Origin of the sequence: Streptomyces sp. NBRC 110028 (genome assembly GCF_001417735.1) — a bacterium.
Taxonomy (GTDB): Bacteria; Actinomycetota; Actinomycetes; order Streptomycetales; family Streptomycetaceae; genus Streptomyces.
The window spans coordinates 171,294-226,792 of sequence record NZ_BBUZ01000022.1 but is presented as its reverse complement, the minus strand read 5'-3'; the positions used below and the strand labels follow the sequence as shown (position 1 = coordinate 226,792).

54 protein-coding genes (2 of these 54 cut by a window edge) are annotated in these 55,499 nt (G+C 71.9%); 26 read left to right on the top strand and 28 right to left on the bottom strand.

Translation table 11 applies throughout. The annotated features are described in order from the left end of the window. Window positions 1–275: the 3' end of a cation diffusion facilitator family transporter gene (locus ASC60_RS01150; protein WP_055545767.1), read on the top strand. 793 nt of this gene lie to the left of the window's left edge; the window shows 275 of its 1,068 coding nt (coding positions 794–1,068); its start codon lies beyond the left edge, outside the window; it ends in the stop codon at window positions 273–275. Window positions 276–293: 18 nt separating this feature from the next. On the opposite strand, the gene ASC60_RS01145 is transcribed toward ASC60_RS01150, so the two are convergent. Beyond that, window positions 294–638: a hypothetical protein gene (locus tag ASC60_RS01145; RefSeq protein WP_055545765.1), complete on the bottom strand. Its 345-nt coding sequence runs from the start codon at window positions 636–638 to the stop codon at window positions 294–296. 266 nt (window positions 639–904) lie between these two features. Between ASC60_RS01145 and ASC60_RS01140 the strand changes: the two genes are divergently transcribed. Next, window positions 905–1,615, top strand: a complete 711-nt coding sequence (locus tag ASC60_RS01140; protein WP_055545763.1) for a hypothetical protein — start codon at window positions 905–907, stop codon at window positions 1,613–1,615. Between the two features lie 67 nt (window positions 1,616–1,682). Here the strand turns inward: ASC60_RS01140 and ASC60_RS01135 are convergent, their stop codons facing one another. After that, window positions 1,683–3,410, bottom strand: coding sequence for a cellulose-binding domain-containing protein (locus tag ASC60_RS01135; RefSeq protein ID WP_055545761.1), 1,728 nt, complete (start codon window positions 3,408–3,410; stop codon window positions 1,683–1,685). 298 nt (window positions 3,411–3,708) lie between these two features. Continuing rightward, a complete protein-coding gene (gene asnB, locus ASC60_RS01130; RefSeq protein WP_055545759.1) occupies window positions 3,709–5,559 on the bottom strand; it encodes an asparagine synthase (glutamine-hydrolyzing) in 1,851 nt (616 codons plus the stop codon). 522 nt (window positions 5,560–6,081) lie between these two features. Here asnB and ASC60_RS01125 point away from each other — a divergent pair. The 8 genes from ASC60_RS01125 to ASC60_RS01090 all read left to right on the top strand — a co-directional run bounded on the left by ASC60_RS01125 (window position 6,082) and on the right by ASC60_RS01090 (window position 15,608). Then, window positions 6,082–6,321 carry a ribbon-helix-helix protein, CopG family gene (locus ASC60_RS01125; protein ID WP_055545757.1) on the top strand — a complete coding sequence of 80 codons (240 nt, stop codon included), beginning with the start codon at window positions 6,082–6,084 and terminating at the stop codon, window positions 6,319–6,321. Then, window positions 6,318–6,752, top strand: coding sequence for a PIN domain-containing protein (locus ASC60_RS01120; RefSeq protein WP_055545755.1), 435 nt, complete (start codon window positions 6,318–6,320; stop codon window positions 6,750–6,752). Before ASC60_RS01125 ends, ASC60_RS01120 begins: the two co-directional genes overlap by 4 nt. 588 nt (window positions 6,753–7,340) lie before the next feature. Continuing rightward, window positions 7,341–11,555, top strand: a complete 4,215-nt coding sequence (locus tag ASC60_RS01115; protein WP_234356734.1) for a bifunctional nitrate reductase/sulfite reductase flavoprotein subunit alpha — start codon at window positions 7,341–7,343, stop codon at window positions 11,553–11,555. A 110-nt stretch (window positions 11,556–11,665) separates the two neighbouring features. After that, complete coding sequence (locus tag ASC60_RS01110; RefSeq protein WP_199830837.1) at window positions 11,666–12,058, top strand: molybdopterin-binding protein; 393 nt, start codon at window positions 11,666–11,668, stop codon at window positions 12,056–12,058. A 38-nt stretch (window positions 12,059–12,096) separates the two neighbouring features. Continuing rightward, the gene (gene modA, locus ASC60_RS01105; RefSeq protein WP_055545751.1) at window positions 12,097–12,933 is read left to right on the top strand and encodes a molybdate ABC transporter substrate-binding protein; all 837 of its coding nucleotides are present in this window, start codon (window positions 12,097–12,099) and stop codon (window positions 12,931–12,933) included. Beyond that, window positions 12,930–13,763: an ABC transporter permease gene (locus ASC60_RS01100; protein ID WP_055545749.1), complete on the top strand. Its 834-nt coding sequence runs from the start codon at window positions 12,930–12,932 to the stop codon at window positions 13,761–13,763. Before modA ends, ASC60_RS01100 begins: the two co-directional genes overlap by 4 nt. Further along, window positions 13,760–14,848, top strand: a complete 1,089-nt coding sequence (locus tag ASC60_RS01095) for an ABC transporter ATP-binding protein (protein ID WP_199830836.1) — start codon at window positions 13,760–13,762, stop codon at window positions 14,846–14,848. Before ASC60_RS01100 ends, ASC60_RS01095 begins: the two co-directional genes overlap by 4 nt. 13 nt (window positions 14,849–14,861) lie before the next feature. Further along, window positions 14,862–15,608 carry a hypothetical protein gene (locus ASC60_RS01090; protein WP_055545747.1) on the top strand — a complete coding sequence of 249 codons (747 nt, stop codon included), beginning with the start codon at window positions 14,862–14,864 and terminating at the stop codon, window positions 15,606–15,608. Window positions 15,609–15,683: 75 nt separating this feature from the next. On the opposite strand, the gene ASC60_RS01085 is transcribed toward ASC60_RS01090, so the two are convergent. Together ASC60_RS01085 and ASC60_RS01080 are read right to left on the bottom strand one after the other, a co-directional pair. Further along, window positions 15,684–16,706 (bottom strand): NAD(P)-dependent alcohol dehydrogenase, encoded by a 1,023-nt coding sequence (locus ASC60_RS01085; RefSeq protein WP_055545745.1) that lies wholly within the window; start codon window positions 16,704–16,706, stop codon window positions 15,684–15,686. After that, window positions 16,703–17,560, bottom strand: coding sequence for a PhzF family phenazine biosynthesis isomerase (locus tag ASC60_RS01080; protein WP_199830835.1), 858 nt, complete (start codon window positions 17,558–17,560; stop codon window positions 16,703–16,705). The genes ASC60_RS01085 and ASC60_RS01080 overlap by 4 nt, the downstream gene beginning before the upstream one ends. Window positions 17,561–17,645: 85 nt before the next feature. On the opposite strand from ASC60_RS01080, the gene ASC60_RS01075 reads away from it, so the two are divergent. Then, entirely contained in the window at window positions 17,646–18,548 is a 903-nt protein-coding gene (locus ASC60_RS01075; protein ID WP_055545741.1) for a LysR family transcriptional regulator, read from the top strand. A 186-nt stretch (window positions 18,549–18,734) separates the two neighbouring features. Here the strand turns inward: ASC60_RS01075 and ASC60_RS01070 are convergent, their stop codons facing one another. The 3 genes from ASC60_RS01070 to ASC60_RS01060 all read right to left on the bottom strand — a co-directional run bounded on the left by ASC60_RS01070 (window position 18,735) and on the right by ASC60_RS01060 (window position 20,651). Beyond that, a complete protein-coding gene (locus ASC60_RS01070) occupies window positions 18,735–19,166 on the bottom strand; it encodes an NUDIX hydrolase (RefSeq protein WP_055545739.1) in 432 nt (143 codons plus the stop codon). A 244-nt stretch (window positions 19,167–19,410) separates the two neighbouring features. Then, window positions 19,411–19,602, bottom strand: coding sequence for a hypothetical protein (locus ASC60_RS01065; protein ID WP_055545737.1), 192 nt, complete (start codon window positions 19,600–19,602; stop codon window positions 19,411–19,413). Continuing rightward, window positions 19,599–20,651, bottom strand: a complete 1,053-nt coding sequence (locus ASC60_RS01060) for a hypothetical protein (protein ID WP_055545735.1) — start codon at window positions 20,649–20,651, stop codon at window positions 19,599–19,601. The genes ASC60_RS01065 and ASC60_RS01060 overlap by 4 nt, the downstream gene beginning before the upstream one ends. Before the next feature lie 664 nt (window positions 20,652–21,315). Between ASC60_RS01060 and ASC60_RS01055 the strand changes: the two genes are divergently transcribed. Then, window positions 21,316–22,386: a hypothetical protein gene (locus tag ASC60_RS01055; RefSeq protein ID WP_063787065.1), complete on the top strand. Its 1,071-nt coding sequence runs from the start codon at window positions 21,316–21,318 to the stop codon at window positions 22,384–22,386. A gap of 14 nt (window positions 22,387–22,400) precedes the next feature. Here the strand turns inward: ASC60_RS01055 and ASC60_RS01050 are convergent, their stop codons facing one another. The 4 genes from ASC60_RS01050 to ASC60_RS01035 form a co-directional block, all read right to left on the bottom strand. Continuing rightward, window positions 22,401–22,967 carry a hypothetical protein gene (locus ASC60_RS01050; RefSeq protein WP_055547067.1) on the bottom strand — a complete coding sequence of 189 codons (567 nt, stop codon included), beginning with the start codon at window positions 22,965–22,967 and terminating at the stop codon, window positions 22,401–22,403. A 70-nt stretch (window positions 22,968–23,037) separates the two neighbouring features. Further along, window positions 23,038–25,143, bottom strand: coding sequence for a restriction endonuclease (locus ASC60_RS01045; protein WP_055545731.1), 2,106 nt, complete (start codon window positions 25,141–25,143; stop codon window positions 23,038–23,040). Between the two features lie 197 nt (window positions 25,144–25,340). Beyond that, window positions 25,341–26,738: a DUF1996 domain-containing protein gene (locus ASC60_RS01040; RefSeq protein WP_055545729.1), complete on the bottom strand. Its 1,398-nt coding sequence runs from the start codon at window positions 26,736–26,738 to the stop codon at window positions 25,341–25,343. Between the two features lie 43 nt (window positions 26,739–26,781). Beyond that, window positions 26,782–29,025 (bottom strand): serine/threonine-protein kinase, encoded by a 2,244-nt coding sequence (locus ASC60_RS01035; protein ID WP_055545727.1) that lies wholly within the window; start codon window positions 29,023–29,025, stop codon window positions 26,782–26,784. Between the two features lie 301 nt (window positions 29,026–29,326). On the opposite strand from ASC60_RS01035, the gene ASC60_RS01030 reads away from it, so the two are divergent. After that, a complete protein-coding gene (locus ASC60_RS01030) occupies window positions 29,327–30,034 on the top strand; it encodes a Crp/Fnr family transcriptional regulator (RefSeq protein ID WP_234356733.1) in 708 nt (235 codons plus the stop codon). A 34-nt stretch (window positions 30,035–30,068) separates the two neighbouring features. Here ASC60_RS01030 and ASC60_RS42530 read toward each other — a convergent pair whose 3' ends face one another. After that, a complete protein-coding gene (locus ASC60_RS42530) occupies window positions 30,069–30,311 on the bottom strand; it encodes a hypothetical protein (protein ID WP_234356732.1) in 243 nt (80 codons plus the stop codon). Between the two features lie 3 nt (window positions 30,312–30,314). Between ASC60_RS42530 and ASC60_RS01025 the strand changes: the two genes are divergently transcribed. The 6 genes from ASC60_RS01025 (at window position 30,315) to ASC60_RS01005 (ending at window position 36,810) form a co-directional block, all read left to right on the top strand. Further along, window positions 30,315–30,875: a hypothetical protein gene (locus ASC60_RS01025; protein WP_234356731.1), complete on the top strand. Its 561-nt coding sequence runs from the start codon at window positions 30,315–30,317 to the stop codon at window positions 30,873–30,875. Beyond that, a complete protein-coding gene (locus ASC60_RS01020) occupies window positions 30,868–33,147 on the top strand; it encodes a hypothetical protein (RefSeq protein ID WP_055545721.1) in 2,280 nt (759 codons plus the stop codon). The genes ASC60_RS01025 and ASC60_RS01020 overlap by 8 nt, the downstream gene beginning before the upstream one ends. Further along, window positions 33,144–34,217 (top strand): hypothetical protein, encoded by a 1,074-nt coding sequence (locus ASC60_RS38635; RefSeq protein WP_079038082.1) that lies wholly within the window; start codon window positions 33,144–33,146, stop codon window positions 34,215–34,217. Before ASC60_RS01020 ends, ASC60_RS38635 begins: the two co-directional genes overlap by 4 nt. Further along, on the top strand, window positions 34,210–35,523 hold the full coding sequence (locus ASC60_RS01015) for a DUF4407 domain-containing protein (RefSeq protein ID WP_079038081.1): 1,314 nt from the start codon (window positions 34,210–34,212) through the stop codon (window positions 35,521–35,523). The genes ASC60_RS38635 and ASC60_RS01015 overlap by 8 nt, the downstream gene beginning before the upstream one ends. A gap of 109 nt (window positions 35,524–35,632) precedes the next feature. After that, entirely contained in the window at window positions 35,633–36,148 is a 516-nt protein-coding gene (locus ASC60_RS01010; RefSeq protein WP_055545719.1) for a Pycsar system effector family protein, read from the top strand. A gap of 83 nt (window positions 36,149–36,231) precedes the next feature. Beyond that, window positions 36,232–36,810 (top strand): DUF899 family protein, encoded by a 579-nt coding sequence (locus tag ASC60_RS01005; RefSeq protein WP_079038080.1) that lies wholly within the window; start codon window positions 36,232–36,234, stop codon window positions 36,808–36,810. 8 nt (window positions 36,811–36,818) lie between these two features. On the opposite strand, the gene ASC60_RS01000 is transcribed toward ASC60_RS01005, so the two are convergent. The 3 genes from ASC60_RS01000 to ASC60_RS00990 are packed head-to-tail and all read right to left on the bottom strand — an operon-like array spanning window position 36,819 to window position 38,735. Further along, window positions 36,819–37,400: a TerD family protein gene (locus ASC60_RS01000; RefSeq protein ID WP_055545718.1), complete on the bottom strand. Its 582-nt coding sequence runs from the start codon at window positions 37,398–37,400 to the stop codon at window positions 36,819–36,821. A 13-nt stretch (window positions 37,401–37,413) separates the two neighbouring features. Beyond that, window positions 37,414–38,151 carry a hypothetical protein gene (locus tag ASC60_RS00995; protein ID WP_055545716.1) on the bottom strand — a complete coding sequence of 246 codons (738 nt, stop codon included), beginning with the start codon at window positions 38,149–38,151 and terminating at the stop codon, window positions 37,414–37,416. An 8-nt stretch (window positions 38,152–38,159) separates the two neighbouring features. After that, window positions 38,160–38,735, bottom strand: coding sequence for a TerD family protein (locus ASC60_RS00990; protein ID WP_055545714.1), 576 nt, complete (start codon window positions 38,733–38,735; stop codon window positions 38,160–38,162). 141 nt (window positions 38,736–38,876) lie between these two features. On the opposite strand from ASC60_RS00990, the gene ASC60_RS00985 reads away from it, so the two are divergent. Both ASC60_RS00985 and ASC60_RS00980 read left to right on the top strand, forming a co-directional pair. Then, window positions 38,877–39,314 (top strand): BlaI/MecI/CopY family transcriptional regulator, encoded by a 438-nt coding sequence (locus tag ASC60_RS00985; protein ID WP_370592851.1) that lies wholly within the window; start codon window positions 38,877–38,879, stop codon window positions 39,312–39,314. Window positions 39,315–39,319: 5 nt separating this feature from the next. Continuing rightward, window positions 39,320–40,258, top strand: coding sequence for a M56 family metallopeptidase (locus ASC60_RS00980; RefSeq protein ID WP_055545712.1), 939 nt, complete (start codon window positions 39,320–39,322; stop codon window positions 40,256–40,258). A 42-nt stretch (window positions 40,259–40,300) separates the two neighbouring features. Here ASC60_RS00980 and ASC60_RS00975 read toward each other — a convergent pair whose 3' ends face one another. From ASC60_RS00975 to ASC60_RS00955, 5 genes are all read right to left on the bottom strand, one after another. Next, window positions 40,301–40,756: a tellurite resistance TerB family protein gene (locus ASC60_RS00975; protein ID WP_055545710.1), complete on the bottom strand. Its 456-nt coding sequence runs from the start codon at window positions 40,754–40,756 to the stop codon at window positions 40,301–40,303. Between the two features lie 105 nt (window positions 40,757–40,861). Beyond that, entirely contained in the window at window positions 40,862–41,866 is a 1,005-nt protein-coding gene (locus ASC60_RS00970) for a sporulation protein (RefSeq protein WP_055545708.1), read from the bottom strand. Between the two features lie 37 nt (window positions 41,867–41,903). Further along, the gene (locus tag ASC60_RS00965) at window positions 41,904–42,125 is read right to left on the bottom strand and encodes a hypothetical protein (protein ID WP_055545706.1); all 222 of its coding nucleotides are present in this window, start codon (window positions 42,123–42,125) and stop codon (window positions 41,904–41,906) included. Between the two features lie 156 nt (window positions 42,126–42,281). Further along, complete coding sequence (locus ASC60_RS00960; protein WP_055545704.1) at window positions 42,282–43,082, bottom strand: hypothetical protein; 801 nt, start codon at window positions 43,080–43,082, stop codon at window positions 42,282–42,284. A 54-nt stretch (window positions 43,083–43,136) separates the two neighbouring features. Then, window positions 43,137–43,334: a hypothetical protein gene (locus tag ASC60_RS00955; protein WP_055545702.1), complete on the bottom strand. Its 198-nt coding sequence runs from the start codon at window positions 43,332–43,334 to the stop codon at window positions 43,137–43,139. Between the two features lie 182 nt (window positions 43,335–43,516). Here ASC60_RS00955 and ASC60_RS00950 point away from each other — a divergent pair, with 182 nt between their 5' ends. Further along, a complete protein-coding gene (locus ASC60_RS00950; protein ID WP_055545700.1) occupies window positions 43,517–43,879 on the top strand; it encodes a metalloregulator ArsR/SmtB family transcription factor in 363 nt (120 codons plus the stop codon). Continuing rightward, window positions 43,872–46,568, top strand: coding sequence for a magnesium-translocating P-type ATPase (mgtA, locus tag ASC60_RS00945; protein ID WP_079038079.1), 2,697 nt, complete (start codon window positions 43,872–43,874; stop codon window positions 46,566–46,568). The genes ASC60_RS00950 and mgtA overlap by 8 nt, the downstream gene beginning before the upstream one ends. 4 nt (window positions 46,569–46,572) lie before the next feature. On the opposite strand, the gene ASC60_RS00940 is transcribed toward mgtA, so the two are convergent. Then, entirely contained in the window at window positions 46,573–48,123 is a 1,551-nt protein-coding gene (locus tag ASC60_RS00940) for an LCP family protein (protein WP_055545698.1), read from the bottom strand. 106 nt (window positions 48,124–48,229) lie between these two features. Between ASC60_RS00940 and tatA the strand changes: the two genes are divergently transcribed. Then, window positions 48,230–48,517 (top strand): Sec-independent protein translocase subunit TatA, encoded by a 288-nt coding sequence (gene tatA / locus ASC60_RS00935; RefSeq protein WP_055545696.1) that lies wholly within the window; start codon window positions 48,230–48,232, stop codon window positions 48,515–48,517. Between the two features lie 24 nt (window positions 48,518–48,541). Here tatA and ASC60_RS00930 read toward each other — a convergent pair whose 3' ends face one another. Further along, entirely contained in the window at window positions 48,542–48,772 is a 231-nt protein-coding gene (locus ASC60_RS00930) for a hypothetical protein (RefSeq protein WP_199830834.1), read from the bottom strand. A gap of 71 nt (window positions 48,773–48,843) precedes the next feature. After that, window positions 48,844–49,080 (bottom strand): twin-arginine translocase TatA/TatE family subunit, encoded by a 237-nt coding sequence (locus ASC60_RS00925; RefSeq protein ID WP_370592848.1) that lies wholly within the window; start codon window positions 49,078–49,080, stop codon window positions 48,844–48,846. Between the two features lie 112 nt (window positions 49,081–49,192). On the opposite strand from ASC60_RS00925, the gene ASC60_RS00920 reads away from it, so the two are divergent. Together ASC60_RS00920 and ASC60_RS00915 are read left to right on the top strand one after the other, a co-directional pair. Beyond that, window positions 49,193–50,107, top strand: a complete 915-nt coding sequence (locus ASC60_RS00920; RefSeq protein WP_055545689.1) for an ion transporter — start codon at window positions 49,193–49,195, stop codon at window positions 50,105–50,107. Window positions 50,108–50,195: 88 nt separating this feature from the next. Continuing rightward, complete coding sequence (locus tag ASC60_RS00915) at window positions 50,196–51,446, top strand: hypothetical protein (protein ID WP_159043188.1); 1,251 nt, start codon at window positions 50,196–50,198, stop codon at window positions 51,444–51,446. Between the two features lie 349 nt (window positions 51,447–51,795). Here ASC60_RS00915 and ASC60_RS00910 read toward each other — a convergent pair whose 3' ends face one another. The 4 genes from ASC60_RS00910 to ASC60_RS00895 form a co-directional block, all read right to left on the bottom strand. Further along, window positions 51,796–52,806 carry an aldo/keto reductase gene (locus tag ASC60_RS00910; RefSeq protein ID WP_055545685.1) on the bottom strand — a complete coding sequence of 337 codons (1,011 nt, stop codon included), beginning with the start codon at window positions 52,804–52,806 and terminating at the stop codon, window positions 51,796–51,798. 344 nt (window positions 52,807–53,150) lie between these two features. Further along, on the bottom strand, window positions 53,151–54,149 hold the full coding sequence (locus ASC60_RS00905) for an NADP-dependent oxidoreductase (protein WP_055547061.1): 999 nt from the start codon (window positions 54,147–54,149) through the stop codon (window positions 53,151–53,153). 32 nt (window positions 54,150–54,181) lie between these two features. Continuing rightward, window positions 54,182–55,237 carry an aldo/keto reductase gene (locus tag ASC60_RS00900; protein WP_055545683.1) on the bottom strand — a complete coding sequence of 352 codons (1,056 nt, stop codon included), beginning with the start codon at window positions 55,235–55,237 and terminating at the stop codon, window positions 54,182–54,184. A gap of 56 nt (window positions 55,238–55,293) precedes the next feature. Further along, on the bottom strand, window positions 55,294–55,499 hold the 3' end of the coding sequence (locus ASC60_RS00895) for an SDR family oxidoreductase (protein ID WP_055545681.1). Its footprint extends 481 nt past the window's final position; only the last 206 of its 687 coding nucleotides appear in the window; its start codon lies off the right edge, out of view — the gene reads right to left on this strand; the stop codon is at window positions 55,294–55,296.

Here is a 55,499-nt window from a genome sequence, read left to right as displayed (position 1 = left end):
CCGACGCCGCCGAGCGGGCCCTGCGCGCCGTACCGGGCGTACGGGACGTCGGCGAGCTGCGGCTGCGCTGGATCGGCCACCGGCTGCGCGCGGAGGTCGCGGTCGTGGTCGGCGGCGAGCTGAGCGTACGGGAGGCCCACCGGGTCGCGGTGGACGCCGAACACGCCCTGCTGCACGCGGTCCCCCGGCTGACCGCCGCCCTGATCCACGCCGACCCGGCCCCGACCGACCGAGGCCCCGACCCGCACGCCCCGCTGGCCCACCACGCGGCGTGAGCGGGGCGCCGTACCGGCTCAGACCGCGCTGACCGGGGCGATCAGCCCGGCGGTCGAGGCCGGGGGCACGGGGCCCACCCGGACGCTGACCAGGTCGCCGCGCTCCAGGAAGCCCGTACCGCTCAGGTCGACATGGACGCGCAGCCCGTACGTGTCGTCGGGGTCCAGCTCGCCGGGGACCGTGACGCTGAACGGGATGTGGCCCGCCGGGCTCAGCGGCACATCGGTCTGCACCTGCGCCCCCACCACGGAGGCGGTCACATCGGCGCGGGACACGTTGCGCACCTCCACCACCACCCGTGCCGCCCGGACCGCGGGGGTGTCCGGGGGCAGGGACACGATGCCGCTCAGGACACTGCTCATGCGCGCCATTACATGTCACCCGCGCCCGTCGTGTAACGCGGTCGGGGGTCCCGTACGGCCATCCGGGTGGGGACAGGGCGGGGGTGCCGTTGGTTCCGATCCGGTCATGATCCGGTCATGATTGCGCTCCCCTGGGTGGCGCTGTCGGCCCGCGCCCGCAGAATCGGGGGCGGAAGCTCACGGACCGCCGGCCGGGCGGAGAGTCGTCATGTCAGGACGACCGCGGCCGTGCGGACGGGGAGCGACCGCCAACGGGAGAACACAGAATGAAGAGAATCGGCATCGTCGCCGTGGCCTCGGCCACGGCGCTGCTGGCCACGGGCGGCGTCGCCCACGCCGCGAACAGCGGGGTCGGCTGGAAGCTGGAGAGCGGCAGCCCGTACTACATCGAATCGCTGCGCCACCACTCCACGTACACCCTGTCGTTCGTGACGAAGGCCGCCCGGGACCGGATCACGCCGTATCTGAGGATTCCGGTCGCCCAGCTGAACGCCATGCCGGAGGTCAAGGCCGCGGGCATCACCTTCAAGGTGTCCACCACGATCGAGGGCGGGACGAACCTCAAGAACAAGAAGTACTGCGCCGGGCCCCGCAACCACATCATGTTCACGCTGGCCCACCGCCCGCTGAACGGGCAGAAGGGCATGTCGCAGGCCAAGCCCTGCTACAACACCACCGACAACAGCGCCTGGGGCGGATACGTCCTGATGGACGACGAGTACTGGGACAGCGCGGGCAAGGAGAACGGCTGGTTCAGCTCGGACAAGGCCAAGAACACGGCCATGACCCGCAACGCGGTCACCCATGAGCTGGGCCACATGATGGGCCTCGACCACCCGGACCCCTCGTCCTTCGACCCGAAGGAGAACAAGCCGGTGATGACCTCGCCCAACGGCGGCTATCTGAACGCGAACGGCGGGAAGTACACGGCCGCGGACCAGCGGGGCGTCAGGAAGCTCGTTTCCAACGGCGGCTGACCGCCGCTGACGGTGCGCCGTACGCGGCCCGGAATCCCGGGCCGCGTACGGCGGGGGTGCGAAAGGCTCAGGCCGAGCAGCGCTCACCGTTCAGTGTGAAGGCGCGGGGCGGGGAGTTCCGGCCCTGCCGGGTGGCGAGGAAGCCCACGGAGAAGGGCTTGTTGGCGTCGACCCGGTGGTTGTAGTCGGCCGGTGTGGTGGTCACCGTGGAACCGCGCTGGGTGAATGCGCCGTTCCACATCTGGGTGACGCGCTGGTCGTCGGGGAATTCCCAGGAGACCCGCCAGGTGTCGAGCGCACTGCGGGAGGTCAGCGTGACCTCGGCCTTGAAGCCGTCGGGCCATTCGGTGACCAGGTCGTAGCGGGCCGTGCAGGCGGGCTCGCCGGGGGGTTTCCGGGAGGAGCCGCCGGAGGGCTCGTGGCCCTCGCCCGAGCCCTTCGAGGCGGGCGGCGAGGCGGGCGGGTCCGTGCGCTTCCCGTCCTGGTCGCCCTTGCCCCCCTTGTTCCCCTTGCCCTCGTCGCGGTCCTCGCGCTCCCGGCCGTCCTTCCCGGCCTTGCCGCCCACGCCGTCGCCACCGCGGGAGGAGGACGGCTCGGCGGACGTGCCCGGGCGGCCGGGGGCCTTGGTGCCCACCGGGGTGGTGTCCGAGGGCGTGCCACCGGGTGCGGTGGTGTCGCGGGTGACGCGGCCGGTGGCCTGCTCCCCGCTCCCGCCGCCGGACACCGCCGCGGTTCTCGTCAACGTCACGATCATGGCCAGTGCCACGACGGCCACCACCGCCAGGGCGACCGTCGCCGTACGGGCTCTGCGCATCCCGTGCACGGCTCGTCTGCGCCCCGTCGGGCCGAGCCTTTGCCGCAGCAGGCGCGGCGCCATCATCAGCGGTCCGCCGACCTTGTCCAGGACCCGGTCCCGCAACGGGACGCGGACGGCGTGCGAGACCGGCGCGGGTGGCGCGGGGGTGGCCCCCGGGGCCCGCTCGACGGCTCTTCGCCGCCGCGCCACATAGCCGTGCCCGCCCCAGCCCAGCACCCCGCCGGCCAGCGCGTTGGGCAGCCCGCCACCGTGCAGATACAGGCAGGCGGCGGCCTCGCGGCAGTTCCGGCAGCGGGCGAGGTGCTGCCACAGGTCCGCGGGGGAGTGGGCGTCCGGCGAACGCGTGGCGGCGTCCAGCAGCTTGGCGTAGCTGCGGCACTCCTCATGCGTGAGGGTGTCCAGATGGTTGCGCTGGCAGCGCTGCCGGAAGGCGGCCCGCACCCGGGCGATCTCCTCGGTGGCGTACCCGATGTCGCCGCCCAGCTGCCACGCCACCGCCTCGACCGGCTGCGACTCCACCTCGACGGACCACAGCAGCGCCCCGTCGTGTTCGCCCAGGTCGCGCAGCCCGCGCAGGGCGAGCGGCTGTTCGCGGGGCGGGACGGCGTAGCGGGCGACGCCGGTGGAGGAGAGCCAGACCCGCAGCTCCGGGTCGAGCCGGTCGCCGTCCCGGTGGGTGTGCCAGTCGGCGGCGGTCTTGCGTACGGACGTCAGGAGCAGCGGCAGCCACGGCAGCCGCGGGCCCCAGGAACGGGCCCGGCGGTTACGGGCGGCCCGGATGCCGCGCCGGAACGCCTCGGTGGCCAGCCGCATACCGTCTTCGGGGGTGGTGGTGCACAGGTCCGCGTAGTCGGCTACCGCGTCCCAGTAGAGGTTGAGCAGGGCCGTCGGGGAAACGGCGTCGGTGTCCGCTGCGGAGACGGACGGTTGGCCGGGCGACGCGAACGCGCCGTCCCGGGATGCCGAGTGGTCGGGCATGGAGGCACATTCCTCACTCACGAACAGTGGCGCCCCCGCCAAGGGGGGCAAGCCTCTCACATGGGGCCGCGGGGTTGGGCAGCCAACAGCACAGATCTGACTCGGAGTTGGGGATTCCCCTTCACGGGTGGCCGAGCCTTTCACGTCTGTGAGTCGGCTGACAAGAGACGATAGAGGAGTGAGGGAGGTGTTGTGTCCAAGGGGCCCGAACCGTGGTGGTCCGGGCCCCGGGACTGATATATGACGTGGCGTCAGGAGTGTCGGCGACGCGATGCCGGAAGACGTGCCTGACGCACCATCAGACCGATAGCTCCACCCCGTACCCGCGCAGCCAGGAGTCCAGGCCCAGCGCCACTTCCATGCCCTGCCGGGACTGGTGTCCCGTCCCCTTCGCCGCCTGCTCGGCGGCCTCCTGGTCGATCAGTGGCCGCGCCGGGGAGGAGGAGTCGGCCGCCAGCGCCCGCACCCGGTCGCGCAGGGCGTCCGTGTAGCGGGTGTCCTGGGTGCTGGGATACGGGCTCTTCACCCGCTGGGCCACCGACTCGGGCAGGACGTCCAGGGCGGCGGCGCGCAGCAGCGACTTCTCCCGGCCGTCGAACGTCTTCAGCGACCACGGTGTGTTGAACACGTACTCCACCAGCCGGTGGTCGCAGAACGGCACCCGCACCTCCAGGCCCACCGCCATGCTGGCGCGGTCCTTGCGGTCCAGCAGGTACTGGACGAAGCGGGTCAGGTGCAGATACGAGACCTCCCGCATCCGGTGCTCCAGACGCGATTCGCCCGGCAGGTGCGGCACCTCGGCCAGCGCCTCGCGGTAGCGGGCGTCCCGGTAGCCCCTGATGTCGATCCGGTCGAGGAGGTCGCGGCGGAGCAGCCCCGTGCGGCTGCCCGACCCCCGGCCCGCGAAGCCGTTCGTGCCGAATGCGGTGATCCAGGGGAAGGTGTCCCCCCACACCGCGTCCTCGTCGTGGAACCAGCGGTAGCCGCCGAACACCTCGTCCGCCGACTCACCGGACAGGGCGACCGTCGAATGCTTGCGGATCTCCTTGAACAGCAGGTAGAGCGAGGTGTCGCTCTCCCCGGTGCCGAACGGCAGATCGCGCGCGAACAGCACCGCGTCGCGGTTCCGGTCGTCCATCAGGGCGGCGGTGTCGAGCACGATGTCCTGGTGGTCCGAGCGCGCGTGCTCGGCCAGCGCGTGGGCGTACGGGCCGTCCGGGGTGCCGCGCAGCGCGTCCGCCTGGAAGTTCTCGGTCTGGCCGACGAAGTCCACCGCGAACGACCGCACCGGTCCCTTCCCCTCCGCGCCCAGCCGCCGCGCGGCCAGGGCGGTGATCACCGAGGAGTCCAGCCCGCCGGAGAGCAAGGTGCACAGCGGTACGTCCGCGATCAGCTGCCGTTCCACGATGTCGTCCAGCAGCTCCCGCACCCGGCGCACGGTGGTCTCCTGGTCATCGGTGTGCTCCCGGGCCTCCAGCGCCCAGTACCGCCGCTCGGTCAGCCCCTCCGGCCGTACCCGCACCACATGCCCGGGGCGCACCTCGTACATCCCCCGGTACACGGCGTGGCCGGGCGTCTTCGTGAACGCCAGCAGCTCCGCCAGACCCTCCCCGTCCACCTCGGGGCGCACCGCCGGATGGGCCAGGATCGCCTTGGGCTCGGAGCCGAAGATCACCCCGTCCGGGGTGGGGTAGTAGTACAGCGGCTTGATTCCCATGCGGTCGCGGACCAGCAGCAACTGCCGCTCCCGCGGCTCCCACAGCGCGAACGCGTACATCCCGTTCAGCCGCTCGGTGAAGCCCTCGCCCCACTCCAGATACGCGTGCAGTGCCACCTCGGTGTCGCTGCTGGTCCGGAAGGAGTGCCCGCGCGCGGTCAACTGCTCCCGCAGCTCACGGTAGTTGTAGATCTCCCCGCTGTAGGTGGTCACCAGCACCGTGCGCCCGTCGTGCTCGACCGGCATCGGCTGCTTCCCGCCCTCGATGTCGATGACCGCCAGCCGCCGGTGCCCCAGCGCCGCATGGGTGTCCGTCCACATCCCACTCGCGTCCGGGCCGCGGCAGCTCATGGTGCGGGTCATCGCGTCGAGCACCTCGCGCTCGGCGGTCAGGTCCTTGTCGTACGCGATCCATCCGGTGATGCCGCACATCGGCGGACCACTCCCTCCGGTCGGCTCGCCCCGGTACCCCGGGGCCTCGGCAACCCCCGTCAGCAGGGCTTTCTCTCCACCACCGGCCAGCGGCGGACGCCCTTCGCCTCACCGTACGCCCGACTCGTTGCATCCAGCACCAGTCGCCCTGGGCAACGTTCAATTCAGGCCAGGAACGACCAGCAAACCGGCCGTGGCCGACGGCGGTGTGCAACTGCTCGGCAAGGCGCCGACCGCCGACGGCTTCGGCGCCCTTCCGTGGGCCGACTCGCCCTATGGTGGGAGTCCTCGCACCATCACGGCGTACGTCGGGGAGTCGTCGAATGGTTTAGCAGCGACCCGTCAGGGAAAAGCGCAGGCCAAGCCGATCACCGCGCGCGCCGCTTGCCCGGTGACGGACACGAGAGGAGCCGAGCCCGTGCGGTCCGACGGCTCCGTCAAGCCGCCCCGCCACTGACACCTGTCGTCTCAGCGCCGATCGGTATCCCGGGCGGAAACATATGGCGGTGGTACCATAACCACATGGCGCTGAAGAAGACGACCGTCATGGTCGATGAAGAGGATCTCGCGCTGATCAAGGCAGCCGCCGCGCGAGAGGGACGACCGGAGTCGGAGTATTTCCGGGAGGCGTTCCACGTCGCGGCCCTGCGCACCCGGCGCTGGGACGAGGACTGGGACATTCCCCGCCTTGATTTCGGTGGCCCGGTCACCGCCGAGGAGATCGACCGGGCGGTCTCGGACGGCGTGGCGGACGCCGAGTGATCGTCGTCGGCGATACTTCCGGTCTGGTCGCCGCTCTCAACACCTCGGACCCCGAGCACAAGGCTGCTCGCACCGCTATGAGTCAGGCCGCACTCACCGTGGTCTCGCCCCTGGTGATCCTTGAGATCGAGCACATCACCGCCCGCAACGTCGATCGCCGAGCAGCCCACGCGGTGAACGACTGGCTCCTGGCGCAGGAACGCACCGGGCGCGTGGCCGTGCCCACGTTGTCCGCCGATACCCTGCGCAAGGCTCGTAAGGTCCAGGACCGCTACGCGGCCCTGCGACTCGATCTGACCGATGCCGCGAATGTCGTCCTGGCCGAGGCATACGGCACCGAGATCATCCTGACCCTTGACCGCCGGGACTTCAGAGCCATCACCCCGCTCACCGGCACCCACTCTTTCCGGCTGCTGCCCGACGATCTCTAGTGCCGCGTCAGCCACGGTTTGCCCGGTAGCGAGGCGTCCTGGTGCGGTCAGATGCAAGGCGCCGGATCGGCCTCGTAGTGGACCTACTCGGTCGATTCGGCAACGCCGCAGATGGCCGTGCCAGGGCGGCGAGCGGGGTGAACCTTGGCTGACGCGGCACTAGCCACCTACGCCTTCGTGCCTGATGCCTGCCAGAACGCCCACCCAAAGCTGTGTCAGTCGCTGCCGACGTCGACCTTGACGTCTTCGGCTGTGGCCGTCCGTACTGGCGAGCATCATGACGCCCACCATGGCCAACTGCTGCCGCCAGGACGCATGTGCGCCTCCAAGCTCCCGTGATTCCCAAGCTCGGAGCTTGTCGTAGCGGACACGGGCGGGTGGGCGAAGCGCTCCCAGCCGAGCCTGGGACGGTGCGGCCTGTGGCCGAGGTCGGGAAGGAAAGCTCACACCCGGTGGAAGGGGAATGTGCAGGGGACGTAATCGCGCGCGATCGGCGGCTGTGACGCGCCGGCAACCGGGGGTTTTTACGGTGTGCGGCAGGTGTGCGGCAGTGGGAGAGGCCCACCGCGAGCGTGGAAGGAGCCAGGCGTGACGGCATCGGCTCGATCGGCGGAGCCGGTGCGTACCGGTTCCGCCGCGGTGCGGACGGTGTGCTCGTACTGCGGGGTCGGGTGCGGGATCGTGCTCGACGTCGGGCGGGACGCGCAGGGGCGCCGGACGGTGCTGAAGGCGTCCGGGGACAAGGCGCATCCCGCCAACGCGGGGCGGCTGTGCACCAAGGGGGCGACCAGCGCGGAGATGCTCGCGGCGGACGGGCGGCTGGAGACGGCGCTGTCGCGGGACGACCGGGGCGCGGAGCCGGTGGCGACCGGGGTGGACGAGGCGATCACCGTGACCGCGCGGCGGCTGCGGGCGATCCTCGACGAGCACGGGCCGGACGCGCTCGCCCTCTATGTGTCCGGGCAGATGACGCTGGAGGCGCAGTACCTGGCCAACAAGCTGGCCAAGGGGTTCATCGGCACCAACCAGATCGAGTCCAACTCGCGGCTGTGCATGGCGAGCGCGGGCAGCGGCTACAAGCTGTCGCTGGGGGCGGACGGGCCGCCCGGTTCGTACCGGGACTTCGACCACGCCGACGCGTTCCTCGTCATCGGCTCCAACATGGCCGACTGCCACCCGATCCTGTATCTGCGGCTGATGGACCGGGTGAAGGCGGGCGCCAAGCTGATCGTGGTCGATCCGCGGCGCACCGCGACCGCCGCCAAGGCGGATCTGTTCCTGCAGATCAGGCCGGGTACGGATCTGGCGCTGCTCAACGGGCTGCTGCGGCTGCTGGTCGAGGGCGGCTACACCGATCAGGAGTTCATCGAGGAGCACACCGAGGGCTGGGAGACCATGCCCGCCTTCCTGGAGGACTATCCGCCCGCGCGGGTCGCGGAGATCACCGGCATCCCGGAGGAGGACATCCGGCAGGCCGCGCGGTGGATCGGGGAGGCCGGGGAGTGGATGAGCTGCTGGACGATGGGGCTCAACCAGTCCACGCACGGCACCTGGAACACCAACGCGCTGATCAACCTGCATCTGGCCACCGGCGCGATCTGCCGTCCCGGCAGCGGCCCGTTCTCGCTCACCGGGCAGCCCAACGCCATGGGCGGCCGGGAGATGGGGTACATGGGCCCTGGACTGCCCGGGCAGCGGTCGGTGCTGGACGCGGAGGACCGGGCGTTCACCGAGGAGCTGTGGGGGATCGCGCCCGGCACGCTGCGGGCGGACGGGGCCGGGCTGGGCACCGTCGAGATGTTCCGGCGCATGGCGGACGGCGGGATCAAGGCGTGCTGGATCATCTGCACCAACCCCGTCGCCTCGGTCGCCAACCGCCGGACGGTGATCGAGGGCCTGGAGGCGGCCGAGTTCGTCGTCACCCAGGACGCCTTCGCCGAGACCGAGACGGGCGCGTACGCGGATGTGGTGCTGCCCGCCGCGATGTGGGCCGAGGCCGACGGCGTGATGATCAACTCCGAGCGCGATCTGACCCTCGCGCAGGCGGCGGTCGACCCGCCCGGCGAGGCGCTGCCGGACTGGCTGATCATCGCCCGGGTCGCCTGCGAGATGGGGTACGGGGACGCCTTCGGCTACGAAAGCGCGGAGGAGATCTTCGAGGAGATCAAGCGCGCCTCGAACCCGAGGACCGGCTACGACCTGAGCGGGGTGACGTACGAGCGGCTGCGCGGGGCCCCGGTGCAGTGGCCCGCGGCGTCCGGTGACGGCGACGACCGCAACCCGGTCCGCTACCTCAACGACGGCGTCAGCCAGACCCTGACCGTACGGGAGGACGGCACCCGGCCCCGGCTGGCGTTCCCCACGCCGAGCGGCCGCGCCGTCTTCCACGCCCGCCCGCACATGGACGCCGCCGAGCTGCCGGACGACGACTTCCCGTACCTCCTCAACACGGGGCGGGTGCAGCACCAGTGGCACACGCTCACCAAGACCGGCAAGGTCGCCAAGCTGAACAAGCTCAACCCGGGGCCGTTCGTCGAGCTGCACCCGCGGGACGCGGAGCGGCTGGGCGTCGGCGAGGGCGACGCGGTGGAGGTGGCCTCGCGGCGCGGGCGGGCGGTGCTGCCCGCGGTGGTGACCGACCGGGTGCGGCCGGGGGACTGCTTCGCGCCGTTCCACTGGAACGACCTGTTCGGCGAATACCTCGGCGTCAACGCGGTCACCAACGACGCGGTCGATCCGGTGTCCCTCCAGCCGGAGTTCAAGGTGTGCGCGGTGTCGCTGGCCAAGGTGGCGTCGGCGCCGCCCCCGCCCGAAGCCGCCCCGGCCACGGGTGCCGACGGGCTCGCCGGGACGTTCGGCGTCGGCGATCTGGCCCCGCCGGTCCTCACCGGGACCGAGCGCCAGTATCTGCGCGGTTTCCTCGCCGGACTGCACGGCACGGTGACGGGCCCGAGCGCCCGGGCGGCCACCGCCGTCCCCGCCGTCCCCGTTCTGCCCCAGGACGCGCCCTTCTCGCCCGAGCACGCCCTGTGGGTCAACGGCGTCCTGGCCGGGGTGTTTTCGCGCGCCGCCGCCCCCGCCGCGCCTGCCCCCGCCGCCCCCGGCACGGCCCCCGCGGCGGCCCCGGACACCGCCGCGTCCCAGGCGGCCGTCCGCGAAGTGGTCGTCCTGTGGGCCTCCCAGACCGGCAACGCCGAGCACGTCGCCGGGGCCACCGCCCGCCGCCTCACCGAAACGGGCCGGCAGGCCCGGCTGCTGGAGATGGACGGCCTCGCCGTCGCCACCCTCCCCCGCACCGCCGACCTCCTCGTCATCACCAGCACCTTCGGCGACGGCGACGCCCCCGACAACGGCTCCGGCTTCTGGGAGTCCCTGGCCGCCCCCGACGCGCCCCGCCTCGACGGCACCCGCTACGCCGTCCTCGCCCTCGGCGACTCCAGTTACGACGACTTCTGCGGCCACGGCCGCCGCCTGGACCAGCGCCTCGACGAGCTGGGCGCCGTACGCCTCGCCCCCCGCACCGACTGCGAACCGGACTACGACGAGCCCGCCCGCGCCTGGCTGGACACCGTCCTCGACGCCCTGGGCACCGCGACGTCCGAGGCGCCCGCCCCGGCCACCGAGGCCCCGGCCGCCCCCACCCCGAAGGCCCCCGCGCGCCCCACCAAGGCCGAGCCCTTCACCACCTGCCTCACCGGCAACCGGCTGCTGAGCCTGCCCGGAGCGGCCAAGGAGGTGCGGCAGTTCGCGTTCGACACCGGCGACGGCGCGCTCGCCTACGAGGCCGGGGACGCGCTCGGCGTGTGGCCCGAGAACTGCCCCGGCCTGGTCGCCGAATGGCTCGACGTCAACGGCCTCGACCCGGCCGCCGAGGTGGCCGTCCAGGCCGTCCGGGCCGCCCCCGGCTCCGGCCCGCGCGTGATGCCGCTCGCCGACGCCCTCCGGCACCATCTGGAGATCGCGAAGATCACCCCGGACCTGCTGCGCTTCCTCCTCGACCGTACCCACGACCACGACCTCAAGCGGCTGCTGCGCCCGGACAACAAGGACGGCCTGGCCCAGTGGACCTGGGGCCGCCAGGCCGTGGACATCCTCGCCGCATACCCGGTGCGCGCCTCCGCCCAGGAGTGGGCCGACGTCCTCAAACGGCTCCAGCCCCGGCTGTACTCCATATCCTCCAGCCCCCTCGCCCACCCCCACGAGGTGCGGCTGACCGTCTCCGTGGTGCGCTTCGAGAGCCGCGGCGGAACGCTCCGCAAGGGCGTCGCCTCCACCCATCTCGCCGACGCCACCGCCGACCGCCCGGTGCCCGTCTTCGTGCAGCGCGCGCCCGCCTTCCGGCCCCCGGCCGACCCCACGACACCGATGGTGATGGTCGGCCCCGGCACCGGCGTCGCCCCGTTCCTCGGGTTTCTGGAGGAGCGCAGGGCCCGCGGCGCGACCGCGCCCAACTGGCTGTTCTTCGGCGAGCAGCGCCGCGCCACCGACTTCTACTACGAGGACGAACTCGACCAGCTGCGCCGCCACGGCACCCTCACCCGGCTCGACACCGCCTTCTCCCGCGACCAGCGGTCCAAGGTGTACGTCCAGGACCGGATGCGCGAACACGGCGCCCGGCTGTGGTCCTGGCTCCAGGAAGGCGCCCACTTCTACGTGTGCGGGGACGCCACCCGGATGGCCAAGGACGTCGACCGGGCGCTGCGCGACATCGCCGTCGCCCACGGCGGACTCGACGAGGACGCGGCCGAGCTGTACGTCAAGCAGCTCGCCGCCGACAAGCGCTACGCGCGCGACGTGTACTGAGGCGCCACGCCCGCCTGAAACGCAAGAGCCAGGGTTCGTGGCCCGATCGCCCGGCCGATGCAACCCAATAGATGACCCACGCCTCGCAAACGCGCTCGTATCATGGGCGGATGCACACGTACCGGATCGGAGAGGCGGCGGCCCTGATGGGCGTCAGCGCCGATACCCTGCGCCGCTGGGTCGACAGCGGACGGCTCACCGCCGAGCGGGACGACCAGGGCCGCCGGATCATCCCGGGCCCGGCGCTGGCCGCGTTCGCCCGGGAGCTGAGCCGTGGCACGGACCGGGAGGGCAACGGCGTCTCCTCGGCCCGCAACCGCTTCGCGGGCATCGTCACCGAGGTGATCCTCGGCGATGTGTCCGCACAGGTGGAGATCCAGGCGGGGCCGTTCCGCGTGGTGTCCATGATCAGCCGGGAATCCGCGGAGGAGCTGGGACTGGAGCCGGGCGTCCCCGCGGTGGCGGTGATCAAGTCGACCAACGTGGTCGTGGAGAAACCGTGAGCGCGGCCCCGCCGCACACACCGACGAGGGAGAAACCTGTGACGACCCGTTCCGCGATCCGCCGGAGCCGCACCCTGCGCGTGGCGGGCGGCCTCACCGTGGCCGTGCTGGCGCTCGGCGGCTGCTCCTCCGGCGACTCCGACGCGTCCAAGAAGCCGGACGGGGAGAGCGGATCGGCCTCGAAGGGCGCGAAGAAGGTGTCCGGCACCGTCACGGTCTTCGCCGCCGCCTCGCTCAAGGAGGGCTTCACCGAGCTGAAGAAGACCTTCGAGAGGGAGCACCCCGGCGCCACGGTGACATTCAACTTCGGCGGCAGCGACGGCCTCGCCGCCGGCATCACCTCCGGTGCCCCCGCCGACGTCTTCGCCGCCGCCAGCCCGAAGACCATGAAGACCGTCACCGACGCGGGCGACGCCCAGGGCACCCCGGCGGTCTTCGCCCGCAACCAGCTGGAGATAGCGACCCTCCCCGGCAACCCGAAGAAGATCACCGACTTCGAGGACCTGGCCAGGGGCGGGCTGAAGGTCGCGCTGTGCGCCAAGGAGGTGCCGTGCGGCGCCGCCGCGCGGAAGGTGCTGGACGCTGAGCACCTCAAGCTCACCCCGGCCAGCTACGAGCAGGACGTCAAGGGCGCGCTCACCAAGGTGGAGCTGAAGGAGGTCGACGCCTCCGTGGTCTACAAGACCGATGTGAAGGCCGCGGGCGGCAAGGTCGAGGGCGTGGAGTTCCCGGAGTCGAAGAAGGCCATCAACGACTACCCGATCGCCCGGCTGAAGAAGGCGCCGAACGCCGAGGGCGCCGCCGCCTTCATCGACCTGGTGACATCCCCGCGGGGCCAGAAGGTGCTGACCGAGGCGGGCTTCCTCAAGCCGTGACGTCCTCCGCACCGCAGATCGTGGACAACAAGCGGCGACGGCGCACCCGGCCCGGTGTCCCGCTGCCGCTGCTGCTGCCCGCCCTCGCCGGGTTCGCCTTCCTCGTCCTGCCGCTGTCCGCGCTGCTGATCCGGGCGCCCTGGCGGTCGCTGCCGGATCAGCTGACCAGCGTCGAGGTGTGGCAGGCGCTGCGCCTTTCGCTGATCACCGCGACCGCCGCCACCGCCGTCGCGCTGGTGCTGGGCGTGCCGCTGGCCTGGCTGCTGGCCCGGGCCCGCTTCCCCGGCCGCGGCGTGGTGCGCGCCCTGGTGACCCTGCCGCTGGTGCTGCCGCCGGTGGTGGGCGGTGTGGCGCTGCTGCTGGCGCTGGGCCGTAACGGCATCGTGGGCCGCTGGCTGGACTCCGCCTTCGGCGTCACCCTGCCGTTCACCACCGCGGGGGTGGTGGTGGCGGAGGCGTTCGTGGCGATGCCGTTCCTGGTGATCAGCGTCGAGGGCACGCTGCGGGCCGCCGACCCGCGGTACGAGGAGGCCGCCACCACCCTCGGCGCCTCCCGTTTCACCGCCTTCCGGCGCGTCACCCTGCCGATGATCGCGCCCGGCGTGGCGGCCGGCGCGGTGCTCGCGTGGGCGCGGGCGCTGGGGGAGTTCGGCGCCACCATCACCTTCGCGGGCAACTTCCCCGGCCGCACCCAGACCATGCCGCTGTCGGTCTACCTCGCGCTGCAGAGCGACCCGGCCGCCGCCATCGCGCTGAGCCTGGTGCTGCTCGCCGTGTCCATCGCGGTCCTCGCCGGACTGCGCGACCGCTGGATGGGGGCCTCCGCGTGACCACCCGCACCGCCGCGACACGGAAGGGCACCGGCGGCCTCGACGCCCGTCTCGTCGTGGACCGCGGCGACTTCCGGCTCGATCTTCGTCTGACCGCCGCCCCCGGCGAGGTGGTCGCCCTGCTCGGCCCCAACGGCGCGGGCAAGACCACCGCGCTGCGCGCCCTGGCCGGGCTCACCCCGCTCACGGCGGGCCGGCTGAGCCTGGACGGGCGGGACCTGGAGGAGCCGGAGCGGCGGCTGCGCATCCCGCCCGAGTCCCGCCCGGTCGGCGTCGTCTTCCAGGACTATCTGCTCTTCCCGCATCTCACCGCCCTCGACAACGTGGCGTTCGGCCCCCGCTGCCAGGGCGTCCCCAAGGCCGAGGCGCGCGCCCAGGCCGCCGCCCTCCTGGCCCGGATGGGCCTGGACGGCCATACGGGCGCCAAGCCGCGCCGGCTGTCCGGCGGCCAGGCCCAGCGCGTCGCGCTCGCCCGCGCCCTGGCCGTCCGCCCCCGGCTGCTGCTGCTGGACGAGCCGCTGGCCGCGCTGGACGCCCGTACCCGGCTCGACGTACGGTCCGGACTCCGCCGCCACCTCGCCGAGTTCGAGGCGGTGGCCGTCCTGGTCACCCATGACCCGCTGGACGCGATGGTGCTCGCCGACCGGCTCGTGGTGCTGGAGGACGGGCACGTCGTCCAAGGCGGCACCCCGTCCGAGGTGTCCCGCCGCCCCCGCACCGACTACATCGCGAGCCTCGTCGGCCTCAACCTGTACCAGGGGCGCGCCGAGGGCCACACCGTACGGCTCGACGGCGGTACGGCCATCACCACCACCGACGACCTCACCGGCCCCGCCTTCGTCGCCTTCCCGCCCGCCGCCGTCACCCTCCACCGCGACCGCCCCGACTCCAGCGCCCGCAACACCTGGCGCGCCGAGGTCACCGGGCTGGAATCGCACGGCGACCAGATCCGCGTCGCCCTCACCGGCGAACTGCCGCTGCTCGCCGACCTCACCACCGCCGCCGTGGCCGACCTCGGCCTCCACCCGGGCCGCACCGTCTGGTGCACCATCAAGGCCGCCCAGACACACGCCTATCCGGCCTGAGAGGATGCGTTCCGTGAGCGGACGGGGCGAGCGGAATCCGATATGGCGGCGGCGGCTCATCGCGGGGTCGGTGAGCCTGCTGGCCCTCGGGGTGGCCGTCGCCCACCTCGTGGCGCCGGACCTGGCGATCGACAACGTCACCGTAGCGCTGCTGGTCATCGCCATCGTGCCCTGGCTGCGTGACCTCTTCACCAGCATCGAACTGCCCGGCGGGCTCCGGGTGGAGTTCCGGGACGTCGAGCAGCGCGTCGAGGCGGCCGAGGCCATGGCCGACGCCGCGCTCGTCGCCGGTGGCGAGGGCGTGGGGCGGACCGACGACCCGGCGGCCCTGGACGAGGTCCACCGGCTGGCCGCCGAATACCTCTCGGTGCGCGACTCCATGCGCCCCGGATCGGCCCGTACGCAGCGCATGAACGGCATCTTCGCCCGCCTGGTGCGCGCCACCCAGCGCATCGCGGACCCCGAGCTGGACGACTGGCTCACCTCGTCCGACGGCGGCCTCCGGCTCGCGGCCTACGCCCGTCTGTACGCCGTACCGGACGGCTCCACGCTGGACATCCTGGCGTACGCGGTCACCGAAGAACCGCTCGCCTTCGGCCAGTACTGGGGGATCCGCGCCCTCGACAAGGCCGTCGACCTCGTCGGCCCCGAGAACGTGCGGTCGAGCGTCGTCCGCCGCCTGGAGGACTGCCGCCCGAGCGGCGCCGACCGGGCCCATCTGCTGAACCGCCTGACAGCGAAGATCCACGGTCTTCCGTAGGGGGTGTCTTGTGGATCAGGCCGGGCTCCCGACGCCCGGCATGATCCACAAGGCACCCCCCAGGGGCCCAAGGGGTCACGCGTCGGTGATGACCACCTTCCCGAAGTGGCCCCGGTCCGCGAAGTGGCGGTACGCGGCGGGCGCGTCCGGGTACGGGAAGGCGCGGTCGACCACCGGGCGCAGCCGGTGCCGCTCGATCGCCCGGTTCATCGCCTCGAACATCTCCCGGCTGCCCACGAACATCCCCTGCAGCGTGACCCCCTTGCGCACCACCGTCATGGGATCGACGCCGCTGCCGTCGGCCAGCACCCCGATGACGCTGATCCGCCCGCCGGTGCGCACGGCGGTCAGCGACTGGGGCAGCGTGCCCGCGCCGCCGACCTCCACGACGTGGTCCACGCCGCCGCCGGTCGCCTCGTACACCGTCCGCCCCCACGCGGGCGTGCGCACGTAGTCGATCCCCTCGGCCGCGCCGAGCGCGCGCAGCCGGGCCAGCTTGGCGTCGCTGCTGGAGGTGGCGATGACGTGGGCGCCGCTCAGCGCGGCGAATTGCAGCGCGAAGAGCGAGACGCCGCCGCTGCCGAGGGTCAGCACGGTCTGCCCGGGAGCGGCGCCGCCCGCCGTCACCACCGCGTGCCAGGCGGTCACGGCGGCGCACGGGAGGGTGGCGGCCTCGGCGAAGTCCAGGTGGGCGGGGGCGGCCACGAGGGCGTCCTCGTCGAAGAGGACGTACTGGGCGAGGACGCCGTGGGACGGGCCGCCGAGCGCGCCCGCGGTCCGGTCCGCGGTGGCCGCACCGGAGATCCAGTGCGGCATGAAGACGCTCACCACCCGGTCACCGGCCGCCCACCGGGTGACCTCGGCGCCCGCGTCGACCACCTCGCCCGCGCCGTCGGACAGCGGCACCAGGCCGGGGGTGAGGGCGCGCCCGTAGCTGTCCGAAGCGATCATCAGGTCGCGGTAGTTGAGCGACCAGGCGCGCATCCGGACCAGCACCTCGCGCGGCCCGCGGGCGGGCACCTCGCGTGTCGCGGGGCGGAGGGCGTCCACGCCGGTGAAGCGGGGCAGTTCGAAGCAGCGTGTCGTGGTCGTCGTCATGCGGGGATCCTCACGGCGTGGCCGCTGACGCGGACACGGGTGTCGTCGGGGTCGATGTCCACCAGCAGTTCGCTGGGCCGCCCCATGTCCTCGCCCCGCCGGATCCGGACCCGGGACGCCTCCGTGACCAGGCCGTTCGCGCGCAGATAGCCGCCGAACGCGGCGGCCGCGGCGCCGGTGGCCGGGTCCTCCACGACACCGCCGACCGGGAACGGGTCACGGGCGTGGAAGTCGAGCCGGTCCGGGTCCGGGCGGTGCACCAGATGCACGGTGGTCCAGCCGTGCCGCCGCATCAGCTCCTCCAGCGCGCCGAAGTCGTACGCCAGGTCCGCGAGCCGGTCCCGGGTGGCGGCGGCGAGGATCAGGTGGTCGTTGCCCGCGAACGCGACGTGCGGGGGCAGAGCCGGATCGAGGTCGCCCGAGGACCAGCGCAGCGCCGCCAGCGCGGGCGCGATCTCGGTGTCCTCGTCGGCGGGACGCGTCCGGGCGGGGACGGAGGTGAGGGTGGCGCGGGGCGCCCCGCCGCCGTCCGTGCTCGTCGTCACGCGGACCTCGCCCGCCGCCGTGTCGAAGACCAGCTCGCCGGGGCCGTCCCGCTCGGCGAGGGCGACGGCGGTGGCGACGGTGGCGTGCCCGCAGAAGGCGACCTCGGCGCGCGGGCTGAAGTACCGCACCCGGTAGCGGCGCCGGGTCTCGTCGTGTGCGGTCAGGAACGCGGTCTCGGAGTACCCGACCTCGGCGGCCAGCGCCGTCATGGCGGCCTCGTCGAGCGTCGTGGCGTCGAGGACCACACCGGCGGGGTTGCCGCCGGAAGGGTCGGTGGTGAAGGCGGAGTAGCGCAGTACCTCGGTCATGGCGTCCACGCTTCCACCGGGCGGCCATCGCGTCCAACGATTCCTTTCGCTGGCCTCCATCGGAAAACCCGATACTCTGCTCGTGATGGACACCAGACTCCTGCGGACGTTCGCGGCCCTGGCGAGGACCGGGAGCTTCACCGCCACCGCCGCCGAGCTGCATCTCGCCCAGTCCACGGTCACCGTCCAGGTCCGCACCCTGGAACGGGAGCTGGGCACCCGCCTGTTCGACCGGCTGCCCACCGGCGCCGTTCCCACCAGTGCCGGGCGGCGGCTGCTCACCGAGGCTGAGGACGTCCTCGACGCCGAGGCCCGGCTGCGCGCGGCCGCCGCGGGCGTCGCCGGGGCCCACGGCACCCCGGAAGGGCAGGTCGCCCTCGGCGCGGGCGAGTCCCTGTGCGCCGCCCGGCTGCCCCGCGTGATCGCCTCGCTCGCCCGCAGCCATCCCGGCATCGAGCTGAACCTGCACCCGGCGGGCAGCGCCGCCGCCATCGAGGGGCTGCGCGCGGGCCGCCTGGACCTCGCGCTCCTGCTGGAGCAGCGGGTCGACCACGCCGACCTCACCGCCCGCCCCCTCGCCCGCGAACCCCTCGTCTACCTCGCCGCCCCCGGCCACCCGTTCGCGGGCCGCACGGTGGGCTGGGCCGAGCTGGCCCGGCAGAGCTTCTTCGTCCACGAGGAGGGCTGCTCGTACAGCGACCACCTGGTGCGCACCCTCCGCACCCTCCCCGGCCCACCGCCCCGCCTCACCCGCTTCGGCAGCATCGAGGCCGCCCGCTCCTGCGTCGCCGCCGGTCTCGGCCTCACCCTGCTCCCGCGGGCCACGGTGAGGCGCCAGCTGGCCGACGGCACGCTGGCCGAGGTCCACGGCCCCGGCATCCCCCCGGTCCCGGTCCAGCTGACCCACGCCCGCCGCCGCTGGACCAGCCCCGCGGCCCAGGCGGTCGCCACGGAGCTGGCCCGCCTCATCCCGGCGGACACCCCCTAGTGCCGCGTCAGCCAAGGTTCGCCCCGCTCGCCGCCCTGGCACGGCCATCTGCGGCGTTGCCGAATCAGCCGAGTAGGCCCGCCCCCAGACTCCGTCCGGGAGGTGCCCCCGCGAGGCCGATCCGGCGCCTTGCAGCTGACCGCACCAGGACGCCTCGCTACCGGGCAAACCCTGACTGACGCGGCACTAGAGCAGACGCGTGCCGTCGTGGGCGCGCACGGAGGGCGGGGCGGCGGTGTCGAGCGCGTCCAGGATGCGGGCCGCGTACGCCTCGGACGCCAGGTCCGGCACCTCCGCCCGGGTCGCCCAGCGCCAGGCCCGGGTGCGGGGGCCGGTGGCGGGGGTCCCGTCGAGGGCCCGGCAGCGGAAGACGAGGGAGACGGCCAGGCCGTTCATGTCCTTGTAGACGCCGGTCAGGGCCGCCGGGAGGGCGATCTTGACGCCGGTCTCCTCCAGCAGTTCGCTCCGCAGGGCGTCGGGAATGGTCTCGTCCGGGCCCAGCGCCCCGCCCGGCGGCTCCCAGGTGCTGCTGCCCCGGCGCTTGATCAACAGCGCCCGGTCCCGCTCGTCGACGATGACGCCGGCGACGGTCACGGTGTGCGGGCGGTCCACGGTCACGTTCCTCGGCCCTCTCGACTGGCTGCGCGCGACCCTCACGGTAGCCCAAGTCCCGTACCGGCAAGGGGCGCACGAGCGTGCCCATGCCGAGAGCCGGTGGACACCCCTGGAAGACTGCTGAAGATCTCGGCGCTTTGGCCCCGGCTCGGTGGAGCCGGGGCCAGTCTTGTAGGCATGCGGGGTGAATGGGCCGGGGAGATGGTCGGGCCGGATGTGTGGGAGACCTGCCGGGAGTTGATCCCGGCTAGGAGTGTGTCATCCGGGGAGAGGTGACGAAGTACAGGGACCTGGGGCCGAGCTGGACCCGTACCACCTCGCCGGTCTGGGCGGCCGCGGCGAACAGGCCGGGGGCGCGCAGCATCGGCACAAGGTGCCCGAGCAGCGGCAGCCCGTGGTCGGCGAGCGGCACCCGGGCGCTCGGTGTGGGGGCGGTCATGACGCGCCCCCACGTGCATGGCCGGCGTCGTTCTGCGTCCCGTACCGGGTGTGGTCCACATACCAGGCGCAGTGGGCGAGGTAGCAGCGCAGGCCGTTGATCCACTGCTCAAGTGCCGCGCAGGCGGTGGGAGATGCGGCCGCGTCGCGCTGGTGCTGGAGGGTGCGCGCGGCGGTGTCCTCCATGGCCTGCAGCCGGGCGCGGATCATGGCCACGGCCTGCAGGGCCGCGTCCGTGAGCGGCACGGCGTTCTGGCGGGCGAGGACGAGTACCAGGTTGTGCATGTCGCCGCGGGCCTGTTCCTTCGCGGCGGAGAAGACGTCGTTGGACCAGGACGCGATGTCGGACGCGGCGTTGATGAGTTCGTGGAACTCCGCCGAGTCGTAGAACGCGTAGGGCAGGCGGACTGATTCTGCCAGCTCGATCAGGTCGGTCTGCGGGGGCGCGGGGCCGGTAAAGCGCCGGATGCGGCAGTAGTCGCTCAGGCCGGGCGGCGTGTTGCGGTGCCGGTTGGCCGCTTCCTCGATCAGCGCCTCGAAGTAGGCGTCCATGTGGGCGTCGAAGACCCGCAGCTGGGCGGGGGACATCCTGCACCGGGTGCGCGCGTACAGATCCTCGTATGCCTGGCGGGTGCACTCGAGGACGGACGGCTCGACACCGGCCCCAGGGGGCGGGGAGGGGCTGCCGTCGGGCCGTCCCACGGCGCAGTCGATCAGGGTGCGGGCGAGGTCGGGGGCGTTGCCGGCCGGTCCTTCGTCGAGGAAGTCGTCGAAGTGGAAGAACCAGCCGGTCCAGTCGGTCAGCAGGTTCAGGACGTCCTGGCCGGCGTGGGGGAAGGCGTACGAGGCGACTTCGTGTACGTGTAGTGGAACGGTTCGGCACTCGGGTGCGACGAGGCCGAAGCGTTTCAGCCAGGCGAGGTGGTCGTCCCCGGCCTGCGGCAGCAGCGGGTTCACCTCGCTCTTGAGAGGCAGCGGCCAGTGAGGCAGCACGGCGTCACGGACCGAGACGGACACCTCGGCGACGGCGCCCAGGGCGGAAGCACTCATCGCGCCCTCCCCAGATGCGGCCGGAGGACGATGTGCGCGCAGGGCGCGGGAGACACGACGGATGCCTGGTAGGGGGCGGCTGTGGCGGCCGGAACGGGATGCGAGGTGATCAAAAGCGGGTCACTTTCAGGGGGGGGCGGACCAGATCCTGGCCGCGGGCTGGAGGACTGGGGAGGCCCGGTAGGGGATCCACGGAGGGAGCCGTGTACCTCACGGTCGGTCGGCTGGGCGGCGACGGGTGCCGCGGGGTGATCGATGCGTCTCCGACGAGATTCCCTACGCCACGAAGCCGCAGCAGGTTGCGGGATGATGGTAACGCTATGACATCAACTGGTCGATGGTCGGCTGGCTTGAAAGGTGATGAATTCGGATGGGCGGACGAGGGCCACGGCGATGTCGCAATGGAGTTCGCCCTGGAGGACCGCTCCGGGCGGGTTGGGCCGAGCGGCGGACGTTGAGGTAGGCGTATTCCGCCCCCGCCGCGCCGGATACGGGCGAGCGCGGCCATTACGCGGCCCTTACCATTCCGGGTTCGAATCGCGACGTAAGCCCATGTGAGCCCCGGTGGAGCGGCGTTCTACGCTGTCGGGGCCGTCGAGGACGGTGACACCGGACGCGGACAGCGCGGAAGAACACGAACAACGGGGGACACATGCCGGTGCGCATGAGGACGGCCGGTGCGATCGCGGTAGCGGGCGCGCTGGCGCTGCTCGCCACGGGGTGCGGTGGCTTCGCCGGGAGCGGCGGCGGGGCGGCGGACGCGGCGAAGAAGCCGGACAAGGCGTCGCCCGCGCCCCCGCTGCCGATGGAGACCGCCGCGAAGAAGGCCGCCTGGACGGACCGGGACCGCACGCGGCGGCTGAAGGTGGCGCCCGAACGGCTGGTCCAGGGCAAGGAGTCGGACCTGGAACGGGTGCGGCTCGACAGCGACGTCGACGGGATGGTGCCCTTCTACCTCACCGTCTCCTACACCAACACCGGTGAGGAGACGCTGGACCGGCCCGACCCGGAGAACAACTTCACGATCACCCTCGCCGACGGAACCCCCGGCCGGCCGATCGCGCTCATGAACACGAACCCGCTGGCCACCGAGTCGGCCGTGCCCAAGGAGTGCGACAAGTCCGGCCCCGCGACGCTGGCCCCGGGCCGTACGGGGAAGGCGTGCCGGATCGTCATGCTGCCCAAGGCCCGGACGCCCGCGATCGTCTCCTACACCGACGAGGCGAGCGGCGCCCTGACCTGGAAGATCGGCGACGGCGAGGGCTACGCGGGCACCAACGGCCTGATGACGGTCGGCCGGTCCGCCGACGCCATGTGGCAGGACGACAACCGCGACGTCCCGATGACCGTCACCCTGACCGGCGTGCGCAAGGGCGACATCGGGGACCTGAGCCGCTTCCAGCTGAGCGCGGACCAGAAGAAGATGACCCCGTACTACGTCACCCTCCGGTACCGGAACACCGGCGCACACGTGTTGCTGCCCACCATGCAGGACAACGTCGGGGTCAGCACCGCGAGCGGACAGCAGCTGCGGCCGACGACCTTCATGGACTTCTCCGCCCCGGGCAACGGGATCGAGGGCTGCCGCAGCGCCGTGGCCCACACCCGGCTGAAGCCGAAGTCCTCGCTCACCATGTGCTCGGTCCACCTCATGCCCGAGGGCGACCAGCCGGTCGCGGTCACCTTCAGGGGCGAGGGCAGGGGAGCCCACCAGTTCGGCTGGCGCGTGCCGTGAGGTGACGCGGCCCGCTACTGCGCCGCGGTGTCCTCGAAGTACGCGTCCAGGACCTCGTCCAGCTTCGCCGTCCACTCCTTGAGCGCGCCGCGGGCCGGAGCCTCCACGTCGGCGGTGTACCAGCGCTTGGCGGTCGTGTAGACGGTGACGCCGAAACGGCGGCCGAAGCGGGGGGTGTCGATCTCCACCGCGCCGATCTCGTCCCACGAGAACTCGGCGGTCTCGCCGTCGAGCTGGAAGACCACACCGGAGCGCTTGGCGGTGATCGAGCCGCGGCGGTCGGAGACCTCGAAGACCGGCCCGTCCCCGTCCCCGTCCCCGTCTTCGGCCTGCTCCTCCGCCTCGTCCGCCTCGTCCGCCTCGTCCTCCGATTCCGGACCGGCGTCGTCGGCGCCGACGTCGTCAACGGGCTGGCCGGCGGCCTCCGCAGGGGCTTCCGGGGCCTCCTCCGTGGCCGTCCTCGCCTCCGTCGTCACCTCCTCGGTCTCGTCCGGGGGCGGGGGCGTCAGGCCGGGGATGTGCCCCGGATCGGTCCCTGCGGCGGGTACGGGCGGGGTGATCGGACCTATGCGCTGCTCCACGCCCGGCAGTATGTCGGATGAAGCCGTGCCCGCGACACCCACTCCCCGAGTGTTCCGCCGCGCGTCACGGTCAGGCGACGTCGATGCCGTACTCCCGCACCAGCGCCTCCAGCCCGCCCGGATAGCCCTTGCCGCCGACCACGAAGTCCCAGTCGCCGCCCGCCCGGCGCCGGAACGAGCCGAGGACCAGGGCGGTCTCGCCGGGGCGGCCGTCGGAGACCTCCAGCCGGCCGAGTTCGGCGCCCGACGCGTCCAGGAGCCGTATGCGGGCGTCGGCGAAGCCGGACAGGTCCGCCCCGGGATCGACCTCGGGGTCGACGGCCGCGGCGAGGACGAGGCGGTCGGCCTCGGGCGGCAGGGCGTCGAAGGCGACCCGGACCGCCGCCCGGTCGGGGGCGGTGGCGGGCAGCGCGCTGACGGTGCCGTCGGGGGTGCGGGGGTTGTTGAAGAAGACGAAGTGGTCATCGCTCAGCACCCGGCCGCCGTCGCAGACGAGGGCACAGACGTCGAGGGCGACCTCGCCCGACCACGACATGCCCAGCACGTTGTGACCGGGCGGCGCCGCATCGGCGCCGGCCCGCGAAGCGGCGGCCCCTGCCCCGGCAGCGGCCGCCCCGTCGCCCAGCCGGCCCCGCAGCCCATGCCGGTGCAGCAGGTCGACCAGCTCCGCCCCGGACACCAGCTCCAGCGGCTTCCCGTGGGCGAAGGTGTGCGAGCCGGGGCCGAACCGCGAGGTGGTGACCAGGACGCCCTTGTTCGCGCCGGAGCCCTGGACCGTGCCGTACAGATCGCGCACCGCCGTCGGCGGCACCGTGCCCCGGTAGCGCTTCACCTGCACCACGATCCGGCCGCCCCGGATCGGGGTGGGGTCCACCGCCTCCACGTCCACCCCGCCGTCGTTCGAGCGCCGGGTCGTCACCGCCCGCATCCCCATGGCCCGGAAGAGGTCCGCGACCAGCGACTCGAAGCGAAACGGATCCATCGCGAGCAGATCCGGCTCCTCGCCCCCGCCCTGGGTGAGGACAGGGGACCCGACGTCGTCCGGCGTCCGCCCGGGCGTCACGGCGACGAGCTGGTCGGGGCGGGCGGACAGACGGCCGCGTACGCCGTCGACCAGGCAGTCCACCGCGCTCACCTGCTCCAGCCGCAGCTCGGCGAAGTCCGTACGGGACACCGTGACGGTCGCCAGGACGATCCGGGCCCGGCGGCCCGTCGCCGGATCGTGGTCGTCCACGAACCCGTTCAGCGCGACCGACTCCAGCGCCCCCGCCTCGTCCGCCGCGAACAGGTCGCGCAGCGCCAGCAGCACGACTTGCGCGAGCACGTCCCGGTACAGCGCCCGGCGCCGCGTGGCCGGGCGTGCCGTCTCCCGGTCCTCGTCGGCGCCGGGCATGTACCGCACCGACTTGATCGCCGGGACGATCTCGTACCGCGGCAGCTCCCAGTCCAGGACGAGCTGTCGCGCGGCCGGGTCGTACGCGGCGGACGCCTCCCGGGGAAGGCCCTCCGGCCACACCGCGGAGGTGTACGTGGAGTGGTAGAGCGCCGCCGTGAAGTACTCCACCACCGCGTCGGGATCACCGGCCCGCACCTCCGCGGCCAGCTCCGCCACGCCCTCGTTGTGCCGCCGCAGCTCCGCGAGCCGCTGCGCGGCCCACCGCTCGTACTGCCGGTGGTACGCGTCCAGCCGCCGCAGCCGCTCGGCCTCCGCCGCCTCCGCGGCCCGCCGGTCCCGCTCGTACCGCTCCCGCGCCTCCTCCCGCACCCGCCGCCCGGCCCCGAACCGCCGGCCGTCCTGCGGCTGGTAGTGCCGCTGGTCCGGCATCGGCACGGGCCGGGCCAGCGCGCCCGGGTCGAACGGCTCGACCCGCTCGCTCCGCGTCAGCGCCCTCGGCCCGAACGCCGCCACCCGGCACCCGTCCACCAGCAGCGACCGCAACGCCTCGACCCGCGCGTCCAGTTCCTCCGTGCGCCGCCGCGCGTCCGCCTCACGCTGCCGCCGGTACGCCGCCTGCCGCTCCCGCTGATCGCGCGCCCGCTCCCGCTCGGCGGCCCGCAGCCGCCGCTCCTCCTCCCGCTCCAGCCGCACCCGCGCCCGCTCCTGCGCCTCACGCTGCCGCTGCGCCTCGGCCCACAGGGAGATCAGGCCGCTGGAACGACCGGAGCGACGGCTCATGCGGTACCCACTCCCCCCGGGCCCACCGGACCCCACACCTCGCGCACCGGCCCCAAGCTGCGCCAACGCCCCGATTCTAGTGGCCGCTCCAGCCCCCGTCGCGGCGCTGGAGAGCCTGGCCGCCGCCCCATGGAAACGGCCCGGCAGGATGGGGGCAGCCATCCTGCCGGGCCGGGCCCGGACGGTACGGTGTCGCGTCAGCCGCACTTACGGCCGCTGTTGATGCACTTCACGGCCTGCTTCATCAGCGAGCCGGACATCACGTTGATGAAGTCACCGTGGTCCGTGACCGGCTTGTGCAGCTGCTCGGGGAAGCTGTCCACCGCGAAGACCGAGTTCGGCGCGATCTTGTAGGTGATGCGCTGGGTCAGGGCCGGGATGGCCTTGAAGCCCTTGCCGCACGCGCCGTTGGCACCGGCGAAGGCCACATGTGTGCGGTGGTTGGCGCTGTCGTTGTTCCGGCCGTCCCAGCAGCTCTGGAACGTGAACGTCCGCACCACGTTGCTGCCCTTGGGGCACAGCGGGTACTTGTCCTTGAGCTGGCGGTTCTCGAAGCCGGTGCAGCTCCAGGAGGCGTTGGCGTTGGCCGTGCCGTTGGTGAAGGCCTTGGCGTCACCGGTGATGATCCGCAGGAACTTCGGCATCGCCACGACCTTGCCGACCGCGCTGCCGCGGAAGGTGAGCTGGACGGAGGCGGGCTGGAGGATGGTGCCGATGTTGCCTTCGGTGCCGCCGCCCGGGGCGTTCACGTCCTTCTCGTTCTTGCCGTTGCGCAGGCGCAGCACGGGCCAGTAGTGGGTGGAGCGGTCGCCGTTGGTGCAGGAGGTGGTCGCGGTGGCGAGGACCTGGTCGGTGGCGAAGGCGTCGTTCTTCTGGTTGCCCACGTAGTCGTGCATGTGGTGGGCGCCGTTGCTCACACCGGGGGCGACGATGACGTTGTCGGAGTTGAACTTCTTGTTCTCGTTGCGTCCGCAGCGCGAGGAGAAGGTGCCCTTGGAGGCGCCTGCCCGCGTGCGGGGGTTCTTGACGTTGGGCCGCACCGTGCGGATGTCCACGAAGTCGGCCTTCTGGGGGCCGGAGCCCTGCGCGCCGGCCGCCGCGGGGGCGGCCGCCACGGCGTTCGTCCCGCCCTGCTTGACCGTGCAGGACGCCATCGAGCCCAGCCCGGACGCCGCTTGCGAGCCCTGCCCCATCCGGGTGGCGATGCGGTTCAGCGCGCCGCGGCGCTGGGTCGACAGCGGCTCCAGGACGCGGGTGCGCACCCACTCCTGGTCGGCGGCCTTGGTGCCCTGCGCGGCGAGCCGCTGGTAGGCGTCGGCGACCTGGGTGTCCAGCTGCGCCAGTTCCTTGTCGACGGCGGGCCGCGCCTTCCGCGGCACGTCCGACAGCCGGGTGGCGACGTCGGGACACTGGATGGTCATCGAGGATTGCCGGGCGGCCTCGGTCCGGTTGGGGGACTGTCCGGCCGAGGCGTTGTTGTCGGTCATCAGCAGCGCGCCGCCGCCGATCGCCAGAGCCGTGACGCCGACAGCGGACACGACGAGCACGCGGGACCGCTTGTGTCTCTTCTTGTACCTCACCACTACGCCCCTCATTGGTAGTTGTCGTACTGCGATACGAAAACCGGGGCGGTTCCGCTCATCGGCGGCCGTAGCGGCTGAAGGTGTGGCGAGAAAGCGCCGCACGCCAAGGCGCGGCGGACGGCGTCGCCGTGGGCCGGTCCGGGCGTACGGAGAACACCGTGTCCCCGGCCATCGCCACGATCGCGTCCTTCACGAGCAGCACGGACGGCGGCCGCTCCCGCGCCGTGTCCCCGGGGGCGTCCAGCGCGGCGGTGCGCCACACCTCGGCCCCGGTGTCGCTGTCCAGCGCCAGCAGACGGCCGAAGCGGTTGGAGAAGTAGAGCCTGCCGTAGCGCTTGGACTCCACGGGCGGGGACAGGCTCTCCGTCTCCGTCGGCCGCTGCCACAGCCGCTTTCCGCTGCGTGCCGACACCGCGGTGACCGTGCCGTCGGTCCGGACGGCGTAGACGACCCCGTTCAGCAGGGTGGCCGTGCCGCGCAGGGGCTGCCGCAGGGGGACGCGCGCGGTGTCTCCGGTGCGCGGATCCACCCGGATCAGCGCGTTGTACGGGCGCTCGTACCCGGCCTCGTACACCTCCTTCGCGGTCTGCGGCGCGAGGAAGACGGGCGTCCCGTCGTCGGAGCCGAGGCTCAGCGCCTTCCGGGGGAGGGTCGCGAGTGCGCGCCGCGCACCGTCGCCGGGGTCGAACCGCAGCAGGGTGTACGGGCCCTCGGCGCTCAGCCCGGACGAGGTGAGGGGCGAGCACAGCGCGTACGGGACGCCGGAGGCGACCGGTGTCGCCGGATCGCAGAGCTGCCCCTTGGGCGCGGGCGACCGCCACAGCAGCCGGCCCGACGTCCCGTAGGCGGAGAGCCGGCGGTCGTCGGGCGACAGCGTCAGCAGCCCGCCGCGGAACAGGCGCACCGACGCCGACTGGCTGATCTCGCGTACCCAGCGCTGCTTCTTGGTGCCGGTGTCCAGGGCCACGACGCGGCGGCCCTCGTTCTCCGGCGCGGAGTAGCTGTAGACGAGCCCGTCGCGTACCCCGATGGGGCGCGCGTCCTGCGGCCTGGTGCCGCTGCGCCACCGGACGCGACCGGTGGCGGCGTCCACCTTGGCGACGGTGAAGCCCTTGCCGCCGCAGTACAGGGCGGCGGCGTGGTCCGGTACGCACGCGGCGTCCTGGTACACGAGCGGGGGCAGCGGGGCCTCGTACCGCAGCGTTGTCCGCCACGGGCGCCAGCCCTCGGGCAGGGACGCGGGGCCCGCGTCGTCGGTGGCGGACGCGGAGGGGCGGTACGGCGGCGTGCCCGTCGTCAGGTCGTAGGCCGCCGTCGCGACCAGCACCCCGACGGCCACGGCGCCGGCCCCGACGAGGATCAGCCGCTTCCGGCGCCTCCCGCCGGGCCCCTCCGTCCGCGGGGTTTCCGCCCGCGGGGTTTCCGCCCGCGTGGGTGCGGGCGGCGGCTCCACCCGCACCGGGGCCCCCTCGGGGGGAGCCGCGGCGGCGAAGTCCGGCAGCGCGCCGAGCAGGCGGTGCAGCTCGTCCAGGCCGGCCCGCGCGGTCGGATCCTTGTCCAGGCACCGCTTGGCCAGCCGGATGAGCGGTTCCGGGACCCCGCTCAGCGTCGGCGCCTCGTACATCACCTGATACCCCGACAGATACGGGCTCTCGGCGTCGAACGGCCCCACTCCGGTGGCGGCGTACACCACCAGCGCCCCCAGCGAGAACACGTCCGAGGCCGCGGTGACCTCCCGCGGACTGCGCAGCTGCTCCGGCGACATGAAGCGCGGCGTACCGAGCACCCGCCCGGCGGTCAGGGTGAGCGTCTGGCTGTCGGCGGCCCGCGAGATGCCGAAGTCGATGACGCGCGGCCCGTCCTCGGCCATCAGGATGTTGGCCGGTTTCAGGTCCCGGTGCACCACCCCGGCCCGGTGGATGTCCCGCAGCGCCTCGACGAGCCCGAGCCCGAGCATCCGCACCTCCCGCCCGCCCAGCGGCCCGCCCTGCCGCACCACATCGGCGAGGGTGGGCCCCGGCACGTACTGCGTGGCCATCCACGGCCGCTCGGCCTCCGGATCGGCGTCCACCACCGGAGCGGTGAACGCCCCGCTCACCCTGCGCGCCGCCGCGATCTCCTGCCGGAAGCGGGCCCGGAACTCCTCGTCCTGCACGTACTGCGCGTGCACGAGCTTGACCGCGACCTGCCGCCCCGAGGCCGATCGCGCCAGGTAGACGACCCCCATACCGCCCGAACCGAGCCGGTCGAGCAGCGTGTAGCCGCCTATGGACGCCGGATCATCGGTACTCAGCGGCATCGCCGTTCCCCTTTTCCCTACCCCAACGCCCGTGACAGCCATCTACATTAGGCCGCCCCGCCCCGGCCCCCACGGCACCACACCCCCCCCGTGCGCGTCGCCGCACGGGCCAGGCCGGACCGTCCCCTGAGTTCGCTCATGCGAACGAACGATGGATCGCCAGTTCGATCACAAGGGGGGGTGAGGAGAGGAATCCGGCCACTTGGTCCTGGCCGCTTGCCTTGTCGTACCCGGGGGGCAGCATGGTCTGGCCACTGGAAAGGGCGCGTCGAGTCGCAGGCGAGACAGTACGGAGGTACTGGTGAATTACGCGTGGCCGTCTTCCACCTTCCTGAGCCGATTGCAGAGCGCCACCCTGGAGAATGTCCTGAACCAGGGGACCCCGATGGTCTATCCGGTCCATCGGCCGCTGCTGCACCAGGGCGACGACAGCCAGCATGTCCTGCTGATCACACGGGGTGTGGTCAAGGTCGTCGCCAGCTCGGAGAGCGGCTACGAGATGCTGCTCGCCGTCCGGGTGGCCGGCGACCTGGTGGGGGAGATGGCGGCCTTCGAGGACCGCCCCCGCTCCGGCACGGTGATCGCGTGCAGTGATGTGACCGCGCGCATCATCCACCTGAACGCGCTGGAGGCGATCCTCGCGCACCACCCGGACGCGACGCGGGCGATGATGCGCATGCTGTGTGCCCGGCTGCGATGGGCCAACCAGCGCCGCATCGACTTCCGTGCCTACGACTCGCCCACCCGGCTGGCACGCGTCCTCGCCGAGCTGAGCCAGTCGTATGGGCGTCCGGAGCCGGAGAGCGCCGGGCGGCGGATCGTGCTGAGCGTGACGCTCACCCAGCCGGAGCTCGCCTCGCTCGCCGGACTCGCCCTGCCGACGGCGGAGAAGGCCCTCGCAACGCTTTCGCACCTCGGTCTTGTCGACCGCAGCTACCGACAGATAACCATCTGTGATTTTCCGAAACTGCTCGAATTCGCCAAGGTAGTTGCCGAGAACCCGTATTGATACGGGATTGCTTCTCACCCGCCCTTCTAGCCTCTCAGGCAGCACTTCGAGAGAAGCCGTCAGAGAGAGGAATGGCCGGGTGGCCGAGTGGTCCGGGTTCTACCCCTGCACCTGCATAGCCGTGGACGTAACTGCCTATGGAGGCAACAACGACCGTAGGCAGTCCGAAATACAGCACGATCTGCCGCGCCTCCTTTCCCGCGCGGCCGAGGGCACCGGACTTGACCGTTCGCGATGGCAGATTCAGCGAAAGGGAGACGAGGAGCTTGCCGTCCACCCCATGGACGGCACCGAGCCGCGACTGGTCGACGACTTCGTCCGGCACCTCGCGGCCGCATTGCGCGAATACAACGGATTGCGCGCCCCCGCCGCCCGGATGAGACTCCGGGCCGCCATTCACCACGGCCCGGTGGAACTGGCCGACAACGGGTTCGCCGGTTCGACGGTGGTGACCACCGCACGGCTGCTCGGCTCCGGCCATCTCTACGACGCCCTGAGGGCGGACGACGGCGCCGACCTCGCGCTGCTGCTGTCCGACGACGTCTACCGGTCCACGGTGGCGGGCGGCCACACCACGCTGCGCGACGAGGACTTCCGGCGGGTGGCCGTCCAGGAGAAGGAGTACGAGGGCACCGCCTGGCTCCGGGTCCCCGGCCGGCCTGCGTACGAACCCGCCCCGGCCGGCGCCGGGGCGGACCGGCCGTGGCCCTCGCCGGGCGGCGGATACGACGCCGGGCCCGCCGTCCATCACGAGTACCGGGACCGGGTCAGCATCACCAACTTCACCGCCCCGGTGGACCTGCGCGGCGGCGTCGTCGGCTTCGGGAACACCGATGGCTGACGGGGCCGAGGACCCCGGCCGACCGGACGTGCCGGGCCAACCACCCGAACCCGGCCCCGACGAGGAGCAGGCCCGGCAGCGGCAGGAGGACCCCGGAACCGGCGAGCAGCCGGACGGGGACTCCGGCGCGCGTCTCCGGGCCGACCGCGGGCAGCGGACGGAGCCGGACCAGCGGGAGGAGGACGACAGAGGCTATGACGACCTCCGCCGGGCGCTCGGCCGGCGGGTCTACAACAACTTCTACGGAACCGTGGACGCGTCCGGCGCGGCGTTCGGCTTCGGTACGGCCCGTACCCCCGGGCTGGCTCCCGGCTCCGTCGAGCCCGAGGAGATCGACCGGACGCTGGCGTACTACCTCGCGCCCCAGCCGTGCTTCGAGGAGGCGCTCGGCAAACTCGGCGCGGAGCACATCGTCGTACTGGCCGGTGAGGACAGCATCGGCCGCGGCGCCGGTGCGTTCGCGCTGCTCAGGAAGATCATGGGGGACGGTGCGGGACTGCGGAGCCTGTCCCCCGCCAACTCCCTCGCCGAACTGACCGCGTCGAGTGCGCTCAAGGCCGGGCAGGCATACGTGATCCTCGACTACGTCGGCGAGATGAATGTCGACGCGGTGCAGGCGTTCGAGATCCGGCGGCTGAGCGAGGAGTTGCACCGTAAGCGCTCGTACCTGGTGATCACGGCGCCCGAGTCGGCCCGGCGACGGCTGGCGCTGGTGGACTGCTGCGTGCCGTGGACGGCACCGGATCCGCTGGCGCTGTTCCACCACTGCGTGGACCGGCTTCCGGCAGCGGCCCTGCCCGCGCAGGACGCGACGGAGCTGCTGGACCTCGTGGGCGAGCTGCGCCGTCCCGCGGATGTCGTGGCCGCGGCCACCGCACTCACCGACGGAGCGGACGCCGCACTGGAGGTGCTGCGGGACAGCGAGAGGGAACTGGTCCGCAACTGGTTCGGCAACGAACCGACCGCGGGCGATCTGCTTCCGCTGGCCGCCCTCGCCTTCCTCGAAGGCATCCCGGAACGCAACTTCGAGAAGGCGTCCGTGTCGCTGGGCATCCACGTACGTGACTGGGAGCAGACCGGCGAGGGGCCCGTGGCCGAGCCGGAGGCGGCCGGAACCCTGCGCGGAGTGACCTTCGAGCAGACCCGCGCCCGGTGGAAGGAGCGGGCGACCGGGCTCGTACGGACGCAGCGCCGTCCCGGCCCCGGGCAGGACTCCAGCCGCAGCGAGCGCCGGATCGTCTTCGCCTCCCCGCGCGTCCGCGAACTCGTCATCGGCGAACTGCACGACCTGTACGGATACGAACTCTGGTATCCGCTGCGGCAGTGGCTGAGCCAGCTGTCGGGCGTGGGCGACCTGGACGTACGCACCGAGGTGGCCCGCGGCGTCGCCCTGCTCGCCCGGCACGCGCTCGCCGAGGTGGACGAGAACCTGCTCCAGGCGTGGGCCGGTGGCCTCGCCGACCAGCGGGTGACCACCGCGCTCACCCTCCAGTTCATGTGCGAGGACGGGAACCTGGCGCCCCAGGCCCTGACCATCGCCATGAGGTGGGCTGACAACAAGGGACCGGAACGCGCCGTGACGACGGCCATGGCACTCACCGGAACCCTCGGTTCCCTCTACCGCCTCCAAGCGCTCAACTGGCTGTGGTTCCTGGCCAACCGGGGTGAGCGGATGGCGTTCGCCGCCCGCCGGTCGGTGGTCCTGCTGCTCCAGAGCGCCGAACAGGAGCCCGGCCGTGCCGTGTTCACCCTCCGGTACATGCGGACGCTGATCACCAACACCGCACAGCGGTCGAGGGCCCGCGGCAACGCGCTGCTGATGACCGTGCGACTGCTGGAGGCCGACCGGCTGGAAGGCCCGGGACCGCTCGCGGCGGCCCTGCTGCGCGACACCGCGGACAGCACGTCCCACCTCGGCTCGCTCTGGGCGAGCGTGCTGCTCAGCGCCTATCGCCGCCGGGCCGTCGTCGCCCTGTGCCGGACCCTGGTCGCCCTGCGGGACGACCCCTCGGCGGCCGCCGCCGTGCGGAACCTCGGCGAGGTCATGCGCCGCGACATGCGCCCCCAGCAGTGGGAGGGGCTGCGCAACAACCTGTCGAACGCCCTGAACCACCCCGAGTACGCGATCCCCGGCACGCACGACCTGGCCCGGGTGCTGCTCGGATCGCTGAGCGGACGGCCGATGGTGAGACGCCGCCCCGCGGCTTCCCCGTCGGCGCCCGCTCCCGCTCTGTCATCTGTTCCCTCAGCGCGAGGAGGCCGAAGCAAGTGAACTACCCGGTAGTCGCCGAGCAGGTGCTGGGAGCCATCCAGGGAGGCTGGTGGCCGCGGCGGCGCCGTCGCGAGGACGTGCCCACGCTGCCGCCCGGCGCGGTCTACGTCTTCAGGGTCGGCGGGAACTACCGCCAGTTCCCCGAGGGCATGGTGTTCGACCCGTCGCACGCCGATGTGCTCGACGCCTCCTCGGTCAGCCTGGTCGACACCAGGGCGCGCATGGTCGAGGTGGAACGCACCGTCCCGTCGGTGAGCGAGGCGGACAACTTCACGATCAGGGCCTCCTTCGCCTGTCAGGTGACGGACCCGACGGTCATCGCCCGGCAGGGCATCGCCGACGTGACGATCCCGCTGCGCGCCTATCTGACGGGCGACAGCGAGCTGCCCCGGGTGAGCGCCGGGCACCGCGTGGAGGAGATCAACGCCGTGCGCCGGGCGGTGACCAACCGCATGACCGCCTACAGCGCGATCGTGGCACCGCGCGTCATGGGCATGAGCGTCGACTTCGTCAGCGCCGAGGTGCACGCCTCGGACGAGCTGCGGAACTGGGAGCAGAAGCTCCGCGACGAGCGCCGCTCGCAGGAGTTCATCCGCGGGCAGCGCGATTTCGAGACGCAGGAGACCCAGCGCGTCGCGGAGCTGCTCGCCCGGGGCTCCGACTACGCCGACGCCTTCGGCATCACCCGCGAACGCATCGACGTGGCCCAGGCCGCGGCCCGGATCCACCGCAACACCGACAACGAGGAAGCCCGCCGCCACCAGATCGCCGAGGAGGACCGTGCGCACCTCCGCATGCGGGAGACGGCCGACGCCCAGACGCGCCGTGACATGGTGCTCACCCTGCTGCGGCAGATGGCCGACGGCAACGACTACGTGGACTACCACCGGGTGCTGGAGCAGGTGCTGGCGGACACCGGCGGGCAGCTCGACCCGGGTGGTGCCGGTGCGGTCGGCCCCGGGGTGGAGCCGGGGAGGGATCACCGGGGACTGGAGGGGCCCCGCCGGCCGGACGGCCCCGACCACCCGTACGACAGCTTCGTGAAGGACGAGGACGATCTCGTTGACTGACTCCTCGACGGCAGACTCCCGTGCCCGGCCCGGGTCCGGGCGTCCCGACCTCGCCCGGCGGCTGCGCACCCTGACCGGCGTCGACGAGGAACTGCTCACCAGGGTCCGGTACGAGCGGAGCAAGTACACGGCGCTCGGGGGCGTGGTGTTCGGCACCTCGGTGATCGCCGCGTTCTCCATGTGGAACTTCGCGACCGAGGCGCTGGGCAAGGTGTCGGTCCTCGCCCTGGTGCCCACCGTGATCTGGATGCTGTTCGTCCTCAACCTGGACCGCTGGCTGGTCACCTCGCAGCCGAACGCGCGGCGCCGCGTCGGGCCGCTCCTGCTGCGGCTGCTGATCGCTCTGGTGCTCGGGGCCGTCGTCGCCGAGCCGCTGGTGCTGCGCATCTTCGCGACCGCTGTGGAGGAACGCGTCGCGGACGACCGGAACAGCGCGCTCGACCAGCTGCGGTCCAACCTGGTGCGCTGCAACCCGGTGCCGTCCCGGACGGATGCCACGTCGCCCGCGGGCTGCGGCCGGTACGTGCTGTCGTTCGCGTCGACACCCGGCGGGGAGGCCGACGAACTCGCCGCGCTGCGCTCGGACGCGGGCGCCCTCCAGAAGCGGGTGGACCGGGACACCACGACGCTGGGCGCCCTCGACACGGAGGTGCGGGACGAGTGCCGGCAGCTGATCCGTATCGCCTCCACCGGGCTCTACCAGCGGACGTCCGAGTGCCTGCGGCTCCGCGAGAAGGCGAAGGACTACCGGACCACCCACCGCACCGAGGAGAACGAGCGGCGGCTGGCGGCCATGAACAGCCGCATCTCGAAGATCGAGGGCAAGCTGACCGGCTCGCGCGGCACGTTTCTCACGGCCCGCGACTCGGGAATCGACAAGCGCCTCGCCGAGGAGCGCGCGAAGCAGAAGGAGGTCGGCGTACTGGAGCGGATGCGGGCGCTGGACGACCTGGCGAGCGGGAACGGCGTGCTGTTCGTCGGCATCTGGCTCGTTCGGGCCCTCTTCGTCCTTCTGGACGCGCTCCCGGTGCTGGTGAAGTTCCTGAGCGGCGAAAGCGCCTACGACCGGATGCTCACCAGCGCGAGCAACAGCGCTGTCAAGATCCACAGCGAGGAGGTGCGGCTCGCCGAGCGACGCGCCATGGCGGACGTCGAGATGGCGGAGGACGCGATCGAACAGCAGGTCCGGCGCAGTCGGGCCGAGTCCGACGCCGCCCATCGTGAACACACGGCGGCGATGAACATCCGGGCCCGGCAGGCGGTCAACTCACTGGAGGACGAGCTGCGTCGCACCTCCGCCGTCTGACCGGCCGAGCGGCGCTGCGGAACAGGGCTACGGAACATCAGGAGCACGACGGCTGCCCCGGGGACATACCGCCCCGGAGCAGCCGCTGGGCGCTGGCGGAGGGAGAAGCATGCCCACGCGCAGGGGAGACGGGGACACCGGCAATGGCGGACAACTCGTCCGTGTGCTGATCACCGAGACCCGGGAGGAACTGCTGAAGGCGGACGGCAAGGCGGGCCTCATGCTCACGGCCCTCGGGGTCGCGCTGACCGCGCTTCTGGGAGCGCTCAGCGGTGGAGGCATCACCCCCCAGGACTACCCCACGGTTCCCCGGCTGCTTTTCTGGTCGGGCTGCGCGGCGTGGGTTCCGTCCCTGGTCATGCTCGGACTGGCGGTGACGCCCCGCCCGGGAAAGCCACGACGGCTGCGCGCGCACTACTTCGGGGACGCGGCGGAAACCGCCTCGGTCCGCCTCATGGCGGCCGCGGTGCGCCGGACCGACCCGATGGACCGCGACTTGAGCCAGTTCATGACGCTGTCCCGAACGGTGTCGACCAAATACCGCTGCATACGCCACGGCATGGCCTGGAGCGCCACCTTCCTGGTGCTCACCTCACTGGGACTGCTGACAGGGACGACGTCCTGAGGACACATCATCGGCGGGGCGGCCGGGACAAGGCGGTCGGCGGCACGTAGGCGCGCCGTCGCGCGAAGCACAGCCCCAGGCCACTGGCCTGGGGCCCCGAGGGCACGGTCGGCCTGCTCGACCTCTTCGCGGGACGCCGTCAGCTGATCGTCTACCGCGCCTTCTTCGAGCCCGGCGTCTTCGGCTGGCCCGACCACGCCTGCCGCGGCTGCTCCATGGTGGCCGACCACGTCGGCGACCTCGCCCATCTGAACGCCCGCGACACCACCCTGGTCTTCGCCTCGCGCGCGCCCCAGCGGAACATCGAGGCGGTGAAGGCGCGGATGGGCTGGACGATGCCCTGGTACACGATCACCGACGACTTCGACGCCGACTTCGACGTGGACGAGTGGCACGGTACGAACGCCTTCATCCGCGACGGCGACCGCGTGTTCCGCACCTACTTCATCAACGCCCGCGGCGACGAGGCGCTGGGCAACACCTGGAGCTACCTCGACATGACGGCCCTCGGACGGCAGGAGACCTGGGAGAACTCCCCCGAGGGCTACCCCCAGACCCCGCCGTACGACTGGTGGAACTGGCACGACGCCTACGGCGACGCCGAACCGGCCCCGCAATGGCTGGAACAGACCCGCCGCGGCCCCCGCCACCTGCCCGACTGAGAGCCCGGTCAGAGGTGCACGGCGATGGTGGGCAGCAGGTCCTGGAAGGTCTGTCCGGCGGCGGGCTCGCCGATCGCCGACATCTGCCAGGCGCCGCCCGAGCGGTGGACCTTGGCCATGATCTGGGCGGTGTAGGGGCCGCCGCCGCTGAGCGTGTAGCGGGCCATCTCCTGGCCGTTGGTCTCGTCGACCAGGCGGCAGAAGGCGTTCTCCACCTGCTCGAAGGTCTGTCCGGTGAAGGAGTTCACGGTGAAGAAGATCTGGTCGACCTGGGCCGGGACCCGCTCCAGGTCGATCAGGATCGACTCGTCGTCCCCGCCCTGTCCGGTGCCGCCGACGAGGTTGTCGCCGGTGTGGCGTACGGAGCCGTCGTCGCTGCTCAGATGCTGGAAGAAGACCACGTCGACCGGCTGCCGCCCGGCGAACAGCACCGCCGAGGCGTCGAGGTCGATGTCGCGGGCGGTCATCCGCGCGAAGAAGCCCTTGCGGGGCGCGGCCTGCCAGCCCAGGCCCATGCGCACCGCGCTGAGCGCGCCGCCGTCGGACTTGCTCAGGCTGATCTGCTGGCCCTTGGCCAGATTCACGGTCATGTGCTTCCTCTTCTCAAGCCTGGGATGGGGGCGTCGGCCCGGTGAAGCCGGGGCCGGTGTATTCGGGGCCCGCGTAGTCCGGGCTGGTGTAGCCGAGACGTGGGCGGGGGCGCGGAGCGGCGGCCTGCTGGAGCTGCTCGCGCAGGAAGGGCAGGACGCCGCGTTCGAGGAGGGCCCGCCGCCACGTTTCGTGGGCCTCGGCCGCCCCGCCAGCGCCCGCGCCCGGGGCGCCACCGCCCGGGCCGGGTGCCGGGGTGCGGTGGCGGGCGGCGGTGATGAGCAGCCAGGTCACCCCGCCCGCCGTCGTCACCGCCGTGATCACGGCGGCGGTCTGTCCCGCGGTCAGCAGCGCGTCGCCCAGCTCGCGCCCCGAGCGGCCGAGCCCCAGGACGTAGCCGAGGAGCAGGAAGACGGCGGTCGCGGCCGCCGCCAGCACGGGCACCAGGACCGCGAACACGGGCAGCAGCCCGCGCACGCCCGCCGCGGCGGACGGCGCCCGGCCGGTACGCACGTCGGGTGCTCCCGTCGCGCGCAGTCGCAGGTAGGCGCCGTACTCGGGGGCGGCGGCCGCGGTGATGGCCGGGCGCTCGGCGCGCGCCCGGGCCCGTAGCCGCTCGGCCGCCGCGCCCCCGGCGGAGCCGCCGTGCCGCCGCAGGGCGGCGCGGATCTCCGGGGTGTGCAGCGCCTGCCGCAGCACCCGCTCGAAGTCGGGTTCGTCCTCCGGCCGTAACGCGGGCGCGGTGCCGTCCATGTCGGTGGTCAGAGGTTGACGCCGAAGTCGGAGGCGATGCCCGCCAGGCCCGAGGCGTACCCCTGGCCGACCGCGCGGAACTTCCATTCCGCGCCGTGGCGGTACAGCTCGCCGAAGACCATCGCGGTCTCGCTCGCGGCGTCCTCGCTGAGGTCGTAGCGGGCGAGTTCGGCGTTGTCGGCCTGGTTGACCACCCGGATGAAGGCGTTCCGGACCTGGCCGAAGCTCTGGCCACGGCTCTGGGCGTCGTGGATGGAGACGGGGAAGACGATCCGGGCGACCTCGGCGGGCACCGACGCCAGGTTCACCTTGATCGACTCGTCGTCGCCCTCGCCCTCACCGGTGAGGTTGTCGCCGGTGTGCTCGACCGAGCCGTCGGGGCTGGTGAGGTTGTTGTAGAAGACGAAGTGCCGGTCGGACACGACCTTCCCGGCCTCGTCGCACAGCAGCGCGCTGGCGTCGAGGTCGTAGTCGGCGCCGGTGGTCGTCCGTACGTCCCAGCCCAGGCCGACCAGGACCGCGGTCAGGCCCGGCGCCTCCTTGCTGAGCGAGACGTTGCCGCCTTTGGACAGGGAAACTCCCACGACATCCTCCTGAAGGGATCGGGTGCGGACGAGAGAAAATCTACAGCACTGTAGAAGTAAGTGGATGGGCGGAGGGGGATCGGCGACCCTGTACCGTCACCAGACGGCTGGTTGTGAGCGGTGTGCCGGAGGGAGATGGCGTTGAGAGACCAGGACAGAGACCCGGACGAAGACCGGGGCGGAGACCAGGGCAAGGGCGACCCGCACCCGCGCCGTCGCGGACAGGGCGAGCTGGAGGCGCAGGTGCTGGCCGTGCTCCAGCAGGCGGAGGGCCCGGTGACGGCCGCCTGGGTGCAGGAGCGGCTGGAGGGCGACCTCGCCTACACCACCGTCATGACCATCCTGTCCCGGCTCCAGGCGAAGCAGGCCGTGACCCGGGAGCGGGTGGGCCGGTCGTTCGTATGGCAGGCGCAGTCGGACGAGGCGGGACTCGCGGCGCTGCGCATGCGCCGGGTCCTGGACGGCCAGGGCGACCGGGGCGCGGTGCTGGCCAGCTTCGTGACGGGTCTCACGGCCGACGACGAGCGGCTGCTGCGTGACCTGTTGAGCGACGTGTTGAACGAAGCGGAGGGAGACTGAGCGCGTTGGGTGTGTTCGTCTTTCTCCCCCTTGTCCTGCCCTTAACGGCACTGCCGATCACGCGGCTTGCCGAGCACTATCTCCATCCGCGCAGCGCCACCCGCCTGTTGTCGCTGGTGGGGGGCGTCCTCGCGGTGTCCTCCACGCTGTGCCTGGCGCTGCTGGTGGTCGTCGGCACGGCCCAGCTGCCGGGCAACCCGCTGCCGGACGGCTGGTCGGACCCCGAGGTGCGGGCCGCGGTGCCGTTCGACGAGGTGGCCGGGAAGGCGGCCATCGTCGCGCTCGTCTCCGTGGCCGTCGGATGCGCCGGTACGGTGCGGCGGCACCGCCGGGCGCGGCGGCTCGCCCAGGACGCGGTCGCCGGGCTGCCCGACGAGCCGGTCACCACCCTCCCCGACGGCGAGGCGTACGCGTACGCGCTGCCCGCCACGTCCGGCAGGCCCGGCCGGATCGTCGTCTCCACCGCGATGCTCGCCTGCCTGAACGCCTCCGAGCGGCGCGCCCTGATCGCCCACGAGCAGGCCCATCTCGCCGGACGGCACCACCGCTATCTGCTGGCCGCCCAGTTGGCGGCGCGGGCGAACCCCCTGCTGCGCCCGCTGCGGGAAGCGGTCGCCTACTGCGCCGAGCGGTGGGCGGACGAGGAGGCGGCGGGCGTGGTGGCGGACCGCAAGGTCGTGGCCCGGGCGGTCGGCAAGGCCGCGCTGGTCTCCCGCGGCACCCCCGCCCCGACGCTGGCCGGGTTCGCCGCGCCCGGACCCGTACCGCGCCGCGTGGCCGCGCTGCTGGGTCCGGTGCCGTCCGCCCGCCACTGGCCGCCCGCGGCCACGGCCGCGGGCGTGGCCGCCTGGGTCGCCGCCGGTGGATCGGCCGCGTCCGCGCTGTCCTCGGCTAACGCGGCGATCGCCCTGTTCCGGGTCCTCCAGTCCGCGACCCCGCTGTGACGGGCCCCATGGGGCGGCCGCGCTCCGCACGCCGCATGCGGCCTACACGTCGAATTCGGCGGGGTCCAGGTCCAGGGTGAAGCAGGCTTCGCGGACCACGGCCCGCTCGGTCTTGTCGAAGTCGCCGTCGGCGCCGCCGATGACGATGCCGATCTGGATGACGGCGCGCGCCTCGGCGGGCTTCTTCTTCGCCTTGGCCACCTCCTGGAGGACGCTGACCTTGCCGAAGTCGAAGTCCGCCGTGAGCTTGTCGAGGTAGTCGTCGAACCGCGACCGCAGTTCGTCGGCGGGGAAGTTCTGCAACACCTCGTTGGTGGCGATCAGCTGGGCGACGCGCTGCCGCTCGGACGGGTCGATCGAGCCGTCCGCCGCCGCCACCAGGGCGCACATCGCCATGCTGGCGTCGCGGAACGCGCCGCTCTTGAGGTCGTTCTTCTTGGCGAGCAGCTGGCTCTGCATCGTCGATGCGGATTCCTTGATGCGGTCCCACAGGGCCATGACCAACTCCGAACGTGTCGTCAGGGCCTGGGCCGGACACGCTCCGGCCCAGGCTTGTTTCTACAACACTGTAGAAGTTAACAGAGTGGCCGCGGGTCGAGGGGTTCAGTCCTCTTCTTCGTCCTCGAAGGCGTCGCCGATCTCGTCGACGACCTCCGCCGCGACCATGCCGCCGACGACGCCGACCGCGACGCCCGCCGCGACACCGCCGACGATGGCCCCGGTGCTGGGGCCGGACCGCCGCTCGCCGTGGCCGTGGCCGTGGTGTCCGTGGTCATAGGTCCCCTCGTGGCCATGGGACCCGTGGGACCCATAGGACCCGTGCGACCCGTGCGAGCCGTGGTGCTCGACGAGCTGGCGAACCCAGGCGTCCACCTCCGCGTTCCAGTCGCGGTGCTCGACGCCGTCGTGTCCGACGGTGAAGCGGGCGAGGGCGTCGTGCCCCCCGGAGAAGAGTCCGCCGCGCTTGTCGGCCTCCAGGACGACGTCCAGACCGCCGGGGTTCGCGAGGAAGGTCACCTCCAGCTCGCCCAGGGCGTGGGCGTACTGCGGGGCGGGCGTCAGCTCGATCTCCTGGTAGAACGGCAGCCGCTGCTCCGTACCGCCGATGTGACCCAGCTCCAGATCGGCGGACTTGAAGCCGAAGCCGAGCTGCCCCAGCGCCTCCAGGATCGCTTCCTGGACGGGCAGCGGACCCACCGTCAGCTGGTCCAGATCGCCCTTGTCCTTCGCGCCCGCCACCTCCAGCCCGGTGCGCACCCCGAGTACGATGCCCAGCGGCTGCCCGTACAGCTCGGTGACCGGCGTCTCCCACGGCAGGTGGATGGTGAACGGCAGGCTGCGCTGTTCGCCCTCGCCGAGCCGGAAGCCGCCGCCCACCGTGAAGTGGTCGAAGACGACGACGCCTTCGCGCTCCTCGTCCCCGTGCTCGGCCTCGACCCGGGCGACGAGATCGAGAGTGATGGCCTCGATCTCGAAATCCGCCTTGCCGCCCTGAAGGTGGACCTGCCCGCTCAGTGGTCCACCGGGACGTACGGGCCCCGCGTCCAGCACGGTGTCCACGGTGGGCCCGCCGACGCCGAGTGAGCCGAGCAGTCGTTTGAACACCATGGTGGCGTCCACTCCTTCTGTGCGTATGTGCCTGTGGTTACTTGCTGGTGGTGTCGAGCGCGGCCAGGGCCGAGGCCCAGCGGGCGAACTTCAAATCGGCCAGATCCTTGACCGTCTTGATCCCGAACGCCTCCTCCAGCAGGCCGCCCTGCCGGTCGGAGACGCCCTTGAGCGCCGATACGGGAGCGGCGAGAATTTCCGCCAACTCCTTGTCGGCCCATGCCTTGTCCAGCACCGTGTCGAGGTCGATGGAAGCCATGCCTGCCCTCCCGGGGCGCGAGTGTGGAGAATGGGGGAGTGCGCGCGTGATGCCGTATTTCTACACGCGTGTAGAAGCATAGGGCACGGAACAAGGCCCGGGTCGGTGATCCGGGCCTTGTTCATGGGGCAGGTGGTGTGTTTCAGCCCCGTTGGCTCACTTGGGCTGTTCGAGGTCGGCATCGGCGTCGGGCGGGAGGGAGTCCCGCGACGCCGGCGGGGCGACGGTGGTGGTGGGGTTGGTACAGCCGGGGACACTGCCCTCGGGCGCGCAGTTGTCCGGCCTGTTGTTGACGACCCTGGTGTTGGTCGGCGTGGTGTCGGCGTCCCCCTCGATGTAGATGCCGCCACCGGCGGTGATCGCGATGTTCCGCGTGACCAGGCTTCTGACCAGGGTGGCGGTGCTGGCGTTGTTCGCCGGACCCGCGCCCCTCTCGGCGATGTTGTCCCTGACCGTGGTCGACGTCAGGCTCAGGGTGGAGCCGTTGACGTTGCGGAGACCGCCGCCGAAAATGGCGGAGTTGCCCCTGATGGACACGGACTCCAGGGTCGCGGTGCCCACTCTGTTCTCCAGCCCGCCGCCATTGCTGGTGACCGCCCGGTTGTTGAGCAGGGACCCGCCCTTCATCGTCATCGTGCCGTTTGCGTCGTTGTTGATTCCGGCGCCGAAGCCGGCCGCGCTGTTGCGCTCGACGGTGGTGCGGTCGAGGCTGAGCTCTCCGCCGTCGTTTTCGATGCCGCCACCGGTGACGGCGTGATTGCCCTTGACGGTCGAGTCGTCCAGGTTCAGCGTGCCGCCCTCGTTCGCGATGCCGCCGCCGAAGTTCAGGCTGACGCCGCCGCTGACCGTGAGCGACTTCAGGGTGAGGGTGCCGCCGTTCACCACGTGGAAGATGCGGAAGGCGTCCGTCGCGTCCGGGTCGCGGCGGATGGTGGTGTCGCGGCCGGAGAGGGTCACATCGCCGGTGATCTCCGGAAGGCCGTCGTCCGGATTGTCGGGGGCGGTCAGCGTCTACGTACAGCGCGACGCCGGCCTGATCCGGCCACCGCTGGTGTTGGCGTCGTTGATCGCGCCGATCAGGCCGGGGATGTCGTTGCACCGCACCTGGATCTCCGGGGCGGCACTGGCCGGTCCGGTCGGCACCACCGCGAGGGACAGTCCCACGCCGACCGCGGATATCACGCCACCGGAACGCAAAGTGATCTTCATTGCTGCGCCTTCCTCCATGCTGAAGTGAAGCGGCATATGACGATTCATTGTTGACGGCAGGTGATCTGAGTCTCACTCTGTGTACGGACGAACGGTTCCGGGCGCACGGACGCCGAGGCCGGACGCCTACACTTTGGTCGGCGCATGGGCGTCGGCTGTGATGTGGGCGGGACGGAGAGACTGTGGCGGAGAACGTGGGGGGCTACGCGGACCCGTCCGCCGAGGTTCTGGCGGAGGCGGCCGCCGCCTTCGGGCTGCTCGCCTCGTCGGCCCGGCTGCACCTGATGTGGACCCTGTCCCAGGGCGAGAGCGATGTGTCCCACCTCGCCGACCGGGTGGGCGGTGCGCTGCCCGCGGTCAGCCAGCACCTGGCCAAGCTGAAGCTCGCCGGGCTGGTGCGCTCCCGCCGTGAGGGCCGACGGCAGGTCTATTACGTCGACGACCCCGACATCGTGACCGTGGTGCGCGTGATGGTCGGGCAGCTCACCGCGCGCTCGCAGCAAGCCTCCGCACCGGTGAGCCGACTGCGCGGGACCGGTGGCTGAGACTGCCCCGGCTTCGGAGCAGGACGCCGCCGAGCACCCCGTTCCCGGGGCCGCTCCCGGGGCCCCCGGGGCCGCGTCGGCGCCCGGGGGTGACCAGGGCGCCGTCGACGGATCCCGTGCGGGATCCTCCGCGCCGACCGTGCTCGAGGTGCTGCGCCGGCTCGACAGCGGTCCGCGCGGCCTGACGGAAGCGCAGGCCGAGGAGCGCCTGGCCCGGTTCGGGGAGAACACGCTTCCGGACCGGCACGACCCCTCGTGGCCGCGGCTGTTCGTCCGCAGCCTGCGCGACCCGTTCACGGCGGTGCTCGGGTGCCTCGGGCTGGTCTCGGCGGCCGTCTTCGCCTGGGGCACCGCCTCGGTGATCCTCCTGCTCGTCGTGGTGAGCTGCGTACTGAGGGCTTCCGGGGAGCATCGGGCCGACCGGTCCATGGTCGCGCTGCGCGAGCTGGTCGCCACCACCGCCACCGTGCTGCGGCGCACCGACGGGGACGGCGCGCCGACCGCCCGCGAGGTCCCGGTGGACGAGCTGGTACCCGGCGACGTGGTGCGCCTCGGCCCGGGCGACCTCGTGCTGGCGGACGTACGGCTGCTGCGGGCGAGCGGCCTGACCGTGCACCAGGCCGCGCTGACGGGAGAATCGGCCCCCGTCGCGAAGTGCGCGGACGACCTTCCTCGCGGGACCGGCCGCGACGTGTTCGAGCAGCCGCAGATGTGTTTCCAGGGCAGCAGCGTCGCCTCCGGCAGCGCCGTCGCGCTCGTCACCGCGACCGCCGCGCACACGCGGTTCGCCGCCGCATACGGCCGCTCCGCGGGTCGGCGGGAGACGAGCGACTTCGACCGTTCCGTGCACGGCATTTCCTGGGCCCTGATCCGGTTCATGCTGCTCACGCCGCCCCTGGTCCTCATGGCCAACGCGGCGGTGCGCGGGCGCGGTCTGGAGACGCTGCCGTTCGCGGTGGCGGTGGCGGTCGGGCTGACGCCCGAGATGCTGCCGGTCCTCGTCACCACGTGCCTGGCCCGCGGCGCGTCGCTCCTGGCCCGGGCCCACGGGGTGATCGTCAAGCGGCTGCCCGCGTTGCACGACATCGGCGCCGTGGACGTGCTGTGTCTGGACAAGACCGGCACCCTCACCCAGGACCGGTCGGTCGTCCACCGCTCGCTCGGCCCGGACGGCCGGGACGACCCCGAGGTCCTGCACTGGGCCGCCGTGAACGCCTGGTGGACCTTGCAGCTCGCCGATCTCCCGGCACCCGACGCCCTCGACGAGGCGATCCTGGACGCGGCCGACGAGGACGCGCTCATGGCGTACGACGGGACGGCGGCCCTCCCCTTCGACCCGCTCCGCCGCCTCGCCACCGCCGTCGTCCGCACCCCCGGCCGCCTCGGCAGCCACACCCTGGTCGTCAAGGGGGACGTCGAGGCCGTCCTCCAGCGCTGCGCCCTGGCCGAGAACGAGCGCGAACGGCTCCGCGGCCTCGCCGACCAGCAGGCCGAGGACGGTCTGCGCGTCCTGGCGGTCGCCACCGCCGAGCGCCCGGCGCGCGCTCGTGACTACACCCCGGCCGACGAACGCGGCCTCGGCTTCCGCGGCCTGATCACCCTGCGGGACGCGCTCGCTCCCACCGCCGCCGACGCGCTGGAAGTCCTTGACGACCAGGGCGTCGGCGTCAAGATCCTCACGGGCGACCACCCGGGCACCGCCGTCCGAGCCTGCCGCGACCTCGGCATTCCCGTCACCGGCGAAGGGGTGCTCACCGCCGATCGCCTCGACGGCCTCACCGACGCCGAACTCCGCGACCTCGCCGTCCGCACGACCGTCTTCGCGCGCTGCACCCCCGAGCACAAGGCCCGCGTCGCGCGGGCCCTGCGGGCCGCCGGGCACACCGTGGGCTTCCTCGGCGACGGTGTGAACGACCTGCCCGCCCTGCGCACCGCCGACGTCGGCATCGCCCCGCGCAACGCCGCCGACGTGGCCCGCGAGGGCGCCGACGTGGTGCTCGCCGACAAGGACCTCACCGCGATCGCGCACGCCATCGGCGCGGGTCGGCACGCGAGCGGCAACATCGCCACGTATCTGCGCGTCACGCTGTCCTCGAACCTCGGCAACGTCATCGCGATGCTCGCCGCGGGGCTGCTCCTGCCCTTCCTGCCGATGCTGCCGACCCAGGTCCTGACCCAGAACCTGTGTTTCGACGCGGCCCAGCTCGCCTTCGCCCACGACCGCCCGCACCCCTCGGTGCTGCGCCGCCCGACCGTGCTGCGCCCGCGCGACCTGCTGCGGTTCATCACCGGGTTCGGGATGCTCAACGCCGTCGCCGACCTCGCCACCTTCGGCGTCCTCGCGCTCGCCCTGCACGGACCGGGCACGGGGGACGACAAGGCGGTGTTCCACTCGGGCTGGTTCACCGAGAACCTGCTCACCCAGGCTCTCGTGATGCTGCTCCTGCGCGTCGGCCGCCGCGGCGCCGAGGGGCGCGGACCAGGCCCGATCGCCTGCGCCGCGGCGGCGCTGGCCGTCATCGGCCTGCTGCTGCCGCCCTCACCGCTCGGCCCGCTGCTCGGCCTGACCGCCCTGCCGGGCGTGTACTACCCGCTTCTCGCCGCGGTCCTGGTGCTGTACGCCGCCGCTCTCCTGGCGGCCAGGGCGCGTCACGAGCGACGGTGTGCGGAAAGCGGGATGCCGCTCTGAGGCGTCAGCCACCGGCCCCGTACGACAGGTCGGAGCACGGGTCGTCGTCGGCGGAGCGGGCGTCGTCCGCCACGGAGCCGGGGACGGCGGTCGACGTCGCCGAAGGACTCTTGTCGGCGTAGGAAGCACCCACGACCACGTTGATGCCTGATCCGCCGATCGACTCCAGCCGGGCGCCGGGGAAGAGCTTGGCCACCGTCTCGGCCTGGCTCTGCCGACCCGCGCCGTACTGGACGACCGTGGCAGCGTGCTCTTGGCTGCTCGCGTTGGCCGTGCCGGTGACCGTGAAGCCGTGGTCGGTGAGGGTGGCGGCGGCCGTGGACGCCAGGCCGCCGGTGGTCGTGCCGTTGTAGACCGCGACATCGATGCCGTCCCCGGAGACGTTCTCGCCGGGGCTCGGCGACGCGGAGGCGGACGCCGCGCCGGTGCGCTTCTTGCCGCTGGCGTCGTGCCCGTCGACGGTGCGGTCGGCCTTGAGGGCGGCCCACAGGTCGGACGCGTCCGGCTCGCGGAGCGCGACGCGCGAGCCCTGGTAGCGCCAGGGGAGGGTGACGAACTTGGTGTTGTGCAGGTCGACGTCCTTGAGCGACATCGCGAACGAGATCAGCTTCTGCGCCGAGCCCAGGCCCGGGTCGACCGTCATGGACTTGGTGGCGGCGTCGGCGAGCGGCAGCAGTTTCGTCGGCGTGAACCCGTCGCTCTTGATCTTCTTGAGGAGGCTGGAGACGAACGCCTGCTGGCGCTTGATCCGCCCTATGTCGGAGCCGTCGCCGATGCCGTGCCGGAGGCGGACGTAGTCCAGGGCCCTCTGCCCCGAGACGTTCTGCTCGCCCTTCTTGAAGAGCAGGCTGCCGCGGGTGGTGCGATGGGGGCTGAGATCCTTCTCGTAGACGTCGCCCGGCAGGCACACCTTCACCCCGCCCACCACGTCCGTGAGGCTGGCGAACCCCTTGAAGTCGACGACCACCGTGTGGTCGACGCGCAGGCCGGTGAGCTCCTCCACCGTGTTCTGGGTGCAGGCCGGGTTGCCCTTCTCCGTCTGCCCGACCGAGAAGGCCGCGTTGAACATCGTGTCGCTCTGAGGCTCGGTCCAGGTGCCGTCGGGAAGCTTGCACGACGGGATGGTGACGAGCATGTCGCGGGGTATGGACACCGCGATCGCGTGTTCGTGGTCGGCGTAGACGTGCAGCAGGAACGCGGTGTCGGAGCGGCCTATGTCGTCCTTGCTGCCACCGCCCAGTGCGTTGTTCCCGCCGGTCCGCGCGTCCGAGCCGATGACCAGGACGTTCGTGCCCTTGGACGAACCGGCCTCGGGGCGATTCTTGGACAGGCCGTCCCCGTCGAAGACATCGATGTCGCCGTTCAGCTTCAGGTAGAGCCAGCCCAGACCGGCCGTCCCGAGCACCGCCACCGCCAGGACGATGAGCAGCGCCGTCCGCAGCGGGCGGCGTGTGCGGCGCTGTGCCCCGCGGCTGCCACTCGCCCTGCCGCGACGGGGCGGTTCCGCCCGGCGCCGACGGCGGGAGGGGGTGGCCTGCTCGCTGGTGGTGGTCATCCGTGGGCCCTCATCCGTCCGGCTCATACGGAGGGGACGCCTGACCCCATCGCATAGTTGTACAGTTGCGCAATGTAGCAAAGATTGCAGAGAAGGGCGGGACGGAATGCTCCGCAACGGACTGGAGCCCTGGCACCTGCTGATCGTGGCCATCATGATCATCGTGCTGTTCGGCTCGAAGAAGCTGCCCGACGCCGCCCGCGGGCTGGGCAGGTCGATGCGCATCCTCAAGAGCGAGGCCAAGGCCATGAAGGACGACGGCGACGGCGCCGCGCAGGCCGAATCGGCGCCTCCGGCCGTCCGGGCCGTTCCCGGGGAAGCCGCGCCCGGGGAAACCGCGCCCGGGGAAGCGGCGGCGGCACGCCCGGCCGCCCGGGGCGACCAGGCCCACTGATCCCTCGCGCGCCTGCCGGGCGCGTCAGGGGCTGGCGATGTCGAAGCCGTACCGCAGCGGTTCGCTGGTCACGTCGTGGTGGCGGCGGTAGACGTACACCGCCTCCGCGCGCACGCCGTGCGGCGCGGCCTCCATCTCACAGGGATGCGTCACCTGGATCACGCGCGGGCGGCCGGCGACCTTCATCCGCAGCCCGTCCACGGGCCCTCCGGCGAGCACCGCGGTCTCCCATTCCGTCATGCCGGTCGTCTCCATGCCGACAGTTTAAGGGTTGCGCAATTAACAGCCTGACCTGCGGGCGGCGCGACGGCAGCGCTCCCGATGCCTCAGGAACGCGGGGAGGGTCCGTCCCGGTCGACGACGGTGCCGGAAACCACGCGGCCGGGGCGCGCGCCCTGGGAGTCCCGCTCGGTGAGCGTCTTGGCCTCGCTCCGGAAGATGCGGGCCGCCTTGCCCGCCGAACGCGTCAGCTCGGGCAGCTTCTTGATCCCGAGGAGCACGGTGGCGACGACGAGAAACACGGCCAGTTCACTCAAGCCGAACATCGGGTCTGCCCTCCGCATGGCAATCTACAGTGCTGTAGAAGTCTCTCCCGAAGAGTCATCGCCCAACAAGGTCTCCTTCCAGCCGGGTTGGCCGCGACATGCCGTATGAGCCGAGGAGCAGGGCAGCAGGATGCCGGAGCAGCAAGACCAGACGACCGCCGTGCCGCCCCTGCCCGCCCGGCAGGAGCTGGCACGCCGCTGCCGCGGCATCACCGAAGCCCGCTGGTTCGTCCTGACCGTCTTCGCCGTCATCCTGCTCAACGCGGCGCTGCTGGGCGTGGAGACCTACTCCGGCCTGGTCGAGGAGTGGCATCGGTGGCTGCGGCTCGCCGAGCACGCCTGCCTGGCCGCGTTCACCGCCGAGATCCTGCTGCGCCTGGGCGTGCACGCCAACCGCCCGGCCGACTTCTGGAAGGACCCGTGGAACCTCTTCGACCTCTCCGTGGTCCTGTGTGCCTTCCTTCCCGTCGTACGCGAGAACGCCACCGTGCTGCGGCTGCTGCGGCTTGCCCGCGTGCTGCGCACGGCCCGCTTCCTGCCGCAGCTCCGCATCGTCCTGGCCGCGGTCGCCCGCAGCCTGCCCGGCACGCTCAGCTTCCTGCTCGTGGGCGCCCTGCTGCTGTACGTGTACGCGATGGTGGGCTGGGTCTTCTTCGGCAGCCAGGACCCGGGGCACTACGGTTCCATCGGCCGCGCCGTCCTCACCCTGTTCCTGCTGATGACCCTGGACGGCATCGGCGAGGCGGTGCACGCGGGCCTGGAGATCTCCCGTTGGAGCATCGCCTACTACGCCTCCTACGTCCTGCTCGCCTCGTTCGTCCTGGTGAACGTCCTCATCGGCGTGGTCATCACATCCCTCGACGAAGCCCGCGAGATGGAGAAGGAGGAGCCCGCGCCAGGCCCGCGGACCCCTCCCGGCCCGGAGGACCAACGCCTGCTGATCGAGCGCATCACGGCAGCCCGACGCGCCCTGGACGCCCTCGAACACGACCTGGCCCGGACGCCGCCGCCCCCTGCTCGCCAAGCGGCAGGGCGGAGCGGGTGACGAGAAAGGCAGACCCGGCGCGGGCCGGAAGACCCTGGTGGACGATCCGAAGATGTTGCCCTTTTTGTGTGCGTTTAGGGTGGGCGTCATGGGTCGAATACACAGGATCGTCCCGTTACTGACGGTCGTCGTCTTCGTGCTCTTGCACGTCTTCGCCTATCCGGGCACGCGCTTCGCCAATGACTCATACCGCTACGCCCGCTCGGCGTACGAGTTCTTGGGCGCCCCTCACCGGGAAGCCCAGGACAAGGCGCTGCGGGCCTACTGCGCGGACACCGCGGCCATGCTCCAGCGAAACCGCATGCTGCACCAGATCCAGTTCCGGGCCCCGGTGCGCCGCCAGGAGTTCCAGGAGTGCCTGACTCAGTATGCGAAGGGGCTCAACCCCAGCGATCCGCGGTACGAGGCGCTCTTTCACGCGCGTCCCGCCTATCCACTGCTGGCCGCGCCGTTCGTCCGGCTCCTGGGGGCCAAGGCGGGGCTGACGGCCGTTGCCCTGGCTTTCACCGCGTTCGGAGGGCTGCTGGTCCTGGTCCTCTTGCGCGCGCTGCGCGCACCGCCTTCGGTGGCATGGCTCGGTCAGTGCCTGTACTACGTCACGCCCATAGGGCTGTGGGGCAGCCGTCCCATGACCGAAGGCCCGGTCCTTGCCCTCATGGTGGCCATGCTGCTCGCCGCGGTGTGGCTGTACCAGGGGCGGTGGACCGCGGGGGCTCTGCTGTCCGTGGGGGCCTTCGCGCTGGGTTTCGCGGTCAAGTACTCAAGCTTCGCCCTGGTGGCGCCATGCCTGGTGGCGGCGAGTGCGCTGGCGCTGATGTTCGTCCCACAGGCCCGGCACAAGGGCACGCACTGCCTGCTCATCGTCTCGCTCTTCGAGTCCCTGGCCGCCTTCGCGATGAGCAGGGCGCTCCGGTTGCCCGGCTTGGAGGCCTCGCTCCAGGACACCTTCTCCCTCCACTGGACGTACTCCGAAGTCACGCACCCATGGCGGCTGCTGGTCCGGCTCGATGTCAACTACTGGTGGCAGTGGCTGCAGAGAGAGGCATTGGCTCCCTCCCTGCTCTTCCTCCTGGCGTTGGGCGTCTGGGGCGCGATGAGCCGGTCGGTGCCCATCGCGCTGTGCCTGATCGCCGTGGGCGGCACGGGCCTGCTGACGGCCGCGGCCCACCCGCTGGCGATGGAGGGCGACAGGCTCTACGTGCAGGTGTGGTTGATCGTCGTCGTCGGACTGCCCCTCCTGGTCGAGCGGCTGCGCACGAGCGGCCGGTCCTCCGACGCGCTGCCCGCGCGAAGTGATCCTCTGTTGAAGAGCGACGGGCGTAAAGGGGCGCGCGGGTAGGAGATCGGGAGCAGGTGCCCGCCGCGGTGGTTGTCGCGCAGGGCGACAATCCCGGTCACTGCCTCACCGCGGTGGTCGAACACAGGGCCGCCGGAGAAACCCCGCTCGACCGCCCAGTCCGTCAGGTTCTCAGCCTCGATCCGCACCACTGCCCAGTCGGGCCGCTGACTTACGCGGATCACTCCCGTCGCCCGCTGCCGGCCGCGGTGGGGGCATCCTGCTCACCGCGCCGGCGGGCAGCGCGCGGATCATGCGGCTGCGCGCGACCGCCCGCAAGCACCGCCGGGCCGACCGCAGGGCTGTGAAGGCCGAGGCCAAGGACTCGTCGAAGGCCCGGCGGCAGCCCGGACTACCGGGAGCCCGCCACAGGCTGCTGCTTGTAGAAGGACTCCGCCAGGTAGGCGGCCTCGTGCGGCTGGTAGGGCTCCTCCAAGTAGGCGGCCTCGTCTTCGTCGAGTTCGACGTCCACCGCGGCGACCGCGTCGGCCAGCTGGGCCGGCTTGGTGACCCCGATGATGGGCGAGGTCACCGCCGGGTTGCGCATGACCCAGGCCAGGGCGACCTGGGCCGGGGACAGACCCCGCTTGCCCGCGATCTCGTGGACGCGCTCGGCCACCGCCTGGTCCTCGTCGCGGTAGAGGATCTTGTCGCCCGCGTCGGTTGCGGCACGCGCCGTGGCGGTGTCCCGGGCCCGCGTCAGCCTGCCCCGCGCCAGCGGGCTCCACGGAATCACGCCGATGCCCTGGTCGGCGCAGAGCGGGAGCATCTCCCGCTCTGCTTCCCGGTGGATGAGGTTGTAGTGGTCCTGCATCGACACGAACCGGGTCCAGCCGTTCAGGTCAGCCAGGTACAGGGCCTTGGCGAACTGCCAGGCGTACATCGAAGAGGCTCCGATGTAGCGGACCTTCCCGGACTTGACCGCGTCGTGCAGCGCCTCGAGGGTTTCCTCGATCGGGGTGTCGTAGTCCCAGCGGTGGATCTGGTACAGGTCGATGTAGTCGGTCCCCAGTCGCTTCAGGGAGGCGTCGAGCTCGGCGAAGATCGCCTTGCGGGACAGCCCGGCGCCGTTCGGGCCGGGTCGCATCCGCATCCAGACCTTGGTGGCGAGAACGACCTCCTCGCGCCGGGTGAAGTCCTTGACCGCCTGGCCGACGATCTCCTCGCTGCTTCCGGCGCTGTACCCGTTGGCCGTGTCGAGGAAGTTGACGCCGCACTCGAGGGCCTGCTTGATGATGTCCCGGCTGGCGTCCGCACCCAGCGACCAGGGCTCGCCGCCCCGCTCCGGCTCGCCGAAGCTCATGCAGCCGAGGGTGATGGCGGAGACTTCCAGTCCGGTCGTTCCGAGTTTGATGTATCGCATGCGGCCGAACCTAGGAGTTGGAGTGCGCTCCAACGCAATACGCATCGGTCCGGAATCCGGAGACGTGGGGCATGTGGGCCCTGTCAGGTTTCGAACACGCGGCGTTGCAAGCCGCGGTACGGCGCACCTTTCCGGCATGAGGGACTTTTCGGGGGCCCTGGAGTTCCTCCGCCGACGCGGACACGGGGGTGAGCGACGTGCCCGCACCCGCTGAGGGGCATCCCTTCAGACGTCGTCCAGCCAGGGCCGCTCACTCGACTTTGAAGAGCAGCAGTTGAAGACCCTCCTGCGCAAGCCTGACCTGCGGCGCCTGGCGATGACCTTGCCGGTCGGGAGACATCCGCTCATGTCATCGTGACGACGACCTTGCCGGCCTTGGCGCGTCCCCCCTCGACGTACGCCATGGCCTCCCGGGTCTCCTCGAACGGGAAGACACAATCGACGACGGGGCGGATCTTCCCGGCGTCGATGAGCGGGGTGAGTTCGCGCAGCTGGTCGCCGCTGGCCTTCATGAACAGGAACGAGTACGTCACGCCTCGGCGCTTGGCGCGGCGCCGGGTGGTGAAGCTCAGCGCGCTCATCGCCAGCCGGAGGAACGCGTTCGCGCCCAGCTCACGGGCGAAGGCCGCGTCGGGAGGGCCTGCGATGCCGATGACCTTCCCACCGGGTTTGAGTACCCGCAGGGACTTCTCCAGCGTCTCACCGCCGAGGGTGTCCAGGACGACGTCGTAGCCGTCGAGGACCGTCTCGAAAGCCTGCTTCTTGTAGTCGACGACGATGTCCGCGCCCAGCTGCTTGACCAGGTCGACCTTGGCCGTGCTCGCGGTGGTGGCCACGTGGGCGCCCAGGTGTTTGGCCAGCTGGATGGCGATGGTGCCGACGCCGCCGGAGCCCGCGTGGATCAAGATCTTCTGCCCTGGCCGTACCTGTGCCCGCTCGACCAGCGCCTGCCATGAGGTCAGGGCGGCCAAGGGAAGGGACGCGGCCTCGGTCATGGTGAGCGTGGCCGGTTTGATCGCCACGTCGTCCTGGTGGACGGCGATGAGTTCGGCGAACGTGCCGATGCGGTCCTTGCCGGGCCGCGCGTAGACCTCATCGCCCACCGCGAATCCCGTGACGGCCGATCCCACCCGGACGACCACCCCGGCGAGGTCGTTGCCCAGGATGAGCGGGAGACGGTACGGCAGGATCGCCTTGAAGTCCCCGTCACGGAGCTTGAGATCGAGCGGGTTGACGCTCGCCGCGTGAACCCGGACCAGGACATCGTCCGCGCCCACCCGTGGGTCGGGCCTTTCACCGGCGCGCACCCCGTCGCCGTACCGCTCGACCATGAACGTCTTCATCGTCGTCTCCGTCTCGTTCATGCCTTCGTGTGTCAGGCCGCGGTGTGAGCTGGGGCGATGACGCGGCTGGAGTCGCCGCCCTGGATGCCGTCCAGGGATGCGGCGATCGCCTCGTGAGGAACGCCGAGCGGCACCGCGCTGATGTCCGAGAGGCGGGCGAACTGCTCGGGGTCCAGCTGGACGTCGAGGGCGCCCAGGTAGCCGTCGAGCTGGGTGAGGTTGCGCGGCCCGATGATCGGGACGAGTGAGGTCGCGGACCGGGCGGCCCGCTCCCGCACCCAGGCCACCGACACCTGGGCGGGCGTCACGCCGATCTCCTCCGCGATGGCCAGGACGGTGTCGACGACGGCGGTCTTCTGGCCGGTGCTCTCCGTGTGGATGACCGCCCCCAGGTCACTCAGCCGCCCCTCGGTGCTGAGCCGGTACTTTCCGGTGAGCAGTCCGCCGCCGAGCGGGGACCACAGGGCGGCGCCGAGTCCGAGGCTCTCGGCCATCGGCAGCAGTTCGCGGTCGGCGGTTCGCTCGACGAGGCTGTATTCGTTCTGGATGCCCACGATGGGCGACCAGTTCCTCAGGTCCGCGAGGGTCACGGCGCGGGAGACCCGCCAGGCGGGGAAGTTGGACAGGGCGGCGTGATGGATCTTGCCGGAACTCACCAGATCGTCCAGCCCCCGCAGGATCTCCTCCATGGGGGTGAGCTGGTCGGGGAAGTGCACCCAGAGCAGGTCGATGTAGTCGGTGCCCAGGCGCTTCAGACTGGACTCCACCGAGGCGACCATGTTCTTGCGGCTGTTGCCCGTGGCGGAGATGCCCGGCCGAGGAGCGGCTCCGAGAGTGAACTTGGTGGCCAGGACGAAGTGGTCCCGATCGGCAGAGATGAACGTGCCCGTCAGCTCTTCCGACTCGCCGAACTGGTAGGTGTCCGCGGTGTCGAGGAAAGTGCCCCCGGCTTCGGCGAACCGGTCGAAGATCCGGCGCGCCTCGTCCGGCTCGGCGCCGGCGCCCCAGCCGGTGCCGAAGTTCGCCGTGCCGAGCGCGTACTCGGACACGCGCAGCCCAGTGCGGTTCCCGAAGGTCGTGTAACGCATCAGGTGTCCTTGCTCAAGATCGAGGATCGATGGGAGGAGGGGCGTGGCGGGGCGCCTCAGGCCGCGTTCGGCGAAGCGGCCAGGGTCTGCTTGACGTACCGGGTGGTCTCATCGGCGAGGATCTCGGGCAGGCCCGTCTCGATGCCGTGCAGGGCCTGCGCGGCGACCTCGGCGGGGTCGGCCTTCTGGTCGGCGGGAACGCCCGCGGCCATGTCGGTGTCCATGTATCCGACGTGCAGTGCCGAGACGGTGATGCCGCGGG

Excerpts from the sequence above, each read along its gene's own strand:
- ASC60_RS00905 (WP_055547061.1), bottom strand. The coding sequence starts at position 54,149 with ATGAAGACGTTCATGGTCGAGCGGTACGGCGACGGGGTGCGCGCCGGT.
- ASC60_RS00920 (WP_055545689.1), top strand. The coding sequence starts at position 49,193 with ATGCCGGAGCAGCAAGACCAGACGACCGCCGTGCCGCCCCTGCCCGCC.
- asnB (WP_055545759.1), bottom strand. The coding sequence starts at position 5,559 with ATGTGCGGCATCACCGGATGGATCGCGTACGACAAGGACCTGACCGCC.
- ASC60_RS01075 (WP_055545741.1), top strand. The coding sequence starts at position 17,646 with ATGGACACCAGACTCCTGCGGACGTTCGCGGCCCTGGCGAGGACCGGG.
- ASC60_RS01025 (WP_234356731.1), top strand. The coding sequence starts at position 30,315 with ATGGACGGCACCGAGCCGCGACTGGTCGACGACTTCGTCCGGCACCTC.
- ASC60_RS00975 (WP_055545710.1), bottom strand. The coding sequence starts at position 40,756 with ATGGCCCTGTGGGACCGCATCAAGGAATCCGCATCGACGATGCAGAGC.
- ASC60_RS00995 (WP_055545716.1), bottom strand. The coding sequence starts at position 38,151 with ATGGACGGCACCGCGCCCGCGTTACGGCCGGAGGACGAACCCGACTTC.
- ASC60_RS01135 (WP_055545761.1), bottom strand. The coding sequence starts at position 3,410 with ATGCCCGACCACTCGGCATCCCGGGACGGCGCGTTCGCGTCGCCCGGC.
- ASC60_RS00910 (WP_055545685.1), bottom strand. The coding sequence starts at position 52,806 with ATGCGATACATCAAACTCGGAACGACCGGACTGGAAGTCTCCGCCATC.
- ASC60_RS01140 (WP_055545763.1), top strand. The coding sequence starts at position 905 with ATGAAGAGAATCGGCATCGTCGCCGTGGCCTCGGCCACGGCGCTGCTG.
- ASC60_RS01110 (WP_199830837.1), top strand. The coding sequence starts at position 11,666 with ATGCACACGTACCGGATCGGAGAGGCGGCGGCCCTGATGGGCGTCAGC.
- ASC60_RS01035 (WP_055545727.1), bottom strand. The coding sequence starts at position 29,025 with ATGCCGCTGAGTACCGATGATCCGGCGTCCATAGGCGGCTACACGCTG.
- ASC60_RS00900 (WP_055545683.1), bottom strand. The coding sequence starts at position 55,237 with ATGCGTTACACGACCTTCGGGAACCGCACTGGGCTGCGCGTGTCCGAG.
- ASC60_RS01065 (WP_055545737.1), bottom strand. The coding sequence starts at position 19,602 with ATGACCGCCCCCACACCGAGCGCCCGGGTGCCGCTCGCCGACCACGGG.
- ASC60_RS00965 (WP_055545706.1), bottom strand. The coding sequence starts at position 42,125 with ATGGCTTCCATCGACCTCGACACGGTGCTGGACAAGGCATGGGCCGAC.
- ASC60_RS01145 (WP_055545765.1), bottom strand. The coding sequence starts at position 638 with ATGAGCAGTGTCCTGAGCGGCATCGTGTCCCTGCCCCCGGACACCCCC.
- ASC60_RS00955 (WP_055545702.1), bottom strand. The coding sequence starts at position 43,334 with ATGAAGATCACTTTGCGTTCCGGTGGCGTGATATCCGCGGTCGGCGTG.
- ASC60_RS01020 (WP_055545721.1), top strand. The coding sequence starts at position 30,868 with ATGGCTGACGGGGCCGAGGACCCCGGCCGACCGGACGTGCCGGGCCAA.
- ASC60_RS01085 (WP_055545745.1), bottom strand. The coding sequence starts at position 16,706 with ATGACGACGACCACGACACGCTGCTTCGAACTGCCCCGCTTCACCGGC.
- ASC60_RS01125 (WP_055545757.1), top strand. The coding sequence starts at position 6,082 with ATGGCGCTGAAGAAGACGACCGTCATGGTCGATGAAGAGGATCTCGCG.
- ASC60_RS00970 (WP_055545708.1), bottom strand. The coding sequence starts at position 41,866 with ATGGTGTTCAAACGACTGCTCGGCTCACTCGGCGTCGGCGGGCCCACC.
- tatA (WP_055545696.1), top strand. The coding sequence starts at position 48,230 with ATGCTCCGCAACGGACTGGAGCCCTGGCACCTGCTGATCGTGGCCATC.
- ASC60_RS00915 (WP_159043188.1), top strand. The coding sequence starts at position 50,196 with ATGGGTCGAATACACAGGATCGTCCCGTTACTGACGGTCGTCGTCTTC.
- ASC60_RS01010 (WP_055545719.1), top strand. The coding sequence starts at position 35,633 with ATGCCCACGCGCAGGGGAGACGGGGACACCGGCAATGGCGGACAACTC.
- ASC60_RS01080 (WP_199830835.1), bottom strand. The coding sequence starts at position 17,560 with ATGACCGAGGTACTGCGCTACTCCGCCTTCACCACCGACCCTTCCGGC.
- ASC60_RS01045 (WP_055545731.1), bottom strand. The coding sequence starts at position 25,143 with ATGAGCCGTCGCTCCGGTCGTTCCAGCGGCCTGATCTCCCTGTGGGCC.
- ASC60_RS01060 (WP_055545735.1), bottom strand. The coding sequence starts at position 20,651 with ATGAGTGCTTCCGCCCTGGGCGCCGTCGCCGAGGTGTCCGTCTCGGTC.
- ASC60_RS00925 (WP_370592848.1), bottom strand. The coding sequence starts at position 49,080 with ATGCGGAGGGCAGACCCGATGTTCGGCTTGAGTGAACTGGCCGTGTTT.
- ASC60_RS00940 (WP_055545698.1), bottom strand. The coding sequence starts at position 48,123 with ATGACCACCACCAGCGAGCAGGCCACCCCCTCCCGCCGTCGGCGCCGG.
- ASC60_RS01000 (WP_055545718.1), bottom strand. The coding sequence starts at position 37,400 with ATGACCGTGAATCTGGCCAAGGGCCAGCAGATCAGCCTGAGCAAGTCC.
- ASC60_RS01055 (WP_063787065.1), top strand. The coding sequence starts at position 21,316 with ATGAGGACGGCCGGTGCGATCGCGGTAGCGGGCGCGCTGGCGCTGCTC.
- ASC60_RS01040 (WP_055545729.1), bottom strand. The coding sequence starts at position 26,738 with ATGAGGGGCGTAGTGGTGAGGTACAAGAAGAGACACAAGCGGTCCCGC.
- ASC60_RS00930 (WP_199830834.1), bottom strand. The coding sequence starts at position 48,772 with ATGGAGACGACCGGCATGACGGAATGGGAGACCGCGGTGCTCGCCGGA.